Raw genomic sequence first — 56,607 nt, forward strand, 5'->3', positions numbered from 1 at the left:
TGACGACGTCAGGCTTGTATGAGCACATCAGCCGGAATGGAGCGATGCGGCAGGCGATCAAGCAGGCGGAGATCATTACGATCTCGATTGGGGGCAACGACCTGATCCGGGCGGCCAAAAGCGCACCGTTCGGCTCGAAGGCTTCCCAGCATTTCAACCAGGCGCTGAGCCAATGCAAAACGAATGTGTCCGGAGTTCTCCGCACGATCAACCAATTAAAAGGCGGGGGCCAGAGTCCCTACATTATCCGCGTCGTAGGCTTGTACAACCCGTACCCGCAGGTTGAAGAGGCGGGTTACTGGGTACAGCAGTATAACCGTTTTTTAAACGGAAACGCCGGTGGAAACCTGGGGGTCGCCAACATTTACGGTTCCTTTCAGGGAAGGGAACGGGAACTGCTGTCGCTTGACCATCTGCATCCAAACGGCAGGGGGTACCGGGTGATTGCGGAGCAGCTTAACGCGTTGGGTTACCGGCCTTTGGCCTAAATCGCCCGGCAGCAAAAAAACAGACCCGTCCGCCGGGTCTGTTTTTTTGCTGCAGTATAAGGCTCACTTGCGAAGCATGCTGAGGACGGCCCACTTCCGTTCCTGACGTTTTTTGTACTTGGGCAGCGCCCGGTACAGGTCGATCGATTCCTGGAACGCCGCTTTGGCATCCTGACTCCTGCCGAGGGATTTGTACATCATCCCGAGCAGGTAGTAGCCCTCACAGGAGGAGGACTGAATCTGCTGGAACTCCTGCACATAGCTCACGGCCTTGGCGTGGTCGGTGTTCTTATAAATATCCGCCAGCCTCAGATAAGGGCGGCCGTATTTGACGCGCGGGTTCAGCTCAAGCGCTCGCAGGATGTGCTGTTCGCCCTCCTGGATGCGTCCCAGCTTGAGCTTGATGGTACCAAGATCATCCCAATATTCGGCGGACTCCTCGGACTGGGTTTCGATGGATTCCAGCAGACGGAGCGCCTCGGCATACTTTTTCCGTTCGATCAGCAGGCGGGCGAGCTCGTGCTTGGAAGAGACATCGCTGGGGCTCATCGTCACGTGCGCTTTCAGCTTGGATATCCGGCTCATCCGTTTAAAGGGTTTGGTCACGCTCGGAAAAATGCCTACAAATTTTCTGTCCAGCAAATAGACGATGATCAGCAGGACAAGGATGGCCAGGAAGGGGTTTCCGAGCAGCCGGGCCAGTATGAAAAACAAGGCGATTTTAATAAACATAAATCCTCCTTTATGAAAAACGCCGGACCAGGCTGCAGCCAGCAGCCTATTGGCTCGACAGTGCGCTTCGTACGCTTAAAATGTATTTCGATTGATCCAGCGGGTTGACGCCCCGTCTCTGGCGAGCGGCATTGGTTTCCGGCGGGGCTTCCTGATATCCGGCAAAAGAGGACGCCATCACGCCGCGGCCGCCGGTCATCGACCGCAGCTTCACCGGAAATTCGAGCGAAGTCGCCGCCGGGATGATGCCTTCGACCATAAAGCGTCCGTGCAGGATGGAAGGCGGCTCAAATTCCGCGCGCATCTGCACCAGGTCGCTGAGGATCTTGCCCCCGTATTCCTCAGGGGTAGTGATGCGAAACCGAAGCATCGGCTCCAGCAGGGTCGTGCCCGTCGCAGCCAAGCCGTTCATGATGCCCATCGGCGTTGCGACGACAAAATCGAGCGGGTGCGTATGCCACACATGATGTTCTCCTTCAACGAGGGTTACCCTGAGGTCGGTGACCTCCCAACCCCGGAGCCCCTGCTGCAGGGCCTCCGGGACGCGCCGCTCCACCTCGTTCTGATAGCTCGTCAGCAGATCTTCGCTCCGTACCCGGGAGCTGTATACGAGTCCGCTCCCGCGGGGGAGCGGTTCGATCGTGAACCGGAGCACGGCCCAGCACGGCTTGGGCATTGTATAAGCGATAAAGCCTTCGCCGGCTTGGCTTGGCGTTTCCTTATAAATAACGGAAGGCTGGCCGAACCGGACCTTCAGGCCAAAACGGCTCTCCAGCTGGCTGGACAAAATTTCGAGCTGGATGGAGCCCATCACTTTAAGATGGAGCTCCCGCTCGTTGGGCAGCCACTGCAGGTCAAGCAGCGGATCCTCGTCGGTGAGCTCCTGAAGCGCCTCCACCAAGTCCTGGTAACGCGCTTCTTCCTCGGCCTGTACCTGAACGGTCAGCAGCGGTACGGCGATGGAAGGGGAAGGGGGGATGCGCTCGATGCTGCCCAGAATATCGCCGATCTTGGATTGGGACAGGCCGTATACCGCGGCGATATCGCCGGCATGCAGCTCCCCCAAATCTGCGAATTTGCGTCCGTCCATTTTCCGGATCTGGGTTACCTTTTCCTGAACGTCCTGCGTCAGATTGCGGATGGCATCCCTGTTTTTCAGGGTGCCGTTATAGAGCCGGACGTAGGCGGCGCGTCCCATCGTTTTGTCCCGTTCGATTTTGAACACGATGCCCGCCAGCTCGCCGTCGCTATCGCCGGTTGGCCCGGGCAGATACGCCGCGGCATGATCCAGCAGCTCCCGGATGCCGATGCCCCTCTGCGATGAGCCGAAGAGCACGGGGAACAACCGGCCCTGCCGGGTCAGTCGGGCGAGCATGCTCCGCAGCTCATCCGGCTCAATCGGCTCACCTTCGATAACCCGCAAAAGCAGCTCTTCATCCATATCTGCGCAGGCCTCTACCAACTGTACGTACTCCGGGCGTTCAAGCTCCCCATCCTTAGCAGAATCCAGAATGGAATGCATACCGGCAAAATCCTCCGCTTCGCCTATCGGCATCTGAAGCGGGACGGCATGCGGGGAGAGGAGCCGCTTGATTTCGTCCATGACGGAAGCGGCCGACACGCCAATCCGGTCCATTTTGTTTACGTAAATTAACGTCGGGATGTTTAAGGATCGGAGCGCATGCCATACCGTTTCCGTTTGGGACTGAACGCCTTCGGCCGCGGATACGATGAGAATGGCCCCATCCATGACGCGCATCGTCCGCTCCACCTCGGATAGAAAATCGACGTGGCCCGGCGTGTCGATGACGTTAATATGTATGCCTTTCCAATGAAGCGTGGTCGCGGCGGCACGCACGGAGATGCCCCGCTCCCGCTCGACTTCGAGCGAATCGGTCAGCGCCGTTCCTTGATCCACGCTGCCCAGTGTGCGGATCGTGCCGCTCTCAAAGAGCATATGCTCGGTTGTGGTCGTTTTACCTGCGTCGATATGGGCAAAAATGCCGATATTTCTCGTTTCTTTGTTCGTCATAGCGCTGATGCCACCCCGTATGCTTCGAATTATAGTGACTCTATTATAGCATGGGGGGACGAACCGCAGTTTTTTTTACGCGAATTCGAGGACTCCGGAAGAATGAAAGTGGTTTTACTTTTTAGAAATTTGAAAGGTAAATTTCCATACGGCCTGGTTACCCGAATATCGGCCCCGGTTTTCCGTGACCGTCACTTTCATCTCCACCTGTTGGGTTTTCTTTGTCAGCGTGCTGACTTTAATCGTTTTCTGGGCTTTGGCTTTGTCCGGGACCTTGTCCTGTTCTTCCGCGTAGGCGTACAGGTTGATCGAACTCACGTTTTTGAAGGCGACCGAACCACCTTCCTCCACTTCCTTGCCGTTCACCGAAGCTATGTAATACCACTCATTGCCGACATGCTCATTTTCAACCAGCTGAACGCTCACCAGTTTGACGTTCCAGCCGGAACCGGCCGCAGCCAAGGCAGGTGTGGCGCCTGCAACCACGAACAACAGAACGGCAGCGATCCATAAGCCTAATTTTTTGATGAATGAATCCATTGTGTACCGCCTTTCGCTACAGTCCATGTAGAGCTTCTTTTAATAAGGGAGACCCCTATCGTACTATAACCCCTTTTGTTAAATTGTTCCATATCGAATTTGGGGAAGAAAGAGTACGGATTAAACGCTGTTTCGTTATAGGCTGTCCTGGTTGGGGTAAGCATAAAAGGATGGAATTCCGCTGCCGCGATAATGGCTCTGGCGGTATATATGCAAATTGGGAGGAATGACGAAATATGGAACGCACGTGGTGGAAAGAAGCCGTCGTGTATCAGATCTATCCCCGCAGCTTTAAAGACAGCGACGGCGACGGGGTCGGCGATATTCAAGGGATCGTGTCGAAGCTGGATTATTTGCAGGAGCTGGGAGTGGACGTCATCTGGCTCTCTCCGGTCTATAAGTCGCCGAATGACGATAACGGTTACGACATCAGCGATTACCTTGAGATCATGGATGAGTTCGGCACGATGCAGGATTGGACACAGCTGCTGGACGGCTTGCACGAGCGCGGAATGAAGCTGCTTATGGATCTGGTCGTAAACCATACCTCAGACGAGCATGCCTGGTTTGCGGAATCCCGCTCATCCCGGGACAACCCTTACCGTGATTATTATATCTGGCGACCCGATAAAAGCGGGAATACGCCGCCGAACAACTGGAGGTCCTTTTTCAGCGGCTCGGCCTGGAAGTATGACGAAATGACCGGTGAATATTATTTGCACCTGTTTTCAAAGAAACAGCCCGACCTGAACTGGGACAATCCGAAGCTTAGGCAGTTGGTGTACGAGATGATGACCTTCTGGCTGGATAAAGGGGTGGATGGCTTCCGAATGGACGTCATCAATTTGATTTCCAAGGTGCCGGGACTTCCAGATGACGGGGAGGACGGGCTTGGGGACGGCAGTCCTTATTTTATGAACGGGCCGCATGTGCATGATTATTTGCGGGAGATGAATGAGCAGGTTCTGTCGAAATACGATGTCATGACGGTTGGGGAGACGCCGGGCGTATCTGTGGAGGAAGCCCTGAAATATACCGGAGCGGACAGAAAAGAGCTGCAAATGGTGTTTCAATTTGAGCATATGGACATCGATGCAGGCGACGGCGACAAATGGGCCGTGGTCCCTTGGACGCTGCAGAAGCTGCGCGGCGTGCTGCATAAATGGCAGACCGGCCTGGCGGAGGACGGGTGGAACAGTCTGTACCTCAACAATCATGATCAGCCGCGGATGGTGTCGAGATTCGGCAATGACGGTGAATACCGGGTTCCTTCGGCTAAAATGCTGGCTACGCTGCTGCACACCCTTAAAGGCACACCCTACATTTATCAGGGTGAGGAGCTTGGCATGACGAACATCCAATTTTCCAGCATTGAGGACTACCGGGATATTGAAATTTTAAACATGTACGAGGAACGGGTCACGCAGGGAAATGCGGATCCGGGAACGATCATGGAGGCGATCCATACTAAGGGAAGGGACAATGCGAGAACGCCGATGCAGTGGAGCGCCGGGCCCAATGCCGGGTTTACGACAGGTACACCGTGGATCCGGATTAATCCCAATTACCGGGAGATCAACGCGGAAGCGGCGATGGGCGATCCGGATTCGGTCTTCCGCTATTATCAGCGGCTGATCGCTTTGCGCAAGCAGAATCCCGTGATGGTATACGGGGATTACCGGCTCCTGCTGGAGGATCATAAGCTGATTTATGCGTATACCCGGACTTTGGGCGAGGTGACATGGCTTATCGCTTTGAATTTTTCGGAATCGGCTGCGGTCCTTGAACTTGATGGCAGGTACAGCGGCATAAAACGGGAGCTGATCATCGGCAACTATCCCGGGGACGGAATGGAACCCGATCGGCTGCGCCCATATGAGGCAAGAGTCTACCGGATGTTCACGTAAGGTTTAGCTTCTAAAAGAACAGGCTTATGATTGAGCATATCTTGCGATAAAGGAAAGGGTCCCGGCCATGACCGGGACTTTTTTTGTTAGAGGGAGAAAAGAAGTGCAAGGAATGCCCCAAGCGGGCCCGTTTTGTCATGGGCTGCAGGATATGATATGTTCGTCCTAACGTATAGGAGGTTGTTAGCCATGAATGAACGTTTGAACCGGCAGATCGAGTTTATCAGGGAGATCGACAAGCTGAAGACGATCTACCGCCAGTCGTACCTGATGGACAAATCCCGGCACGAAAATGATGCGGAGCACACCTGGCATATTACGCTCATGGCCTGGCTGCTTGAGGAGCATTTGGATCAGCGGAAGGTAAACCTGCTCCGGGTCATGAAAATGCTCCTGGTGCACGATTTGGTTGAAATCGATGCAGGAGACACCTTCGCTTATGATGAGCAGGGCCAGGAGGGGAAATTCGAGCGGGAAATGGCCGCGGCCAAGCGGATCTTCGGGCTTCTGCCCGTGGATCAGCGTGATGAAATGCTGGCCTTGTGGCTTGAATTCGAGCAGCGGGAAACCCTGGAATCGCGTTATGCGGCGGCCATGGACCGGATCCAGCCGCTGCTGCACAATTATTTTACCGGGGGAAAAGCGTGGCAGGAACATGGCGTCGCGGCAGACCGCGTCCGGGCGCGGGTCGTTTTTTTGCAGGAGGACCTCCCGGACTTGTATTCGCTGGTTCAGCACTTGATCGACGACGCGGTCAAACAGGGGTATCTCCGCTCCTGAAAGCGAACAGAATAAGGGATTTTTCGGTATAGACGGTCCCCGCCAATGTGATAGAATGATAGTAACTGCTAAGCGAACTGCGATCTACATATTACTTGCCTGAACGCAAAAAGGAGAGGGACTAAAAGCGATGAAGCTGAGCCAAAATGATACATTACTCTTTATCGGGGATTCCATTACGGATTGCGGCCGCGTCCGGCCGGTTGGGGAAGGCGGCTTCGGCCAGCTGGGCAGCGGTTACGTCGCCCAAGTCGACGCGCTGATGAGTGCGGTATACCCGCAGCTCAACATCCGGGTGCTGAATACGGGAATCGGCGGAAATACCGTCCGCCATTTGAAGGAGCGCTGGGAGAGCGACGTGCTCGATTTGAAGCCGGACTGGCTTTCGATCATGATCGGAACCAACGATGTGTGGCGCCAATTCGACCGCCCGCTGAATCCGGATCAGCATGTATATTTGGACGAATATGAAGCGACGCTGCGGGAACTGGTACAAACGACACGGCCGCAGCTGAAGGGACTCGTCTTGATGACTCCGTACTACCTCGATCCGAACGTGGATGATCCGATGCGTGCTACGATGGACGTCTATGGGGCTGTCGTCAAAAAAGTCGCTGCTGAATTCGACGCCATCTTCGTTGATACACAGGCTGCTTTCGACGCGTTGTCGGAGCATGTTTACCTGTCTTCGCTGGCTACGAACTGGGACCGTGTCCACCCTGGATCCCGCGGACATATGACGCTGGCCCGGGAATTTTTGAAAGCGGTCGGCTTCAGCTGGTAAATTAATATTGAAAAAGTTGCCCTGCCTTCCGATAAATAGTTTGAGGTGATACGGATGGCCAAGAAGGGGCAAGTTTTTAGCTCATACAGCCTGGATACCAAACGGAAGGCCGTACATATGCGTCTTCAAGGGATGACCAAAAAAGAAGTGGCTGCCGCATTAGGCATCGCCGATATCGGCCGGTTAAAGGTATGGATGAGGAAGTACCGCGAGTACGGGGAATCCGGGCTCATGGATCAACGAGGCCGCTCAAGGGAAACGCTGACGATCGATCGGCCCTTGGCGGAACCGGTTCAGCATTAATTTCGGGGAAGAAGCTCCAATTTGAGACGGGGCTTCTTTTTTTTGTGCGGAATGGCCGGGCCGGAGCACATTTTGCAAATGGGTCTGGATTGTCCATACGTTTGTGCATTTATGACATATGGATAAAATATGGTAATACGAATGGAGGTGTTGTCAGTGCAAAGCCGGAGCGCAACCCACGCCAGAGGCATAGATGTGTCGCATTGGCAGGGCATCATCGATTGGAAAAAGGTCCGCGGCGCGGGATATTCGTTTGCCTTTCTTAAAGCGACGGAGGGATCCCGGATCGTCGACGACCGCTTCCGCGCCAACGCGCAGGATGCCAGAAACGCGGGGCTTCTCGTCGGAGCATACCATTTTACCCGTGCGGCCTCACCGGACGATGTTAAGAATGAGGTGGATCATTTCCTCCAGGTGATCGATAGTGCCGGGGGGTTGTCCGCGTTCAAGCTTCCGTTTGTGCTGGATATCGAAACGAAGGAGGGCCAGACCAAGGCGCGGATCAGCCAGATCGTGAATACTTGGGGAACCCAATTCAAGCAGCGGACTGGCCGGACCCTGATGATCTATACGTTTCCGAGCTTTATCGATTCTTATCTGGATTCGTCGCTCGGCGCTTATCCGCTGTGGTATGCCTATTACAGCAGCGGTACGCCAGCTAACAAAGCGGGCTGGAAAGCCTGGGAGTTCATCCAGTATACCAACAAGGGCAAAGTGCCGGGAATCAGCGGCGACGTTGACCTGAACGAGTATAAGGGAAGCGAGGCGGAATTAATGGCAGCATACAGCAATCAAACGCCGAACACCGGCGGGACAGCTCCGCAATGGAAGGAATCGGGAAGACAATGGCTGATCGACCAGGTGGGAATCAGTCCCGACTGGAAGGCCGAAGATCCGGTCGATATCGGGACGCTCGGCAGCATTTTGCTCAAGTATACCCAGAATGTCCTGGGCAAAAAGCAATCCTGATGGGCTAACGTTCCTTCCTCGAAAAATAGGCTGTGCCCCGCCCTGAAAATTGGGTCTTTGACCAGACCATCGGGAGCGGGCTTTCATACCTTAAGAGTATGAAACCGGAGGGAGGGAATGAAATGAGCGGAGTCGTTGGAGGTTATGGCTGCGGCGTAAATCCTTTCGCATCGACAGGTGCAATTTTGGTCCTCTTTATTTTGTTGGTCATCATTACCCGTTCTTTCTGGATATAACATCAACAAAAATATAGTTTGCTCACCTGTTTTTGGCGTCCTGCCGGGGACAGGTGGCTTCTCCAGTTACAGCCGTACTGACCCTAGCCATCGGGCGTGATTCATTTTTAGGCAGCCGGGTATTTGTACTCCAAGAGGTGATAAATATGGATAAGGAGTACAAGGACCGGAAGGAGCCCGTGAATCGTGATGAAAACGAAAAGCATGCCGGCATGGACCATCCGGAACAGTATGCCACCGACCGCAAAAGCTTGTTCGACCGCTTCGAAAGTGAACGCAACGTGGATCCGATCCCCGTTGAGGATTTAACCGAAAATATGAAGGACGAGCAGGATAAAGAGCACACCAAAGATTCCTCCTCCAGCGAAAAGAAATATCGTCCGTGACAACCCGTCCTTCTCTAAGGGATCGGTCAGGAAAAGAAAAAGCGCAGGTTCCTCCCGCATAATGGGACAAGCCTGCGCTTTATTATGCTCTGGGCTGCAGCGTTTGCTTATGGTGCCTGGTGTTGGCTGATCTGGCTTCTATATCTTAGTGAGTAGAAACAACAACTTAACTTGCTTGCTACACGAGGGCTGTTCTAAAATACGCGGATCCGCGTATTTTTTGCTTGGGCTTAATCCTTGGCGCCCATCGTGATCAAATTGAGAAGCACCGTTACGGCACCAAGAATAATACTGGTCCATAATGCACTTGTATCTACGGAATAAACGAAAGGGAATACGATGAACCAAACTCCGGCAAGAAGCGAAATCCAATTTTGCCAGGATCCCCATCCCGAACTCGAAAACGCCCACAATGAGGCGATCAGCTGAACGGCTCCGATAATGACGCTGGTCCACAATGCGCCGTTATCGTCTGAGAACCCGAAAATCCAGGGAGCGATAATAAACCAAATGCCAATCAGAGCGACGATCGTGTTGTCTACGCTTCTGAGCTTCATACACACACCTCCGGTTATAAATTGCCAACATCAGGATACGTAAAAATCATATGCAAATAATTCCAGTTCATGACCTGCTGCACAAATTAACATCCGGGGTCAGTTGGACCTTACAAACCGGTAACGCTTACGGCCGAACTCCTTCATTGGCTGAACGGCGGGATGAAGTATTCCCCGTCATCCTGCACATTGCCGAATGGTTCGCGGTGGCCGCCAGGACCCCCGCCGTGTCCTCCGCCGGGGCTTCCATAGCCCCCTCCTCCGTGATAACCGCCATGACCTCCAATGCCCGGATAGCCTCCATGGCCGCCAAAACCGTCGTAATGCCCGCCATGTCCGTATCCCCCGTACCCTCCGTATCCGCCAAAATAGGGAAAGCCCCAGGATGGTCCGTAAGGGTATCCAGCATAAGGATAAGGATATGGATACGGTGAATAGTAAGGATAAGGATAGGGATAGGGGGATGGATAGGGATAATAGGAATAAGGGGATCCAGCAGTATAAGACATTTTAACGCCTCCCATTCTCAACTATGGAAACAGCGTATGCCGGGAGGAGAAAATCGTGATAAATGCCCTGTAAAAATGGGCGGATGTCCCGTAACCAAACAGACATCAAAAATTAATACTGGCATAATGCTGTTTTAATGTTTCATTCACAATTGGTTTGTATATTTATATATATAACCCCCTTTGATATATATAGTACGGAATGGACCCTGCCGGCCTTGGCGCCGTAACAGGGTCATTTTTTTTTAAAACGGCAAATACAAAAGATTCCATGGGATGAAATAGATACGGGCTGCGGGCTGTATAGGGGAAATCTCATTGGGGAAACTTACGATTGAAGTCAAATACCTGGAGGTGAAAAATGATGAAGAAGCGTATCGCTGCAGCCCTGCTTACAGCCTGCATTTCCATGAGCGTTTCCGTACCCGCTTTTGCGTATGGCCATGGTACAACCGGTACCGGCACTGGAACAACGGGAACTACGGGAACATACAACACGACAGGTACTTATGGTACCAACAACACGAACGGAACCTATGGCACCAACGGTATGAACAATACTTACGGCACCTACGGTACCAACAACGGATATAACAACGCGATCCGTACCAACGCAGCAAATGACAACAACGACATGGACTGGGGATGGCTTGGACTTCTTGGCCTGCTTGGATTGATTGGACTCCGCGGCAGAAACCGCGAGCACTCCTAAGCGACTCGGCATCCCGTAATCAAGCAAAAGCACCCTTGCAGATTCAGCGATCTGACGGGGTGCTTTTTTTTCTGGCCAAAAACGTACCGCACAAGTGCAGAGTGTTCAGATTCAAATACAATCAATCGGATGTGAAACCAAATAAAATTGGGCGCCCCTTGCGGGACGCCCTCATGGGAGAGGAGAAACCGGACGAAGAGCTTATGGGGAAACGTAAGCTTACTCCGCGGTTGTCTACGACATTCGTTTGATGTCGATAATTTAAGCATTCCCAGGCGGCGATGTTTTATACATTGCTTTTCCAAAAAAGATGAAAAATCCCTTCAGGGCCATTTTTCAAACTTGCGGGGATTGTGGTACGATATCGTCATAATTGCGTATTCCGCAAAATTCGATATCCCTCGCGATATTAGGGCATGATATGACGCCGGAAGGATGAAGAATAACGGAATATGGACAAGATCAAGTGAAACCGCGGTTTCATCGATAAGAATGGGTGAAAAGCAAGTGAGAGTTGTTTCGGGAAGCGCAAAGGGCAGACCGCTGAAGGCGGTGCCGGGTATGGGGACCCGGCCGACGACCGACAAGGTCAAGGAAGCGATTTTCAGTATGATCGGGCCTTATTTTGACGGAGGGACCGTTCTCGATTTATTTGCGGGAACCGGGGGATTGGCAATCGAGGCGCTCAGCCGAGGTATGGAACGGGCGGTGCTCGTCGACATGGACCCGAAGAGCATCGAGACGATTCGGACGAACCTCAAGGCGACCAAGATGGAGGGACAAGCGGAAGTGTACCGGAACGATGCGGTCCGGGCGCTGAAAGCTTTGGAAAAGCGGGGGCTGGTCCTAGACGCTGTTTTCCTGGATCCGCCGTACCGGATGAAGAACGGAGATGAGCTTATGCTCCTTATGCAGGACAAGCATATGCTGCGGCAAGGTGCGGTCATTGTTCTGGAGCATGAGTCGGGCTACGAATACCCCGCCGAGTTCGGCTCTTTTACCTGCATCCGGCATGCGGTGTACGGCGAAACAGCCGTATCCATCTATAGATACGAAGAACTAACAGCGGATTCGACAGACGACGATCCGCGGGCAGGAGGGCAAGATGAGCGAAACGAATAGCAAGCAGCGCATTGCCGTTTATCCGGGCAGCTTCGATCCGGTGACCATGGGGCATCTCGACATCATCCAGCGGGCCGCGAAGCAGTTTGACGTGCTGATCGTTGCCGTGCTCAACAACCGGAGCAAAAACCCGCTGTTTACGGTAGAAGAGCGGATGGATTTGATCCGGCAGGTGACCGGGCATATCCCGAATATCGAAGTGGACAGCTTCCGCGACCTGACGGCCAACTATGTGCGGCAAAAGAATGCCCAGGCCATTATGCGCGGCATCCGTTCCGTCACCGATTTTGAATACGAGATGCAGATGGCGTCGACCAATCATAAGCTGAACCCGGAAGCGGAGACCGTCTTTATGATGACGAATCCGAAGTACTCCTATCTCAGCTCAAGCATCGTCAAGGAGATCGCCGCTTATCATGGCGACGTGACGGATCTGGTTCCGCCGGAAGTGGAGAAGGCGCTGCGCAGTAAATTTTAACGCCGGACCGTTTTGGAGCGCCGGGGAACCACAATCAGAAGAAGGATCAAGGCCCCGAGGATGGAGGCGAACAGGAGTCCCTGCCACTTCAGCACTTGGGGCAACAGCAGCCACAGATCCTCTATCGGGGCGCGGCTGACGTTGAACGGGCCTCCCTCGGAATAAACGGGATGTATGCGTCCCGACAATGCAGCGAGCGGGGCCCATGACAACCATGTCAGGGCAAAGGCATACGCGCCGTGAAGAATCCGGGTCCAGACCATGGGCGTAAGCGGAGCCCCGGTTTTGCGGATCAGGGACATCGACTGAAGCAGGGCGCTGATGCCGCTGAATCCGAGGAGAGCGGACAGAACGGACCACTGCAGCGCACCGGAAGCAAACGCGGCGGCACTGATGTCCCGTGCTCCCAGATGGACCTCGAACAAGCCGGATAACGCGTAATCCGGAATCGGAAACCGGGTGGTCGTCACCCGGCCGACAATTTGGATGACAACGGAGAAAATAATGATGTAGCCGCCGATCATCATCAGCACCTGGACGGCATGCGTGACGGAATCGCCCAGCAGCCGGCCGAAGCTGCGTCCGTCTTTGGCGCGGGCTTCCTCCGCCGCCTGAAGGACACGGACGAACAGCGGGGCGGGCTTGCCTTCCAGCCGCTGCTGCCGGAGCTTGTCTGACGCAGGGGCGGCGCCTTTCGTTTTGACGCGACGGTGGACGGTCAGATAGGCCAGGATGCCGGCGATCCAATGAACGGCGATCAAGCCGTAGCCCAAGGCCGGATCGTGCATCAGACCTGTGGCTACCACGACGAGAATCATCACCGGGTTGCAGAAGTGGGATAAGGCCGCGAGCTTGCCCGCTTCTTCGGCCTGAAGGCCTCCCTGGGCGTGAAGCTGCTGAACCGCTTGGGCACCGCCCGGAAACCCGGTCGTCAGCCCCATGGCCATGACCCATCCGCCGGTGCCGGGCAGCCGGAACAGCTTCTTCATCAACGGTTCCAGAAAAGCGCCCAGGGCGCTCACCCAGCCGTACGCGATCAGAATTTCCGACAGGACGAGAAAAGGCAAAAGCCCGGGAAACACGATTTTCCACCATAGGTTCAGACCTTGAAGGGAAGCCTGAAAAGCCGGGGCGGGGGAACTGACGATACCGGCCACGAGAGCTGCTGCGCACGCTCCCAGCATAAGCGTCATGGCTTTGGGAGAAGGACGATGCGTCTTTTTTTTCATGATTTTCACCTCTTAAGAGTAAACATAGCTAGTACCCAATCTATGCGGGGAAGACAACCATAAGACCAGGGAGCAGGGATGGGAATGAAAGAAGGCAACCATATGAGACAGCCGCGCAGAAGAGAGGGCTTGCGCCTTCTGCTGTACATTTTCGTGGTGGCGGTCATGGTATACGTGTGCGTTTATATGCCGACGCCATATATTATTTATCAGCCGGGCAGCGCCAACGAGGTGAAGCCGATGCTGTCGATCGCCAAAGGGGACACGGAGGAACGCGGAACCTTCATGATGACGACGGTGGCGGCAAGTTACGCCAATATCGCCATGCTCGTCATGTCCGTGTTCAACCCGAACGATGAGGTAGACAAAAAGCAGGCGAGACTCGGGGATTTGAGCGAGGATGAGTATGCGGCGGAGCAGGTCTACATGATGAGCGATTCCCAGTCTTCCGCCATGGAGGCGGCTTACCGGGAGGCCAAGGTTCCGTTCAGCATTGTTCCTGAGTATCTGTTTGTGTTCTCTACGCCGGACGATTCAGTGAACAACCAATATTTCAAGCCCGGAGACCGCATCGAGAAGGTCAACGGCAAGCCCGTCCCGGACAACACGGCACTCGCCGACATTCTGAAAACGATGAACGTGGGTGATGAGGTCACCGTCAAGCTGCTCCGGAGCGGGAAAACGCTGGAGGAAAAGCTGAAGCTGATTCCGATCAAGGATGAGAAAACGGGAGGCACCCGTGCCGGGCTCGGTGTGACCATTGCGACGATGCAGGCGGTCAAGACAAAAGATCCGGGCCATCAGGTCCAGTTCAAGGATACGCGGATCGGAGGGCCGTCCGCCGGGCTCATGTTCTCGATGGAAATCGTGAACCAGCTGACGCCTGGGGATCTGACCAAAGGCTACCGGGTCGCGGGCACAGGCACGATCGACAAGAGCGGCACCGTCGGGGCAATCGGAGGCGTCCAGCATAAGATTGTGGCGGCGGACCGGGAGAAGGCGGACATTTTCTTCGTGCCGAAGGATAACTATAACGAGGCGAAAGCCAAAGCCGATCAGATTAAAACAAAAATGAAGCTGGTTCAGGTCAGCACCCTCGAGCAGGCGATGGACTATATGAACCAGCTTCAGGCTAAATCATAACCGGCGGCTGCATATAGTCGCGGTACCAATCGTCCGGCGACGGTGCCGCATATGCATTCGCATACGCCGCCGCCGCCCGGAGATCCAGGTCCAGCTGATCATGGGCCAAGGCGGACGGCTTCATTACCACGGGTAAGGAGGCCGTCTTTTTCATTTGTTTGAGCAGAGCCTGTCCCGTCTGATTGAATCCGAGGATCCTCAAATAGCCGGGACCTTCTGCAAGACGAGCTGGAGCAAGCTGTTCCTTCGTGTGCCGAAGCAAAATATGCACCAGCATCCGCTGCAGCTTCGTATGAGTATAGCGCTTCGTCTTTAAGGCGGAGAGCAGGCCTGCCACATCGGTTCCCGGCAGGGCTGGCAGCAGCTTGCCCAGGCGGTGCTCCAGCCCTTCCGTCACTTCGTGCAGGGCCGCGAGCTGCTCCGGAGGCGTGGTGAGCAGCAGGTGTAGAAGCGGCTGCCGGAACGATTCCCAGGTGATCGGCCCGCGTCCGGCGGCAAATTCCCGCTTCAAAATGGCGAGCGTCGAGGCTGGCACATATGCGGCGGCCTCGTCAGGGGACGTGCCGAGCAGCATGCGTCGCACCGCGGTAGCGCTGGCTATATTCGTATGCCCCGGCGCTTCATCGTGATATCCCGCGTGAATCCGCGGGATGGTATAGGGGCGCATGCGGCTGCCGAGGCGCTCGAGCCCGATCAAATAATGCAGGCCGAGCGTATGGTTCGGCTTATGGAGCAGCTGGAGAATATCCTCTTTCCAGCCGCCGCTTCCCGCCAGAGCTTCAGCCGCTGCCGCGTAGGCGGAAGGATAGCTCATCCCCTGGCCCAGATAGTTCGCGATATGGCCTTGAAGCTCTTCGCTTTCGTGCGCCAGCATACGGGCCAGCGGCTGCAGCACCTCCAGCGTCCCGCTTTCGGTTCCGAAGCAGACGCTGTCGACGACACCGGTGGCGTTCAGCAGGGCGACGGCGCCGTAGGCAAACCATTCGGCGGGCTGAACGGCATAAGCGGCCGGCAGCTCGATCACCAGGTCGGCACCCATGGCCAGCGCCATTTCGGCGCGGGCGTATTTGCTGACGATCCCCGGCTCGCCCCGCTGCAGGAACGGCCCGCTCAGCACCGCGACGGCATGCTCGGCACCCGTCACTTCCTTGGCTCTGGTATAATGGTGGACGTGGCCGTTATGTAAAGGATTATATTCGACAATCAGGCCGACTGCGGACATGGTCTTCAGCTCCATCGTTTCATTTTAGGCACCCGTGGTTAACGGCTGTTATAAAATATATCATAAAACGAATGGCATCCAGTCACAATAAGGGGGGAAACGTAAGGTCAAGGTGAAACTATTGACAAAGTTCCCCGGAAATCGGTATAATAATTTTTGTTTGTTTGGAGTGATGTATATGCACTTTCAATTCAGAAAAATGGCAGCCAGCAGCGAGCCGCTGCAGCTCCGTCAGCAAGTGGATGTAAGTCCGCTGCTTAAAGGACTGGGTGACATCAAGGCGGACGGACCGCTCACAGCGGAACTTACGGCCTCTTATGTCGGTCCGGATACAGTGGATGTTCAAGGCGAGTTATCCGTACAGCTGGACATGTCCTGTTCACGCTGTCTGACACCGGTGCATGAACATTTGGATATTCCATTCCACGAGCAGTTCAAGCTTAAGAAGCAGCCTGAGGAAGCCGAGGACGATGAAGATGAAACCATATATGTGGACAACGAGACTGTGGAGCTCGTCCCTTACGTGGAGGAATCCTTTATCCTGAATCTTCCGATGACCGTAGTGTGCAAGGAATCCTGCAAAGGACTGTGCCCTACGTGCGGAAGAGACTTGAACGAAGGTGCCTGCGGTTGTAACAATGAAGTGGTAGATCCACGGCTTGCAGCGCTAAAAGACTTTTTCAAATGAGCATGAATGCATTCCTCCGGGCCCTTCGGGCCCCGGTTGATTGAAATAAGGAGGTGGGAACATGGCAGTACCTCAACGGAGAACGTCCAAAACACGTCGTGACAAGCGTCGTACTCACTTTAAACTGGCAGTGCCGGGCATGGTGAAATGTGAACAATGCGGAGAATTGAAGCTTGCTCACCACGTATGCAAAGTGTGCGGAACGTATAAATCAAGAGAAATCATTTCGCAGTAATGCCAAAAACAATCAAGTAGTACTTCATCTTTGGTGAGGTGCTATTTTTTTTTGTCACTTTCTTTTTGACCCGTCATGCTTTATACTACATTAGTACCAGGTTCTAATGAAAACTGTCCGGATTGATTCTTTTTTCCTGTGAATTCTATTGACGAACTTCATAGACTGTTCGTGTTCCACATTCATGGACGGACAAGACATGACAGGGAGGTGCCTCACATCGAACGGTTGCCCAAGAAGCAGCGGCATCAGCAGCTTTTGAAGATTATCGAACAAAATCCGTTTGTGACCGACCGTGAACTGACGCGGGAGCTGAAGGTCAGCATTCAGACGATCCGGCTTGACCGGATGGAGCTAGGCATCCCGGAACTGCGGGAACGAATGAAGCAGATGGCAGAGCACTCCTATGATCAGGTTCGCTCCTTGCAGCTTGATGAGGTTGTCGGGGAAGTCGTGGATCTGCAGCTGGATAAGAGCGGCATTTCCATTTTTGAAATCTCGGAAGAGCATGTGTTTTCCCGAAACCATATCGCCCGCGGACACTATGTGTTCGCCCAGGCCAACTCGCTGGCGGTTGCTCTGATTAACGACGAGATCGCTTTGACCGCATCGGCGGACATCCGATTCCTGCGGCAGGTTCATCTTGGAGAGAAGTGCATTGCCAAAGCCTACGTCCGGTCTATGGCCGGCCAGAAGGGTAAGGCCAAGGTTGAGGTGTTCACGTATGTGGGCGAGGAAATGGTATTCCAGGGGAACTTTCTGATATACAGATCGACGGGCGAGGATAACAGCGAAGGAGGAGTACAGTATGCGGATCGCCATTGATGCCATGGGTGGTGACCATGCGCCGGAGTGCAACGTGGAAGGAGCTTTGGCCGCTGCCGCCGAATGGAAAGATACGCAGATCGTTCTGGTCGGGGACGAGCAGCGGCTGCTGCCGCTCCTGAAGCAAGCCGGAGGGACGGTTCCCTCCAATCTGACGGTCCATCATGCGGGTGAAGTGATCGAAGCCGAGGATGAACCGGTCAAGGCCGTCCGGCGCAAGAAGGATGCTTCCATGGTCGTGGCGGGACGGATGCTGAAGGAGAAGCAGGCGGAAGCCATGATTTCGGCAGGCAACACGGGAGCGCTGATGACGACCGGGTTGCTGGTTGTCGGGCGGATGGAGGGGATTGAGCGTCCGGCTCTGGCCCCCATGATCCCGACGCTTGACGAAGCAGGTGTACTGGCCCTGGATCTTGGAGCGAATATGGACGCAAAGCCCGAGCATTTGGCGCAGTATGCGCTGATGGGCAGCCTGTACCGCGAGAAGGTCATGGGCGTGAAGAATCCACGGGTCGGCCTGCTGAACGTGGGCACCGAGCCAGGGAAAGGAAACGAGCTTACCAAGCTAGCGTTCCCGCTGCTGCAGGAGCTTCCGATCAACTTCATCGGCAATGTGGAAGCCCGGGATATTATGCTCGGGAGCTGCGACGTCCTCGTGTGCGACGGATTTGCCGGCAACATTTTGCTGAAGGCCGTGGAAGGAACGGCCGGCGCCATGTTCAAGCTGCTGAAGGAGCAGTTCACCCAGAATATGCGCAGCAAGCTTGGAGCCGCCCTGCTCATGCCCCAGCTGCGCAATTTGAAAGGCAAGCTGGACTACAAGGAGCATGGAGGCGCCCCTCTGCTCGGCCTGAGCGGACTCGTCGTCAAGAGCCACGGCTCGGCAGACGGCAACGCCATCAAGAACGCGGTCCGGCAGGCCCGCGTTGCACTGCAGAATCAACTGGTTGAGAGTATATCCAAGGAAATCAGCGGGAAGTGAGTGACAAGAGAATGGAAAAATTACGTTCAGTAGGCATCATCGGCACAGGCAAATATGTTCCTGAGAAAATATTAACCAATAGCGATCTGGAAAAGATGGTAGAGACGAACGACGAATGGATCGTCTCCCGCACCGGGATCCGCGAGCGGCATATCGCTTCTCCGGAACAAGCGACTTCGGACCTGTGTTATGAAGCGGCCCTGAAGGCGCTGGAGTCCGCTGGGATGTCGGCTGAAGAGCTGGACCTGATCGTTGTCGCAACCATCACCCCGGATACGTTCTTTCCGTCAACGGCCTGCATTCTGCAGGACAAGCTCGGCGCCAAGCAAGCCGCTGCGTTCGACCTGTCCGCGGCCTGCTCCGGCTTCGTTTACGGCCTGGCGACGGCGAGCAATTTTATCAAGACCGGCATGTACAACAATGCTTTGGTCATCGGCGCGGACACGCTGTCGCGGATTACGGATTATACCGACCGCAACACCTGCGTGCTGTTCGGTGACGGCGCGGGAGCCGTCATCTTGGGCGAAGTTCCGGAAGGCCGGGGATTTCAGTCCTTCGACCTCGGAGCCGAGGGGGCCGGCGGTACGCTGCTGAAGCTGGAAGCAGGCGGTTCCAGACTCCCGGCGTCGCAGGAGACGCTCGAAGGCAAGAAGCATTACATTTATATGAACGGGCGCGAAGTGTTCAAATTTGCGGTCCGTGTCATGAATACGGCCACGGAGGACGTCCTGCGCAAGGCCGGCAAAACGAAGGCCGATATCGACCTGTTCGTGCCGCATCAAGCGAACATCCGCATTATTCAATCCGCCATGGAACGTCTGGATCTGTCGCCGGATAAATGCGTCATCAACGTAGATAAGTACGCCAATACGTCGGCGGCTTCCATTCCGCTCGCGCTGGTAGAAGCGGCGGAGGAAGGCCGGATGAAGGAAGGCGACTGCGTGCTGATGGTCGGCTTCGGCGGAGGATTGACCTGGGGGGCATCCGTGCTGATTTGGTAATCATATGATTCATTTTATTTGGTTGATGAATCGATAGCTTACTAAGTTATGGATTGGCTTATCTAAGCGAATACAATAGAAGCTTTGCATCAAGAAGTATACGAGAGGAGCCTGAGCAATGGGGAAAATTGCGTTTGTGTTTCCCGGACAAGGGGCCCAATCCGTCGGAATGGGTAAAGATTTCTATGATGCGGTTCCCGCTTCCCGCCGTATTTTCGAAAGCGCGGACAAGGTGCTGGGATTCCCGATGACGAATATGATTTTTGAGGGTCCGGACAGTGAGCTGAAGAAGACCTTCAATACGCAGCCTGCGCTCTTGACCGCCAGTGTTGCGGCGTTTGAAGCTGTACGCGAACAAGGTATTTCTCCTGATTTTGTTGCCGGACACAGCCTGGGCGAATACAGCGCTCTGGTGGCTTCCGGCGTGCTTAGCTTTGAGGATGCGGTAGGAACGGTCCGGGCGCGCGGCGAATTTATGGAGCAGGCGGTTCCGGGCGGACAAGGGGCCATGGCCGCCGTGCTCGGTGCCGAACGCGAAGCGCTGGCCGAGCTGTGCCGCAGCATCACGGCCGAAGGACATCTCGTGGAGCTGGCCAACCTGAACTGCCCGGGGCAGATCGTCGTCTCCGGCTCGAAGGAGGGCGTCGCCCTTGTGGGTGAGCGCGTGAAAGAAGCCGGAGGAAAAAGAGCGATCCCGCTTGAGGTAAGCGGACCTTTCCATTCCTCGCTGATGAAATCGGCTGCCGAGAAGCTGGGCGGGAAGCTGCAGCCGCTTCGCGTAGACGAACCGGCCATTCCCGTGATTGCAAACGTGACGGCCCGTCCGGCCGCGTCTGCGGAGGATATCCGCGGGCTGCTGGTGGAGCAGGTATACTCTCCCGTGCTGTGGGAGGATACGGTGACCTACCTGATCTCCCAAGGGGTGGATACGTTTGTCGAGATCGGTCCCGGTAACGTGCTGACCGGATTGATCAAAAAGACGGATAAATCCGTCAAGCTGATGAACGTAAGCAGCCTGGACAGCCTGGAGACACTCAAGGCCAGTCTGCAACAATGATTACGCAATAAACTTTGGGTATACTCTAGGAAAGGAGGAATGGGCATGTCTAAGCCTTTACAGGGACAGACAGCACTCGTTACCGGCGGTTCCCGCGGGATCGGCCGCAGCATCGCGCTCGCGCTGGCCGAGGCCGGAGCAAACGTAGCCGTCAACTATTCAGGCAGCGAGGCCGCCGCCAAGGAGGTTGCGGAGCAAATCCGCGCGCTTGGCGTGGAGGCGATCACTATCCAAGGCAATGTCGGTAAAAGCGAACAGGCTGAGGATCTCATTAAAGAAGTCGTTGCAGCGTGGGGCAAAATCGACATTCTGGTAAATAATGCGGGGATTACCCGGGATAATTTGCTGATGCGCATGAAAGAGGAAGAATTCGATCAGGTGATCGAAACGAATCTGAAGGGCGTGTTCAACTGCCTGAAGGCGGTCAGCCGTCCGATGATGAAGCAGCGCTACGGCCGGATCGTCAACATCTCATCGGTCGTCGGCGTTCTGGGCAACGCCGGGCAGGCCAATTACGTCGCCGCCAAAGCGGGGGTAATTGGCCTAACCAAATCGTCTGCGCGTGAGCTCGCCTCGCGTGGCATCACCGTAAACTGTGTCGCTCCAGGTTTTATTGATACCGATATGACACGAGAGCTGCCTGAGGATCTCCGGGCGAAGATGCTGGAAGATATTCCGCTCGCCCGCCTCGGACAGCCTGAAGAAATTGCCAAAGTCGTGGTTTTCCTAGCGACGGAAGGGGCATCCTACATGACAGGGCAGACGCTTCATGTGGATGGCGGTATGTACATGTAATACCGGAAATCTAGGAAAAACAGCGAGATAACCGTTTTCATTGCCTCTATGGCATTTTGAAAACTTTTCTCGTATAATACCAAAGAGGAGGTGAACCGGATGTCCGATGTATTGGAGCGTGTAAAACGCATTGTCGTCGATCGCTTGGGTGCTGACGAGGCCGAGGTTACACTGGAAGCATCTTTTAAAGATGATCTTGGTGCTGATTCTCTCGACGTTGTTGAACTGGTGATGGAATTGGAAGATGAATTCGATCTGGAAATCTCTGATGAAGATGCAGAGAAAATTACGACCGTAGGTGAAGTTGTAAACTACATACAATCTCATACCTAAGTCATTTGATAAGTCCCGTACTGCTTTTACAGGCGGGACTTCTCCTCATTTTCCAAGTGAATCGGCTTTACAAATAGGATGATTGATTGATTGATTTTGCAGATGCTGTCTATATAGAGGTGAACTTATTGATGCACAGAGTGGTTGTTACCGGGATGGGCGTTGTTACGTCACTGGGCCACGATTTGGACACTTTCTGGAATAACCTCATGGAAGGCAAATCCGGCGTGTCTCAGATCGAATCCTTTGATGTCACCGACTACCCGACACAGATTGCCGCTTCGGTGAAAGACTTTAATCCCGAGGCGTTTATGGACCGGAAGGATGCGCGCAAGATGGACCGATTCGTCCAGTTTGCCGTTGCCGCCGGCAAAGCGGCCCTTGAGCACAGCGGGCTGGATATTCAGAGGCAATCCGACCCGAACCGGGTGGGCGTATCCATCGGTTCCGGCATCGGCGGTCTCGGAACATGGGAAGACCAGCATAACGTTTTGCTGGAGAAGGGACCGAAGCGGGTCAGCCCGTTCTTCATTCCGATGATGATTGCGAACATGGCCTCCGGCCAATTGTCAATCATGCTGGGCGCCAAAGGCCCGAACACTACGCCTGTGACGGCATGTGCGACCGGATCGCACGCCATCGGCGACTCGTACAAGCTGATCCAGCGCGGCGATGCCGACGTGATGATCTGCGGCGGAGCCGAAGCGACCATCCGGCCGACGGGAATGGCCGGCTTTTGCGCTATGCGCGCCATGTCCACCCGCAATGATGAGCCTGAAAAAGCGAGCCGTCCGTTTGACACCGGCCGTGACGGATTCGTCATGGGTGAAGGTGCAGGGATTCTCGTTCTGGAATCGCTGGAGCACGCGCAAAAACGCGGGGCCAATATCATCGCCGAAGTGATCGGCTACGGCCTGAGCGGCGATGCTCATCACATGACTGAGCCCGATCCGGACGGACCGGCGCGCTGCATGTCTATGGCGATACGCGACGCGGGCATTCAGCCGGAGGACGTGGACTACATCAACGCACATGGCACGTCGACGCCGGTTGGAGACCGTTCCGAGACAATCGCGATCAAGAAGGCGCTGGGAGACCACGCGTACAAGGTTGCGGTCAGCTCGACAAAATCGATGACGGGCCACCTGCTGGGAGCGGCTGGCGGCGTTGAAGCGGTCATTTGCGGGCTGTCGCTGCAGAACCAGATGCTGGCGCCAACCATTAACTTGGACAACCCGGATCCGGAATGCGATCTGGATTATGTTCCGAACGTTGCACGAAAGGCTGATTTGGACGTTGTCATGTCTAACTCTTTCGGATTCGGCGGCCACAACGCCACTGTGATCCTAAAGAAATTCGAGCAGTAAGGGGACGATTTGTTGAGTGGAGATCTGAAGCAGTTACAACAGAAACTTCAAATCCAATTTCACAATCGGCTGCTGTTGAAGCAGGCTTTTACCCACGCTTCCTACGTCAATGAGCACCGTTTCAGCCAGCAGCAGGATAACGAGCGCCTGGAATTTCTGGGCGACGCCGTGCTGGAGCTGACGGTTTCCGAGTATTTGTACAACCTGTTTCCGAACCGGCCCGAAGGAGAGCTGACCAAGCTGCGTGCGGCGATCGTCTGCGAACCGTCGCTGGTGAAATTTGCCGAGCAGCTGGAGTTCGGGCAGTACGTTCTGCTGGGAAAAGGTGAAGAGCTGACCGGCGGGAGAACCCGCCCGGCCCTGCTTGCGGATGTGTTTGAATCGTTTGTAGGAGCGCTGTACCTTGACCAAGGCCTGGACGCGGCGCGGGCGTTTCTGGACCGCTACGTGTTCCCGCTGCTGGAAGAGGGCGGCAAAGTGCACATGAGCGATTTCAAGACAGAGCTGCAGGAGCTGACGCAGCACCATAACATGGGCGTTCTGGAGTACCGGATTGTGGAGGAACGCGGTCCGGCGCATGAACGCGAGTTTGTCTCCGAGGTGTATATGGGGAATGAGCGTGTGGGAAGAGGATCGGGCCGCTCGAAGAAAGAGGCGGAGCAGCAGGCTGCGGCCGAAGCGCTGAAGCAGCTGAAGCTGGCCGGTAACGGCTCCCTATAAAGCATGGACAAACAAAGAGCAAAGAGCAGTCGCCTTTCGGATGGATGGCAGGAAGAGCCTTCAGACTGCTTTTTGCTCTTTATTCATTGGGAATATGCTTGTCCTCGCAAGCTGTGATGTTGTGGTATTATTAGGTTTAGAGGTGATTGAGGGAATATGTTTTTAAAACGGATCGAATTAGCCGGTTTCAAATCGTTTGCCGATAAAACGGAAATGGAATTTGTCCGCGGAATTACGGCTGTCGTCGGTCCCAACGGCAGCGGCAAGAGCAATATTTCCGACGGCATCCGCTGGGTGCTAGGGGAACAGAGCGCCAAGTCGCTGCGCGGGGGCAAGATGGAGGATATTATCTTTGCGGGAAGCGATGCGCGCAAAGCCGTCAATTTCGGCGAGGTATCGCTAACCTTAGATAATGAGGATCATGCCCTGTCCCTCGATTTCAACGAGGTGACTGTGACGCGCCGTGTGCACCGCAGCGGAGACAGCGAATATTTTATCAACAAGCAGTCCTGCCGCCTGAAGGACATCACGGAGCTGTTCATGGACACAGGCATCGGCAAAGAGGCATATTCCATTATCGGTCAGGGCCGGATCGAGGAAATATTGAGCACCCGGTCCGAAGACCGCAGAGGTATTTTTGAAGAGGCATCGGGCATCGTTAAATATAAATCCCGCAAAAAGGACGCCGTCCGCAAGCTGGATGAGACCGAGCAGAATCTGGTTCGGATCCACGACCTGGTCGTCGAGCTGGAGGATCAGATCGGCCCGCTGAAGGAGCAGTCCGAGAAGGCGATCCAATATAAACAGCTGCGGGAGCAGCTGAAGCATAAGGAAATTTCGCTCTACGTCTACCAGATCGAGCAGATCCACGCCGCATGGAGCGAAGCTAACGCCAAGCTGGCCGTGCTGCAGGAAGAACAGCTTCAGCTGTCCACTGTCGTGTCGGCGCACGACGCCAAGCTAGAGAGCGACCGCGCCCAGCTCCGCAAGCTGGAGGAAGAAGTGGAGACGCTGCAGGGCGAGCTGCTTCATTACAGCGAAGCTTATGAGAAAAGCGAAGGCTATGCGGAGGTGCTCCGCGAACGCAAGCGGAATCTGGAGGCGAATCGGGAGCAGCTGGCCGGGTCGCTGTCGGCCGGGGACGAGAGATTCGAAGACCGCAAGGCGGAAATTGACCTGCTGAAATCCAAGCTGGAAGCTTCGCGGGAGGAGCTGAAGGCGCTTCGCGACCAGCTGTCGGCCGAAGAGTCGAAGCTGGCCGGCGTCACTGGAGGCATCAGCCAGCAGCAGGAAGAAACGTTAAAGGGTACGCTGCTGGAGCTGATGAACCAGATGGCGCAGACCCGCAATGAGATCCGTTATGCGGATCAGCAGCAGGAGGCGCTCTCCCGCCGGATGAACCGCGCCGCGGAGGAGACCGGCAAGTGGGAAACCCAGAAGGAGGAGCTGCTGAAGCGCAAGCAGCAGCTGGATTCGGCCATCGAGAAGCTGGGCGGGGAAATCCGCGAGCTGCGTGGCGGGTACATAAGCGAGAGCGAGCGGTATCAATCGCTGCAGCGGCTTCTGGACGAGAGCCAGGGAACGCTCCGCAAATGGGAGCAGAAGCGCGAAGCTCAGGTATCCCGCCGGGATACGATGAAGGAGATGGCCGATGACTTTGACGGCTTTATGCTGGGCGTCAAGGAAGTGCTGAAAGCGTCCCGGCGCTCCATTCTGTCCGGCGTGCACGGGGCCGTGGCCGAACTCATCCGCGTGCCAGAGAAGCTGGAGCTGGCGATGGAAACCGCGCTCGGCGCATCCCTTCAGCATATCGTCATGGATAATGAAGCGGTCTCGCGCCAGGCGATCTCCTTCCTGAAGCAGCGGCAGCTCGGCCGCGCAACCTTCCTGCCGCTCGACGTCATCCGGGCCCGCAACATCTCGGCCGGTGACCGATCGATGGTGGAGGGCGTGGAAGGCTTCGTCGGCATCGGGGCCGACCTGGTACAGTTCGACGGCCGGTATGCACCGGTCGTCGGCAGCCTGCTCGGCAACGTCATCATCGCGGAAAGCCTGGAAGTGGCGAACCGGATTGCCGCCAGATGCCAGTACCGCTACCGGGTCGTCACGCTGGAAGGCGACGTCGTCAATGCCGGCGGTTCGATGACAGGCGGCAGCCAGCACAAGAAGAACAGCAGCCTGCTCGGCCGCAAGCGCCAGCTGGATCAGCTTGATCAGGAGATCAACGATACAGAGGTTCAGCTGCGGAAGCTCCGCCAGAGCATTCAGGAGGTCAAGGTTCAGCTGACCGAAACGCAGGCCAAGCTGGACGAGCTGCGCCAGTCCGGCGACGAGAAGCGGATCGAAGAGCAGCGCTTGTCCAGCGACCTGAAGCAGCTGGAGCATGAGCTGCGGCACGTGCTGGAGCAGGTGGAAGTGGCCGATCAGGAGAAGACTGGCTTTACCGAGGAGAACAAGGAGCTCGAGGAAGCCCGGGCGAATGCCGTCAAGAAGCTGGCCGAGCTGGAAGGAGAAGAAAAGGCGACGCATCAAGCCATCCAGGCTGCCGAATTTGCCCGCAAGGCGAGCGAATCGGCGAAGGAGGAGCTGCAGAGCCAGCTCACCCAGCTTAAGGTCAGGGAAGGCAAGCTGGATCAGGAATGCTTCTCTTTGGAGGAGCAGTTAAAACGAATGCAGAGCGAATTCAATTCGCATGATAAAGAGCTGCGCCAGACGAAGACGCTGCTCGCTTCGATCGAGGCGGATCTGGAGACCAACGCAAAGGAATCCATCCAGCAGATCGAAGATTTGAACCGGTACCGGCTCAAGAAGGAGCAGGCATCCGAGCAGCTGGACTTCAAGCGGGCCGCCCGGACGCAGCTTTCGAAGAAGCTGGAGCTGGAAGAGAGCGAAACGAAAGAGCAGCGGACGCGCCTCAAGGCGGTGGAGGACCAGCTGCGCCAGACCGAAATCGGCGTGAACCGGCTTGACGTGGAGCTGGAGAACATTCTGAAGAAGCTCAGCGACGATTACGAGCTGAGCTACGAGCTGGCCAAGCAGCGCTATCCGATTCCGGAGGACGTGCCTGCGGTTCAGACCGAGGTTCGGGAGCTCAAGCGGGGCATCACCGCGCTGGGCGACGTCAACCTCGGCGCGATCGAGGAATACCAGCGGGTCAACGAACGGTACGAATTCCTGAATGAACAGAAGCAGGACCTGGTGGAAGCGAAGACGACGCTCTATGAGGTCATCCGCGAGATGGACGACGAAATGTCGAAGCGGTTCAAGCAGACCTTTGACGCCATCCGCCGCGAGTTCGGTACCGTCTTCGTGAAGCTGTTTGGCGGCGGCCGGGCGGATCTGGTGCTGCTGGATCCGGAGCATCTGCTCGAGACCGGCATCGACATCGTGGCCCAGCCCCCGGGCAAAAAGCTGCAGAACCTGCAGCTGCTCTCCGGCGGGGAAAGGGCGCTGACGGCGATGGCGCTGCTGTTTGCGATTTTGCAGGTCAAACCGGTGCCGTTCTGCGTGCTGGACGAGGTCGAAGCGGCGCTCGACGAAGCGAATGTGACGCGGTTCGCACAGTATCTCCGTGAGTTTTCCGAGCAGACCCAGTTTATCGTCGTGACCCACCGCAAGGGAACGATGGAAGAGGCCGACGTCCTGTACGGGGTTACGATGGAAGAGGGCGGCGTGTCGAAGCTGGTGTCCGTGCGGCTGGAAGACGACGAAGCGGAAATTGCTTAAGCATATTCAACCTTAGAGATGGAGGAGACCTATGAGCTTTTTCAGAAAGCTGAGAGAGAGCATTTCAAACAAGACCGAATCCGTGACGAAGCAGTTCCGGGACGGATTGGAAAAAACACGTAAAGGATTCGTGGAACGGGTCACCGACCTGATGACGCGCCGCAAGAAGATCGACGAGGAGTTCTATGAGGAGCTCGAGGAAATTCTGATCGGCGCCGATGTTGGCGTGAACACGGTTATGGAGCTGATCGACGATCTGCGTGCCGAAGTGAAGAAGCAGCGGATTGAGGATGCGGTGGAGCTGCAGCCGATCCTTTCGCAGAAATTGATGGAGCTGCTGCGCGGCGATGACGACAACGCGCTCCGCATGAACGAGGACGGCATAACCGTCATCCTGTTTGTCGGGGTCAACGGCGTCGGCAAGACGACGACGATCGGCAAGCTCGCCCACCGCTTCAAGCAGGAAGGCAAAAAGGTGCTCCTTGCCGCTGGCGACACGTTCCGTGCCGGGGCGATCGAGCAGCTCGAAGTGTGGGGCGAACGCGCAGGCGTAGAGGTCATCAAGCAGCATGCCGGCTCCGATCCGGCCGCGGTCATGTTTGACGCGGTTCAGGCTGCCAAGCAGCGCCAGGCGGATGTGCTGATCTGCGATACGGCAGGACGCCTGCAGAACAAAACGAACCTGATGGAGGAGCTGAACAAAATTTTCCGTGTCATCCAGCGGGAAATTCCGGGCGCTCCGCATGAGGTGCTGATGGTGCTTGACGCAACGACAGGACAGAACGCTCTCAGCCAGGCCAAGCTGTTCGGGGAGAAAAGCGGGGTCACCGGTCTTGTCCTGACGAAGCTTGACGGTACGGCGAAAGGTGGCATCGTCGTGGCCATCCGCCAGGAGCTCAACCTTCCGGTGAAGCTCGTGGGCCTTGGCGAGAAAATGGATGATTTGCAGCCGTTTGATTCCCAGCAGTTTGTTCATGCGCTGTTCGCCGGCCTGATCCAGGAGCAGGAGGCGGAAGGCACAGAGCAGGATGGAACGCAGCATTGATCCGTGTATTGAGCGGATGCACGCATAACAAAAGAACGCATAAAAAGAAGGATGGCATGATGCCATCCTTCTTTTTGCATGCGACAAACACATGCCTTTGGTTTTTGAACGTATCTATTGTATCCTTTGTATCTTTTGCTTCTATCACAAATAACTAAACGTCTTTGCGGTCTGACTGTGAACATTCACTTGGATCGACCGGTCTGAGGACCGCCGTCAAAAACCGCGGTCCGTCATCCGCGTTAATCCGTCAGTACTCTGACAAACTCGACCGACCGCAGCGGCACGATGGCCACATCGCCCGGTGGGCCGTACATAACCGGCGGAACCTTCAGCATCAGCGAAGCGTCGTTGACCGAAATGAGCGTGCCGGTGATCATATCCCCGGGCGTCATCACTTCTACTTCCGAGCCTGTGAAGCCGCGAACCAATTCTTTGAAATCCATGGTCGTTCTCCTTTCGAATTGAATTGATTGTCTTTGATTACTGGACCGAAGTAATCCGGCTGAACGGAACGATCAGCAGGTCGCCGCCGCTTTCGCGGAGTTCGACCGCATCTTCGGCTACCGTCAGTACGACGCCCTGCAGGGTTGCGCTGGCCGTATCCACCCGGACCTCGCTGCCGATCTTGCCGGCGAAGTAGGCGTGCAGCTCGGGATTGCCCGTGATGCCCGTCATGACTTCCTCTTCCAATCTCGCAACGCGGTCCGCCAGCGACTCCAGCTCCTCGATCCGCCGGGCCAGCCGTCTGATTTCCTCCTTGAGCTCTTTCCATTCCCACAAGTGCTCATTCAGCTTCGCTTCAATCTGATGCACGTCATCCTTCACCTGATGCAGCTCATGGCTCAGATGCAGGATCTGATCATGCAGCTGTCTGATCCGGATTTTCCAATGCTTATGATTCCAGAAAAACGTCATGGCTTCATTCTCCTCCTTTAGTGACATGGCAGTTGCTTTCCCGTAAGGGAACATTATCGGTAAGACTCGATTTCTTCCTTAAGCCGACGCAGCTGATGCAGGCTTTCACGCTCCGCACGGCGGATCGCTTTTTCCCGCAGCTTTATTTCTTTTGGGCTTTCCTCCAGAAACGCGTCGACCCTGTTTTGCAGGTCTTCGTAAGGCAGCTTGTAATCGCAGTAGTACTGTTTCATCCCGAACGCATCCAGCAGGCTCTCAACCTTGCGCATCTGGCTCAGGGCGAATACCGGTTTTCCGGCGCGCAGGGCAGCCAGGGCGGGGTGAAGCTTGTAGGTGATCAAATAATCGACCGACTGGATATAGCTGTACGTCAAATCTAATTCCATCAGCATGGGCAGCGTTTCGGCGGATGCCCCCGGAAGGGCCTCCTTGATCCGGGAGAGCATTTGCTGGCAGACTGTAAGGTCCGAGTAAATATTGGTGGGGTGGTTGATCACAGGTATAAATACAAGGTGGCAGCCCTGCCGGATCAGGTGGAGCGACAGCTGCAGCATATTTTCAAACGGGAACGAGGGGTAAGCAAACAGGCACAGGCCGATGGTCGGCCGGCTGGAGAATCGTTTGACTGGGTAGTCAGGCTGTCTGTAGGCAAATACAATGTCGTGAGCCTGCTGAACATGCTGATGGAAGCCGGCTCTTTGGGCAATATCGGCCGAACGGCTGTCCCGGAATACGGCCATTTGCGCTGTGCTGATATATGCCCTGTATTTCGCGACCTGATCCGCGGGCCAGCTGGATTCGGGGTAGTTGTCCACGATGCCGACGCCGTACAGCCATTTCGGGTGGTTCTTGAGCGCATCCGGAAAATAATAAGGGTTAAACGAATACGGCGTGATCAAGTCCCCGCCCCCGATAATGACGCGGTCGGTTTGGGCCGGATCGAGACGGCTGGTCCACGGGTATACGATATGGCCATCGAATACCTGCTGCAGCGTTCTCAGAAACAGATCGTCACCGAAGTTGCCCATGCCGTAATAACCGCATACTCCAATGTTCAATGGTAACGCCTCCTTTCATTAAGACTTCTGCTCGCTCTTGCTCCGGAGGGTGTCCATGATAACCCGGTGTGCAGCTTCGCCCCGGTCTTCCCAGCGGTTGCTCCGCGCATATTCGATCCGTGCCTGCCGCTGTTCACGGGAATCGGACTCAGCCAGTATCCGGCCCAGCTTGGCGATAAAATCGCCGTGTGTGGTCGCCGTGGTCACATGAGGTTCCATGCGAATACATTCCGGAAGCGCCGTCGACAGTACAGGCACACCTGATGCCATATATTCATAAGCTTTTACAGGATTAGTTGCCAGGGTAATGGGGTGATACTGAAACGGGATTAACGCGACGTCAATATGCTGAAGGTATTTTTTGAGCTCGGTGTGAGGCTTCTCGCCCAGCACGTGAACGTTCGGAAGCTTCGCGTAGTCGGGGATATCGCCGTAGGCGGCGCCGATGGACACGAAATGCACGTCCGGGTAGTGCGACGCCATTTTTGCGAACAGATCGTGATCAAGCCAGTAGGCCCAGGCGCCGATATAGGCGGCGACTTTCCCTTGCGGCAGATCATGAGGGCGTTCGGATGGGGCAGGATCGAAGAACGACGAATCGGCTCCGTTCGGGATCAGCGTGACCGGTTTATCAGGATAGGCCAGGTGCAGGCGCATTCGGATGGATTCGGCCGTGCAGACCAAATGGTCGGAAGCATCCACCATCTTGACTTCATACTTGGCCCAGTGCGGAAACTCATCACAGCAATCATAGATGATGGCATCCGGACGGTAGAGAGAAGTCAGACGTGTGCGCTGCTTGGCCCAGGTGGTCCAGCCTACGATCGCATGGTCTTCGCGAAGCTTCTTCAGCTTCCTCATAAATACGTGATGGTCGGTGAACAAAAACACATTCGGCTCCACTTCTATGAATTCACGGTCCAGCGGCGCCAGATTTTCAAAGAATACGAGGTGGCCCCTGGCCCCGAGCTGCGTCATGAGCTGCTGCGGCCGCTGTTTCATGTACTTCCAGTTCATCGTTTTCGGATAAATAATGATTGCCATAGTTTACATACCTCCTTTCAACCAGCCGCTTACAATATATGCTTTGATAGCTTTATAGAATTGGATGAAAGGACCAATTGCAGCCGAAATGGGAAAAGAGCCCGGCCGTCACGGAAAGCATGCCAGTCCATCATGAGCCCCGCCATTGGATAAGCCTAGGTAAAGTGGAAATGCGGGCAGCCTGGAGGTTATAATGGTGAAAATAAAAGGATTGATGAAAGGGTTGTTTATGGCTAATACACACACTTACACCCGGAAGGAAGAAGTGGCGAACGCCATTACCCACGGCATCGGGGCGCTTCTCAGCGTTGCCGCATTGGTGCTGCTGATCGTATTTTCCACCATGAAGGGGACGGCGTGGCACATCGCCAGCTTTTCGATCTACGGGACGACGATGCTGATTTTGTACATCAACTCCACCTTGGTACACAGCTTTAAGGAGGGGAAGGTCAAGGATCTGTTCGAAATTTTTGACCATTCCTCGATTTACTTGTTTATCGCAGGCTCGTATACGCCGTTTATGCTGGTTGCGATCCGGGGACCGCTCGGGTGGTCGCTGTTCGCTATCGTATGGGGGATTGCGCTGCTCGGCTGCGTGTTCAAGGCGTTTTTTACGAAGCGGTTTCTGTTCATGTCCACGATTTTCTACATTATAATGGGGTGGCTGGTCGTGGTTGCCTGGGGGCCGCTGACGGCCGCGGTGGCTTCCGGAGGCATCTGGCTGCTGGCAGCCGGCGGGATCCTGTACACGCTCGGCACCGTTTTTTACGTGTGGAGGGGCTTTCCGTATCACCATGCGATCTGGCATTTGTTCGTGCTGGGCGGGAGCGTAATGCATTTCTTTGCGGTGCTGATCTATTTGCTTCCTTGGTCGTAAAAGATCGAAACAAGAAACTTTAAAGATGACAAGGATATTTGCTTGACATCCTTCTTTGTTTTCTGTATGATAAGGAACGTTAAAGAACTGTAAAGTGTTTTTCCTTGACGAAGGGAGTGTCCCTCAGTGAGTCAGGAGAACCGGCTCGAGAAGACGAATCGAATTAACCTTTTGTTTGATTTCTACGAACAGCTGCTGACCGAGAAGCAGCAGACGTTCCTTAAATATTATTTTCATGACGATTTCTCCCTTGGGGAGATTGCAGCCGAGTTCGACATCAGCCGTCAGGCCGTTTACGAGCATATCAAGCGGGCTGAGCAGGTGCTGGACATGTACGAAGAGAAGCTGGGACTGCTGCAGAAGCATGAGCAGCGCAACCACGAGCTTGAGCGGCTGCAGCGCATTACGGAGTCCAGCAGCATGTCTGAATCCGATAAAATGAGAATATATCAAATCATAAATCAATTGCAGCAATTGGAATAAAGCGTTAGAAGGAGGTGGCGGTTCATGGCATTTGAAGGATTGACGAGCCGACTGCAGAACGTGTTCAGCAAGCTGCGCGGCAAAGGCAAGGTGTCCGAGGATGACGTTAACGAAGCGATGCGCGAGGTGCGTCTTGCGCTCCTGGAAGCTGACGTTAACTTTAAAGTCGTCAAGGATTTCGTCGCCAAGGTGAAAGAGAAGGCCGTCGGTACCGAAGTGATGGAGAGCTTCACGCCGGGCATGGTCATCATTGACATCGTAAATAAAGAACTGACTGAGCTCATGGGCGGAAGCCAGGCGAAGCTGGCGAAGGCGAACAAGCCTCCAACCGTCATTATGATGGTAGGCTTGCAAGGGGCCGGTAAGACGACGACCTCCGGCAAGCTGGCGAAGATGCTGCAGAAGCAGAACCATCGTCCGCTGATGGCTGCCGGCGATATATACCGACCTGCGGCAATCAAGCAGCTTCAGGTGCTGGGTGACCAGATCGGCGTTCCGGTATTCACGCTCGGCGACAAGACAAGCCCGGTGGAAATCGCGAAGCAGGCTTATCAGCATGCCAAGGATAACGGGAACGATTATCTGATCATCGATACGGCGGGCCGCCTGCATATCGATGAGGAGCTGATGGAAGAGCTGCGCCAAATCCACAGCGAGGTCAAGCCGGACGAGGTGCTGCTGGTCGTGGACGCGATGACCGGTCAGGATGCCGTCAACGTTGCGGATCACTTCAACAAGCAGCTGGACCTGACGGGCGTCGTGCTGACCAAGCTCGACGGCGATACCCGCGGCGGTGCCGCGCTGTCCGTTAAGGCCGTAACCGGCTGTCCGATCAAATTTGCGGCGCTCGGCGAGAAGATCGACGCGCTGGAGCCGTTCCATCCGGAGCGGATGGCTTCCCGGATTCTCGGCATGGGCGACATGCTCTCGCTGATCGAGAAAGCCCAGTCGAATATCGACACGGATAAAGCCAAGGAAATGGAACGTAAAATGCGTAACGCCGAGTTTACGTTCGACGATTTCCTGGAGCAGATGGAGCAGGTGAAGAAGCTCGGCCCGATCGACCAGATCATGGACATGATCCCGGGGATGGGCAAGCTGAAGCAGACCAAAGATCTGAAGGTCGACGAGAAGCAGATGGGCCGCATTGAGGCGATCGTCTTTTCGATGACGAAGGCAGAGAAACAGAATCCGGATATCATCAACCACAACCGCCGCAAGCGGATTGCGACCGGCAGCGGCACATCGCTCGCCGAGGTCAACCGGCTGATCAAGCAGTTTGACGAGATGCGCCGGATGATGAAGCAGTTCTCGGATATGATGGGACCGAAGGGTCCGAAGGGCAAGGCTTTAAAGCAGCTGAAAGGATTGGCCGGCAAAGGCGGCATGAAGTTTCCTTTCCGTTAATCACTGCATTTCTATATAGACAGCCGCCTCTATTGCTAGGGCGGTGGGGCTGTCCCCCACACTTATTATGTTGAAGGAGGTGAATTTCGTGGCAGTACGTATTCGTCTGAAACGCATGGGTGCTCATAAAGCTCCTTTCTACCGTATCGTGGTATCGGATTCCCGTTCCCCGCGTGACGGCCGTTTTATCGAAGAAATCGGTTACTACAATCCGGTCAACCAACCGGCTGACGTAAGAATCGATGAAGATAAAGCACTGGCGTGGCTGCAAAACGGTGCGCAAGCATCCGACACAGTCCGCAACCTGCTGAGCAAAGCAGGAGTGATGAAGAAGTTCCATGAGCTCAAGCAGCAGAAATAATGACTGATCGTGAGGGTTATCTATGGAAGAATTAGTTGGTGTTATTGCTAAGGCTTTGGTGGATCATCCTGAAGAGGTGGCTGTGAAGACGGTGGAGAAGGATCACCTGATTGTCTATGAACTGACCGTGCATCCTGAGGATGTGGGGAAGGTCATCGGCAAGCAGGGCCGGATCGCCAAGGCGCTTCGAACAGTCGTGACTTCTGCAGCAGTCAAAATGGATAAACGCGTGACCGTGGATATCATATCTTAAAGATATACGAAAGGGGGTTAGGATGCATGTCCTAGCCCTTTTTCGTACATGCTGAAGATTAAATAATAGATCCGTGCAATACAAGCGCGCCGATGCGATGGCGCCACGAAGCCAGGAGGAGAACATGCCGGAAACACTTTATAAGGTTGGCAAAATCGTCAACACCCATGGCATCAAGGGAGAAATCAAAGTGTTGTCATACACGGATTTTCCCGAGGTCCGTTTCGCCAAGGGGAGCGAGCTCATGATCGTTCCGGAGGACGGGGGCAAGCCGGTCGACGTGACCATCCATTCTTCCCGCCTTCATAAAAATATGTACATCATCAAATTGGACGGCTACGACAATATAAATGATGTAGAGAAATTTAAGGGCAGTATGCTGAAGGTCGGTAAGGAGCATCTCGTGGAGCTGCCGGAAGACGAGTATTATTTCCACGAAATTATCGGCTGCAGCGTCGTGACCGATGAAGACAAGGAGCTTGGGGTCGTATCGGAAATTTTGACGCCAGGCGCGAACGACGTATGGGTGGTTCAGCCAAAGGGCGGCAAGAGCATCCTCATCCCCGTCATTGATGATGTCGTCCTGGACGTAGACATTCCGAACCAAAAAATACTCGTTCATATTATGGAAGGATTGCTGGACTAATGAGAGTGGATGTGCTGACCCTGTTCCCGGAAATGCTGGATGGGGTTTTCCGGACAAGCATTCTCGGCAAGGCCCAGGAGAAAGGAATCATCTCGCTTCATACCGTCAATTTCCGGGATTATTCCGGGAATAAGCACGGTACGGTCGACGATACGCCTTATGGCGGAGGCGGAGGCATGGTTCTGAAGCCGGAGCCGATCTTTGCGGCTGTCGAGGATCTGCTGGGGAAAGCGGGACATCAGGCCAAGCCAAGAGTTATCCTGATGTGCCCGCAGGGGGAAACCTTTTCCCAGAAAAAAGCGGAGGAACTCGCGAAGGAAGAGCATTTAATTTTCATTTGCGGCCATTATGAAGGATATGACGAGCGGATTCGCGAGCACCTCATCACCGATGAACTGTCGATCGGCGACTATGTCCTGACCGGGGGCGAGCTACCGGCGGCGGTCGTGATCGATGCGGTCTCCCGGCTGCTGCCCGGCGTGCTGGGCAATGAAACGTCGGCAGTGACGGACTCCTTCAGCACCGGGCTGCTGGAGTATCCGCATTATACCCGCCCGGTGGAGTTTCGGGGCTGGAAGGTGCCGGATATGCTGCTAAGCGGCCACCACGCGAACATCGAGGCTTGGCGCCGGGAGCAGGCGCTAAAGCGGACGCTGGAGCGGCGGCCGGACCTGCTGGATAAGGTGGAGCTAACCGAACGTGACCGCAAGACGCTGGATAAGCTCCGCAGGCTGAAAGATACCGATAGCGGACTTCAATAACTGAGCTGTAAAACCACGGCCCCTGGGTTATGCAAGGGAGTGGTTTTTTAGCGTCAGATGCGTTAGTCTGGAATAAGGTTGTCTGTTATTTTGAGCCTCAAGAACACGAGCACCCCCAGTAAATTTGAACATGACAGGAGGATATTATGGATTATAAAGCTTATTTTCAAACTCACCGTGACCAGCATTTGAACGAACTGAAGGAATGGTTGTCCATTCCGAGCATTTCCGCATTGTCCGAGCATAAGCCGGACGTCAAGCGGGCGGCGGAATGGCTGGCGGATACGCTCAAAAAGGCAGGCCTTGAAAACGTGAAGATCCATGAGACAAGCGGCCACCCGATCGTCTATGCGGATCATCTGCATGCACCGGGACAGCCGACGGTTCTCGTCTATGGGCACTATGACGTACAACCGGTAGACCCGCTGAACTTGTGGGATACACCGCCATTCGAGCCGGCCGAACGCGACGGCAAGCTGTACGCCAGAGGGGCAACGGACGATAAAGGACAGATCTTTTTACATATTAAGGCGGTGGAAGCGATTCTTCAGCAGGAGAAGCAGCTTCCGGTCAACATCAAGTTTTGCGTGGAGGGCGAGGAGGAGGTCGGAAGCCCAAACCTTCCGAAGTTCCTGGAGGCACAGCAGGAGCTGCTGAAAGCCGATGCGGTTCTGATCTCGGATACGTCCCTGCTGGAAAAAGGAAAACCGGCGATCTGCACCGGGCTTCGTGGTCTGTGCTCGCTGGAAGTTCATGTCCATACAGCCAATACGGATTTGCACTCCGGCAGCTACGGCGGCGGCGTACCGAATGCGCTGCATGCGATGGTCAGTCTGCTCGATTCCCTGCATGATGCCAAGGGCCGCGTAGCTGTGGAAGGCTTCTATGAAGGCGTTCCGGAGCTTACGGAGGCGGATCATGCCGAGTTTGCGAAGCAGTCCGGAGACGAGAACAAGCTGAAGCAAGATCTTGGGCTTGACGAGCTGTACGGGGAAGAGGGATACACGTTTGCCGAAAGGACGGGCGCCCGTCCGACCCTTGAGCTGAACGGCGTCTATGGAGGATTCCAGGGCGAAGGCAGCAAAACGGTCATCCCGAAGGAAGCCCATGCGAAGATTACATGCCGTCTGGTGGGCCATCAGGATCCGCAGGACATCTTGAACAAAATCGAAAAGCATATCTACAGCCACGTACCGACGGGCGCCAAAGCAATCGTCATCCAACTGGAGAAGGGCAATGCGTTTACGATCGATCCGTCCACGCCGATTCTGCAAAAGGCGGCGGAAGCCTACGAGGAGGTATACGGAACGCGTCCCGTATTTACGAGAGACGGGGGCTCCATCCCGATCGTGGAGACGTTCTCCCGTGTACTGGCCGCTCCGGTCGTATGCATGGGCTTTGGCCTTCCCGACGAAAACCTGCATGCGCCTAATGAGCACTTTAACCTGGAAAACTTCGATCTTGGCCTGCTGACCATCGTTGATTTCCTGAAAAGAGTATAACGATCTCCTGAAAAAGGAGTCCTGAAAAGGATGATATGGAATGAAATCGCCGGATCAAGAGCTATCAGCTCGGGTCCGGCGATTTTTTTATTAGCCTCTAAAAAGGAATGGCATGGATCGACCGCAACCTGATGAATTCCATAGGAAGCTCACATCATCAAGGAAAGTGATACCTAAATATTCTGGATTGAAATTTTATAACACAATAAATATAATTATTATGTAATAATATTTTAATAGAAAAGTATGATTCCTTTGCTAAAACCCTTATTCCGCAAGAAAAGCAGCGGCTAAACGTATCGATCTTTTATGAAGCATCTCGATGGACATGATTCAAGCAGTATTCGTTTGCACGTACTATCCACTGTAGAAGGAGGAGTTATGATGAAGATCATTCCGATGAATGCCGAATGGCTTGACGCGATGTGTGACCTTTGGAATGGGGAACTAGGCGGCCATTTTCCGATGCGCAGGGAACTGATGAAGCAAAATACTTTTGAAGATGTGAACGTGTATGGCCCCGCTTCCGGGCTGGCCGTTGACGGGGAGGGCCGTCTGCTTGGGTTCGTGATCGCCAAGAAGTGGCAGGAGCCGGCGCGCGAAATGCAGCTGGGTGACGGCGGCGGATGGATTCAGGCCATCGTCGTCCGCCGCGATGCTCAAGGTCAGGGCATAGGGTCAGGGCTGCTCAGTCATGCAGAGAATGCCTTAAGAGAAGTCGGAGCGGTATCGGCAAGCATCGGGCGTGACCCGTGGCACTATTTTCCCGGGGTGCCGCTCGCACTGCCGGAGGTTAAGTCATGGTTTGCGCGCCGCGGGTACGAATACCTGTACGAGGTGTTCGACCTGGTGAACGAAACCTCGGGCGGTAGCCTGCAGCGGCCCGAGTATCGGGATGGCGCCTTCGCACGCCTGCTTGTTCCGGGAGACCGCGAAGAGATGCTCCGTTTCTTCAAGCGGTGCTTTCCGGGACGCTGGTATTACGAGGCGCAGTGCTATTGGGAACGGGGAGGGCAGGGACGCGAGTTCGTCGGCCTGTTCCTGAAGGACGAAATGATCGGCTTTTGCCGCGTGAACGACGGCGAGTCTCCGCTGATTGCCCAGAATACTTATTGGGCGCCTCTGTTCAGTGAACCGCTTGGCGGCATCGGGCCGCTGGGCGTGGACGACCGGTTCCGCGGAAAAGGCTACGGGCTGGCGATCGTTCAGGACGGGGTCGTGGAGCTGACGGCCAGAGGTGTGAAGCACCTGGTTATCGATTGGACGGAATATGTGGATTTTTATGCCAAGCTTGGATTTCGGACCTGGAAAGGATATCATATCGGCAAAAAAACACTGATGTAGCTCACCCGAAGAAGGAGGATGATGCATGAATCCGGCAAAAGCGATTTGGCGGTTCTTTTTTCCCAAGGAGCGGATCCTGATCTTCACATCTTTCGACGCAGACAGCTATGCAAGGGCCAAGTCCAGACTGCTGAACGGAGGGATCCGCCACCGCTCGCGCATCGTCAGCCAGCCGACCGGCCGGGACACCTTTACAGGCAGGGGAATGACGCAATACGACTTGTACGTGGCCCAGGAAGATGAGCATGCCGCTAGGCATCTCCTGTAATCCCCAACGGTTGGGCAGAGCTGCGAAGTAGCGTTACGGCCTTTTTTGCAGCTCGGAGAAAACTAGCCCCCGGTAAAGTAGCCGGGGGCTAGTTTTGGCTGCGGTGTATAGGCGGCTATTCGTCCAGTTTGGCAATCGTGGTAAATACGTCGTACAGCTTCTGCTCCGGGTGCTGGCGCTCGGTGTGCTTTTCCACAAACTCCGTCAATTGCTCAAAAAACGCTTTGGCTTCCTCTTCTGTCAAATAGATCTCGGAGTGGGACAGGTTCCCGGCTGGCTCCTCCTGGTTCTGGGCCTTCAGAAACTTCTTCTTGCTCTCCTCATACAAATCCTCCAGCAGCTTTTGCGTTTCGGAACGGAAAATTTTCTGGGCCGCCTCATCGATGTCCTTGCTGCGTTTAATCCGTACGGAGCCTTTGAAGGCCTGATAGTATTTGGCCGTGATCCCGTTGATCTGCTTAGTATTCACTAGGACGATCAGTCCGATGCTCTCCAGCTTCTTAGCGTGGTAATAAACCTTGGCCGGAACCTCACCGAGCTTGTCGGCGACATCCTTGACCGTAATGGGCTGGTCGGCTTTCTGAAAGCAGCTTAATATTTTCAAACGGTAAGGATCGGAATAAATCCGGATCTCCTCGATCGTGCTCAGTTCTTTTGTCTCCAATGTATGCACCTCAACATTTCCCGTATCTTGTTTTCCGGATCGTTTACCCTCATTATAAGCCCAGACGGCTCCAGAGCACAAAACGTTTCCTTCCCCCTAGATTTTCATAAATCCTTTTTGGCTCCACAAATAGGCTCCGGGTATCAGCATCAGCAGTCCAAACACGAGGTACAGCACATGGACCCCGACAAAGGCTCCGGCCCAACCGGCCAGCAGGCTTCCGACCGGAATGGCACAGGTGCAGATCGTGCTCGACAGCGCCCCGACCCGGCCAAGCATCGCTTTAGGGGTGACTTCCATCATATAGGTGGACACCGGCGTATTGATAAACGAAATGGCGAATCCCATGCCAAAGCAAAAGGCGGCCGCAGCATAGAGCGGATATTCCCTTAGAAGGGCGGGGACGTAGAGAAGACTGTACGTAACCCCAAGCAGCAAAAATCCAAACACGATCAGACTGCTTTTGCGATAGGTGGAACCCTTCTGGCTAATCCACAGACCACTGATAATCATGCCGGTTATCAGGGTGATGCCGATCAAACTGAGGCCGTACGGGCCTGAGTGCAGTATTTGTTTGACATAAACGGGTTCAAGCACGTTTTTGGGCGTGAGGCACAGATTCACGAACGCGGCCGAAAGCATGGTCATCATCATCAGCTTGTGGCCTTTAACGAACTTCAAGCCGGTTTTAAACTGGCTCCAGTAGGATGGACTATCCTCCACCTGCATCAGACCTGCGTCGTCATCGTCATCCTGCCCGCGATCCCGGTCGATTCGGATCCAGACGTACAACATGGCAGCCAGCAGAAAGGACAGGGCGTCGATCAGCATCGCTCCGGAAATGCCGAGCATGGCGATCAGGCCGCCGGCTGCGGCCAGACCGGCAAGCTCTGCCGTACGGGAGGCAGACGAAGTCAGCGAATTGCCGCTGAGCAGCAGCTCCTTGGGCAGAATGCGGGGAACGAGGGACATCTCCGCCGGCGTGGAGAAGCATTCGAGCGTAGAGTTGATGAACGTAAAAATAAACAAGTGCCACGGCTGCAAGTCTCCTATGAAATAGAGCAGCGCCGTCGCGGTTACCGTGATGCCCCGGCCGGCATTCGTCACGATCACGACCTTTCTCTTGGACCAGCGGTCGACCAGGACGCCGGTAAACATACTGAAAGCGATGCCTGGAACGAAGTTAATGGCGTACAGCGTTCCCATTAACAGCTCCGAGCCGGTAAGCAGGTAGACCATCCAGCTGTAGGCGATGGAATCCACGGAATCTCCGAAGCGTGAAATAATTTTGGCGGTAATCATCAATAGATACAATTTGTGTTTCACCAGCCGACGTACACCTTGATTTTGCTGCAGCAATACGGTTTCGCTCATGAAAGGACATCTCCATTCAATTTTCATTAACGTTAAAATTATTTTAATGATAAATTTATTTTAACGTCAATTCCGATTTTGGCAAGAAGTTTTTTACAATGGGGTCAGCCTATTTTTCGGAGTGGCAGGGATCTATTTAGGAGAACGAGCCTTTGCTGTTTCTTTCAAACGAGGGGCCAGCAGCAAAACTGAAAGATTTATAGTTGCAAACGATGAAACAAATATGCTAAAATAAATGCTGTTGTGTGGAATACGGTGGTCCGCTGCGGATGATGAAGGAAAACAGAGGGTTTTCCGGAAGAGGCAAGAACACCTGTACGGAAGGAGGAGTCCTAAATGAACATCCTACAAGAGATTACCAAAGAACAGCTTCGCACCGACATCCCTAGCTTTCGTCCTGGCGACACTTTGAAAGTGCACGTTAAGGTTATCGAGGGATCCCGCGAGCGTATCCAGTTGTTCGAAGGTGTTGTGATTAAGCGTCGCGGAGGCGGCATCGCTGAGACTTTTACTGTGCGTAAAATCTCTTACGGTGTTGGGGTAGAAAGAACTTTCCCAATTAACTCGCCAAAAATCGAGAAGATCGAAGTGGCTCGTTACGGTAAAGTACGTCGCGCCAAACTGTACTATCTTCGTGAACTGCGCGGTAAAGCAGCAAGAATTAAAGAGATTCGCCGTTAATCAGCGAACAACGCTAAAGGGCTTGATTTCAAGCCCTTTTCGTTTTAGGATTAAAAAAGCGTCAATAGATGAACGACCCAAGATGACAGACCGCGAGAAGCGGGGATTTTTCTGTCGATCACAAATAGCTTTCGCTTCGATGGTCTAATGAAAGCATACACGGCTCCGTAATGGGAGCTTTTCTTTTCGGCAAAACTAGGAGAGGGCGGTGGATATATGCAGCAGGACATTCAGAGCGATGCGGTGGAACTGAAGGAAGAAGATCATAGACCACCTAAAAAAGGGAAGAATGAAGTCGTAGAATGGCTGAAAGCGATCGTCATTGCCCTGATTTTGGTGGCATTGATCCGCTGGCTTCTCTTCAAACCGTTTATTGTGGACGGACCCTCCATGCAGCCAAACTTTCATACGGGCGAGCGGTTGATCGTCAATGAAATTCTGTATGACATCCGGGCTCCGCACCGTGGTGAGGTTATCGTGTTCCATGTTCCGTCCGAAGGCAAGGATTTTATCAAGCGCGTGATCGCCGTTGCAGGCGATACCGTCAAAGTGGAAGGCGACACGGTCACAGTGAACGGCAAAAAAGTCAATGAAGCCTACATACAAGGTGCCATCGATGCAAGCCATAAAGCGGGCCAGATGTATAATGACAAAGATTTCCCAAACAGCGCGTTTCCGGATGGCAAGGTTCCCGAAGGTCATGTGTTCGTGATGGGGGATAACCGGTCCGACAGTACGGACAGCCGGATGATCGGTTATGTGCCGCTCGGGGATATCGTCGGACGGGCAGACCTCATCTTCTGGCCGGTGAAGGACATCCATTTGATCAACCATTAATGAGCGTGGAATGAGGCTGTTTGCGGACAAGAGAATGAGGTGATGACGGTGACGATTCAATGGTTCCCTGGTCATATGACCAAAGCGCGCCGCCAAATACAGGATAAATTAAAGCTGATTGACGTCGTGATCGAGCTGATCGATTCGCGTCTTCCGCTGTCCAGCCGCAATCCGATGATTGACGAGATTTTGCAGGGGAAGCCCCGGCTGATCATTATGAACAAGGCGGATTTGGCAGACCCTTCGGTAACGAAGCAGTGGCAGGATTATTTTAAAGAGGAAGGCCATACGGCGTTTCCGGTCGATGCGGCTACAGGCACGGGCGTAAAAGAGATTCCTGGACAGCTGAAGCTGCTCCTGAAGGAGAAGATCGACCGCCAAATCGCCAAGGGGATGAACCCGCGGGCGATTCGTGCGCTGATCGTCGGCATCCCGAACGTGGGCAAGTCGACGCTGATCAACCGTCTCGCCGGGCGCAGCATTGCTGCGACGGGGGACCGGCCGGGCGTGACGAAAGGCCAGCAGTGGATTAAGGTAGGCGGAGAAATCGAGCTCCTGGATACACCGGGGATTTTGTGGCCCAAATTTGAGGATGAGAACGTTGGCTACCGCCTGGCGGTAACCGGCGCGATCAAGGAAGAGATCCTGAACGTGGAGGATGTCGCCTTTTTTGCGGTCAAATACCTGGTTCAGTATTACTGGGACGCGTTCCGGGAGCGCTTCGAGATCGATGCGGACATGCCGCATAACCCGGACGAGAGCGACGAAATTGTCGCCATCATGGAAGCGGTAGGACGCAAGCGCGGCTGCTTGATGAGCGGCGGAAGGGTGGATCTCGAGAAAGCGTCGAAGACGCTGCTGCGGGAGCTGCGAGCCGGCAAAATGGGCCGGTTCTCGATGGAGGCCCCTTACTAATCGGAAAAGAACGCCGGATACGATCCTAGTGTCCAGCGTGTATCAAAGCGAGATGTACAGTATCATAGTGAACGAACAAGCCCAGTTCCGTTATAGGTACTGGGCTTTTTTTGCGTGTTGATTTATGGGAGAGGAAGGCCGTCATATGAAAAAAAGAATGATGGAAATCATGACGATTATCGCCGGGGCGTTTATTTTCGCGCTCGATATCAATCTGTTTGTCATTCCCCACGACCTGGGTGAAGGCGGAGTGACCGGGATTACGATTATACTGTACTATCTGTTTGCATGGTCGCCGGGATTGGTCAACCTGATTCTGAACGCGATCCTACTGATCGTGGGTTATAAGTTTTTGGACAAAATGACGACGGTGTATACAATCATTGCCGTCGTGTTTAACTCCTTGTTCCTCCATTTGACCGAACATTGGACGCTGGCATCGAACGAACCGATCGTCAACGCCATTTTTGGCGGCGTATTTGCCGGCATCGGCATCGGGCTGATTGTCAGGGCGGGAGGCACCACCGCCGGTACGGTCATTTTGGCGCGGATCGCCCATAAATATTGGGACTGGAACATCAGTTACGCGCTGCTGCTCTTTGATCTGATCGTCGCGTTCTCCTCCTACTTCATCATTGGCGCGGAAAGCCTGATGCTGACGATTATTATGCTGTTCGTCGGCACGAAGGTAATGGAATTCATCATCGAGGGTCTGAACCCGAAGAAAGCGGTGATGATCGTATCGGAGCAGCACGCTGAGATCGCCGAGAAGGTCAACCGGGTCATGGACCGGGGAGTCACCGTGTTTAAAGGGTACGGCTATTACAGCAAGTCGGCCAAGGAAGTGCTGTATATTGTCATCAGCAAGCAGGAGGTGCCTATTCTGAAAAAGATCGTTAAGGTGGCGGACAAGCAGGCGTTTATTACGATCCATGACGTTCGGGATGTGTTCGGGGAAGGATTTATCGATATATCGAAATAGAGTTCCGATAGCGATTAGACTTCGAATAGAGAATTAGGAAAGCTCATGACCTTGGGTCATGGGCTTTTTTTGTCGGGATCGATGACGGCAAGAAGTGCAGCGGCGCATGAAAATGCGGCAAATATTTTGGCAATCATGCTGACGTTGATGCTGGACGTGACTACGGCATGCGGCGGAAATACGGGAACGAAACCGCAGGCGGGGCAAACCGGTGGCGCCCAGGCGGGTAAAAACCTGCTGGATACCATCAAGGCAAACGGCAAGCTTCGCGTTGGCACGGAAGGAACGTGCACCTTTTACCGATCATGATGAGAACGGAACGCTGACCGATTTTGACGTCGACCTGGGCCGGGAAATCGCCAAAAAGCTCGGCGTGAAGACGGAGTTTATTGAAACGAAATGGGATGGCATGATCGCCGGCCTGGACGCAAAGTGTTTCGACGCAGTGATGAACGATGTATCCATTAATGCGGAACGGAAGGCTAAATACAACTTTTCGGACCTGTACATCGTTTCCAGGGCGGTTCTGATCGTGAAGGACAACAATCAGGACATTACAAAGCTAGCCGACCTCAAAGGCAAAAAAGCGGGACAGTCACTTGACGAGAATCTGAATCAAATCGCCAAGGACAATGGTGCCACGATCGTGCAGGTCGACGGATTTAACCAAGCGATCGACTTGCTGCTGTCCGGGCGCATCGATGCGACGGTAAACGATAAACTGTCCTACCTCGATTTCAAAACAAGACGTCCCGTTGCCCCGATCAAGGTGGTGGATGAAACCGATAGGGGCAGCACCAGCGCCGTGCTGATGAACAAAAACAACAACGAGCTGCGGGATGCGATCAACAAAGCGCTGACCGACATGAAGAAGGACGGAACGTACCTCACCATCTCCAAAAAATACTTTGGTACGGATGTATCGAAATAAGCGGCAAAAGGGGGTTAGCCGATGAATGACAGAACCGCCCATCTCACCGATATTTTTATTGACTCCTTTGTGCCGCTGCTCATGGCGGGGATCAAGTTCACCATTCCCCTGACCATCATTTCTTTCATACTCGGTTTCGTGCTGGCGTTCCTTACTGCGCTGGCCCGCCTGACCCGCTGGAGCATTCTCCAGCGGGTCGCCTGGTTCTATGTGTGGATCATCCGGGGGACTCCGCTGCTCGTTCAGCTGTTTATCATTTTCTACGGGCTGCCGAGCGTCGGCGTCGTCATCGACGCATTTACCGCCGCGGTGATCGGGTTCTCGATCAGCGTCGGAGCCTATGGTTCCGAAATTATACGGCCGCGATCCAGTCCATCGCCAAGGGGCAGTGGAGGCGGCGTACTACGGTCGGCATGACCCGTTCCCAGGCGCTGCGCCGGATTGTTCTGCCGCAGGCGGCAAGGGTTTCCCTGCCTCCGCTGGCCAACTCTTTTATCAGCCTGCTGAAGGATACGTCGCTGGCAGCGACGGTGACGCTGACGGAGCTGTTCCAAAAAGGGCAGCAAATTACGGCGGTCGTGTACGAGCCTGCTGTTTGTTGTACTGCGAGGTAGCATTGATCTACCTGATCTTCAGCACCGTTCTGTCGGCGCTTCAGCATCAGCTCGAGCACCGTTTTGACCGTTATGCCGCAAGATAGCGAAACGAGGGATGCAACATGATTGAAATCAACCATCTGAGATTAAGCTTTGGCAGCAATGAAGTGCTTAAGGGGATCAACCTGTCGATCGAAAAGGGACAGGTGACGGTCATTATCGGGCCCTCCGGCTCCGGAAAAACGACGCTGCTCCGGTGCATCAACCTGCTGGAAATCCCGACGGAAGGATCGCTCCGGATCGGAGACTCCGCCTTATCGTTTAGGGGAGGCTCCAAGCCGGGAAGGGGCGACACATCCTGCTTTTCGGCGGAAAACCGGCATGGTTTTTCAATCGTATAATCTGTTTCCCCATATGACGGCCCTGCAGACGTGATGGAGGCGCAGGCCATCGTACAGAAAAAGAGCAGAGCGGAGGCAAGGCGAGATCGCTGGAGCTTCTGGGCAAGGTAGGACTTGCCGGCAAAGCGGACTCCTATCCGCACCAACTGTCCGGTGGACAACAGCAGCGGGTCGGTATTGCCCGGGCAATGGGCATCGGTCCGGAGCTGCTTTTATTCGATGAACCGATGTCCGCCCTGGACCCGGAGCTGGTTGGTGAAGTGCTGAAGGTCATTAAGGAGCTGGCTGTGGAAGGCATAACGATGGCCATCGTGACCCATGAAATGAAATTCGCGAGCCAGGTGGCGGACCGGATCGTGTTTATGGATGAAGGAATCATCATGGAGCAGGGCAGTCCAAATGAGGTGCTAAACCATCCGGCGCAGGAGCGGACAAGGCATTTTTTATCGCTGCTGAGCGAGCCGGTGTAGAATCTTGTTGGTGCTTGCGGTGCCGATGCTTTCCACAAGCGCGGGTTCAAACTGCGAATTCAAACAGGGTTATTTAACGGAAAAAAGAAAAGAACGGAGTTTATTGGGGAAAGGGTCTCACATCGTGCTTTCAAGCGTGTTGAAAATGCAGCGTCATGTTGGCGAAGCGGGTTGGCATCATCATTTTTCACAGGTTGGATAACTTTTTTTAAAGAGCTTGGCCAGAATCACGGTGGACTTCGTTTTGCCCAAACCACAAATGACCCGTATTCAAATCGTTCGATCATGATCACTCTTTGAGGTACATTCATCTCATTACAGCACATTCACCTCTTTGCATAGAACACTCTTCTTTTTCAGCGCACTCTCCTCTTTACAGTACATTCTTCTCTTCGCAGCACATTCTCTTCCTAGCTTCTTGATACCAGGTCTTTCACCGGCTAATGCTTTCGGACATTTCGATTCAGGGGCATTTTCTGTACTCCAGCAGTCCGCACCCCGATTTTGGAAGCCTACAAGATGTCGTATTTCGTTGGAATCCGCCGCCCGAACATAGTACAATAAAAAGATAGATTGCGAGTTTGATAGATTTGCCAGGGGAATAAGTGGGAGCCACCCTTGGCAGCTGCAGCACGGAGGAGGAAAGACAGCATGGATACGGAAGAGATTGAGCAGTCCCCGAGGGACCTGCTACAATATGAACGCGAATACATAGAAAGAGATTATCGGTACATAGCGGGTGTGGACGAGGTTGGAAGAGGCTGTTTATTTGGCGACGTGGTGGCGGCGGCCGTGATCCTGCCGGAAGGACTCATTCTGGAGGGCGTCGACGATTCGAAAAAGTTGAGCGCCAAAAAAAGGGACACTCTGTACGACGTTATTATAGAGCAAGCACTTGCCGTCAGCGTCGGGTATGTGGATGCCCGAACGATCGACGAAATTAACATTAAGCAGGCGGCCCGCCTGGCGATGAAAAAGGCGGTGCTTGGCCTGACGATTGCCGCGGATTTTTTGCTGGTGGATGCGGAGCATGTGGACGTGCCTGTCCCACAGCTGGCGATCATCAAGGGGGATGCCAACAGCCAATCGATCGCCGCGGCTTCGATCGTAGCCAAGGTTAGCCGGGACCGGCTGTGTGAAGGGGAATGGGAGGCGAAGTATCCCGAGTACGGCATCGCGATCCATAAGGGCTATGCAACCAAATTGCACCGCGAGCAGCTGGCGGCTCTGGGACCGACGCCGATGCACCGCCGGAGTTTCTTGAAAAACATGGAAGTCGTGCAGCAGACCCTGTTCTAGGGCTGCTGTTTTTTTTCAGACAAATGAGAATTATCGCTTCGCGACGTCAGCTATTGTACTACAGCCTGCGGCTCTTTCGGCCGATAAATAAATAAGCGAAGGAATACGGAAGGGGGAGAGGGACATGAATATCGGTTCACTGCTGCGCGGCATGATGGGGGATACCAAAGCGGGCGAGACCAAACAGCTGGATTTGAAGGAAGGTCAAGTCGTGCGCGGCGTCGTGCTGAGCGTATCCGAGGACGGGCGGGAGGCTGTCCTGCAGATCCAGGGTGTCAAAGTACGGGCGGCACTGGAAACGCCGCTGCAGCCCGGGCAGGCAGCGGTCCTGCAGGTACAGCCGGACAATGGCGGTGGCCTTCCGGTATTGAAATCGATGGAGGGTTCCCCCTATGGAGCCGGGACGCCGTTGACGCTTGCGGATGTGCTGCAATCGCTCGATCTGCCGGATACGCCGGAGAATCGGGCCATGCTGGAGGCATTGCGGATTTCGGGCGTATATGTAACAAAAGAAAACGCGGCCGTCTTCAAAGACGCACTGGCATTAAAGCCCGCTGGGGTCAGTACAGAGCAGTGGCTTGGCGCCGCGGCGATTGCCAATCAGCGCGGACTTCCGCTGACGGGCGAAAGCGTCCGCGGGCTGCAGCAGGCGGTATTCGGGCCGCCGGTGCATCAGCTGCTTCAGGTGCTGGAGGAACAGCTGAATGCGTTCACAGCGCAAGCTGCAGCGGGTTCGGAGGAAGCGGGAGCAGCTGTCAAAAGCGGGCAGGGTGTCATGGCACCACAGGCCCCGGGGCCGCCGCCGCCGTCTTTGTTACCCGGAGCGGGCGTGCAGCCGGGATTTGGCAGCACAGCGGCTCCTGAATCGGAGCCAACGGCCGGTGCCCGCACCCCAAGGAGCACCGAGGCAGAGGGGAATGCCGGGAAGGCAGCGGGGCGCGCGGCTGACGGATCATCCGCGGCCGGCACGGCTGCCGCGGCGTCCCATCCAGCGGCGGCGCTTCAGCCGCTGGTCGCCAGGCTGCAGGCGCTGCTGCAGCAGCTGCGCGCGGCACCGCTGACGGGTGCCGCTGCATCAACGCCCGCCCCGGCCGGCGGCTTCGCCGCGCCGGCCGCGGAACCTGCGCCGCAGCACGCGGCGCAGGGAGGCGAAGGCCCCGCAGGAACGGGGCCTTCGCCCAAGACGCCCCAGTCCCACGGCGCGGAGCCGTGGGTCGGGCGTCTCTTGAAGCTGCTCGGTGCGGAGCACGAGCAGCAGGGCGTGCGCGCGGCGCTGCTGCAGCCCGCGCAGGAGGCCCCGCAGGGGCCGGGTGCCGCGGCGGGGAACGCGCGGCAGGCCATGGCTGCACCGGCGGCAGGCCAGGGTGCAGCGGCAGAGGCAGGCCCGGCTCAGCCGGGGCCTGCGGCGGGAGCGGCGAGCGCGGCAGGGGCCGCCGCTGCGCAGCCCGCTCCCCAAGCCGCGGACGGTCCGGAGCTGACCGTCCGGGCGCACGCGGTTCAGCAGCAGCCTCCCGGCCCGGCGCATCACACCGTCCGGCCGGAGCAGCCGGCTGAGCCCGCTGCGCGGATGGAACAGGCGCTGCAGGAAACCGGGCAGCGCGACACGCTGAAGGGGCTCCTCCTTCAGCTCGTTCAGGACGATGCTGCGCTGCCGGCCTTGAAGGAAGCGGCACAGCAGGTCATCTCGCAGCTGACCGGCCAGCAGCTGCTCCTGAACACGGACCGGACGGCGCCATTCGCCCAGGTTACGTTGTTCCTGCCGCTGAACGGGCCGGACGGGCAGGAAACGGCGTCGGTGCATGTCCAGTCCAGGCGCGGTCCCAAGGGGGAACTGGATGCATCCAACTGCCGCCTGTGGTTTGACCTTCAAATGAAGCATCTCGGGCAGACTCTGATTGACGTCCAGATCGTCGACCGGATCGTCAGCCTGAAGGTGCATAATGATCAGGAGTGGGCTCAGTCCCTGGTGGAGGACAGACGGTCTGAAATTGTGGACGCTCTATCCACGCTCGGCTATCAGCTTCTGACGCTTAAAGCCGGTCCGCTTCCGTCTCCGGGAGTCGAGCCGCCATCTGGTTTGAGTGCGGCCATGGGCGGTCACCGCATGGCGGACTACGTGCCGCAGAGCTACAAGGGGGTGGATATGAGGGTATGAACAGCAAGCCGCAGGATCCGTCGCCAAGTTTGAAAAAGGCCGTCGCCCTCAAATACGCGCCCGGTGAAAACGATGCCCCGGTCGTCGTGGCGAAGGGCCGGGGGAAAGTGGCGGATACGATTCTCGAGACGGCAAAGGAACACGGGGTTCCCGTTCAGGAGGACGCCGCGCTGGTGGAGGTCCTCTCCAAGCTGGACCTGGACCAGCAGATCCCGCCGGAACTGTATCACCTTGTCGCCGAGGTTCTCAGCTATATTTACCGGGCGGACCGGCTCGCTCGGGAAAGGCCATACGAATGAACGGGCAGGAAGGAAGAACCAAGGATAACCGCCGCCAAAAAGGAGCAGCCGCGGAGCAGGCCGCCGCCGACCTGCTGCTCTCCACAGGCTACCGCATCCGCGACCGGAACTGGCGCTGCCGCAGCGGCGAACTGGACGTGGTCGCCGAGGACAGCGGCGTCATTGTCTTTGTGGAAGTGCGCAGCCGGAGCGCCGGCTCCGCTTTTGGCACAGCCGCGGAATCAGTTGATTTTCGCAAAATCCGCCAGGTGCGCAGCACGGCCGAGGTCTATCTGCACGCACAGCGGCTGGAAAATCGAGAGGTTCGCTTTGACGTCGTCGCCGTAGAGCTGGGGCGCGATCTAAGCATTGCCGCGATTAATCATATACAGGGAGCGTTCTAGGACGAGCCGCATCAGTAATAAAACTTCCAAAACACGTTATTGGAAGTTTTTTATTACCCAATTTTCACTGAGTTGGGCCGATCCAACCGGAAACAACTTCATTTTGCAGCAAATATACTGCTTACCCCTCACCCACTCCTATAATCCGCGGCCGGTCCAAATTCCTTTATTGGATCGCTTCCTCTTCATGACCTCAACCAGCTATATCTGAAAGGTGGAAAATGGATGTGTTATTTGTAATTATTTACCTTAAGGTGAAGGTGATATGGACTAATCATAGAATAATCTAAGTAGAAGTGATGTATGAACTTACTTAAAATTGAATTTTTCCTAGGTATCAACATCAGAGGATGACTGTAATCATTTTATTGAGCTTACCTCAACCAAGTTCTTCATCGAAAATGGAAACGGCAATTTCGTGGGAGGGATTATGAGGAACATTTTGAATTTTCTTGTTACCTTTTTGGTGTTCTGGATAGGCAATGAGTACTTTAATCCATATCTTTCGATAACAGATACAAAAACTTTGGTGATTGCATCCCTTCTTATGTTCATCATCAGCCTTTTATTCAGTTTAGCCATGGTACTATCGGTTATGTTGATTACTGTAGGGATTGGGTGTTTAACCACTCCGGCTTTAATGATGGCTTCCATCGTGCTGACACCAATTAAACTTTGGCTTTTGGACAAATACCTGTATGGATTTGAAATACATGGATTGTGGACATATGTCATTCTTACTTTTGTTCTTAGCCTATTCACAGTGAAAGTAAAAGAGAGACATGATTAAAGATATGCAAAAACATGTGAGATCATATACGAATTGAGGAGGAACCTGTGTTTAAAAATAGACACTGGAAAAAGTATCTCATTCTACTTGCCATTATGCTGCCCGTTTTCTTTGTTTTTATATTTATGCTTCCACATGATAAACGGGTTATTGCACTAGGGATTTGTCCATCAATATTCTGGATACTGTATTATTCATGGATCGCAGTGGAGAATAGAGAAAAAGATAGATAGAACAAATTTTAAATGAAGGATAACGTGAAGTTTTATCCTGCCAAAAATGGCGTTTGACTACCCGATGGTTTACCTGCCAAGTTTTAAATTACATCCAGAAGAGATGACTGGGGTTTGAAAAGAGAACGGAAATAACCTGCCTCAAATGGCAGGTTATTCTTTGTTTGTGAACCTGTATCCGGTCTCTTCTGATGATTTCGAGATGGCGCCTCATATCCCTGAAACGTCTGTCACTGCGCATCTAGCTGCTGATAGAACTCAACGTTCTTGTTTTCTATTCGAACGACGATCTGCATAATTTCATTTTCGTGATAGTAGACAAATTATTTACTTAAACCGTGAATCACGTTACTAGGGTTTATACCGCGAATTTGCTTCCTATTATCCTACCCCCGTAATCTGCGGCCGGTCCAAATTCCGGTATTGGATCGCTTCCGCCACATGGTTGAAGGCGATATTCTCCTGGCCGTCCAGGTCGGCGATCGTCCGGGCCAGTTTCAGGATGCGGTCATATGCCCGCATGCTGAGGCCCAGCGTTTCGATCGTCTGATGGAGCATATCGGCTGAAGCGGAGTCGAGCCTGGCGAAGCGCCGGAGCGCACTGCCGGTCAGCTCGCTGTTCCAGCCGCCATACCTGCTGCTGTAGCGCTTTTGCTGACGGGCATGGGCTTCGAGCACCTGTCTCCGCATCTCAGCTGAAGACAAGCTTGGTGTATCCGTGGACCATTCTTTGGGGCGGGGGACCTCGACTTGAAGATCGATCCGGTCGAGCAGCGGACCGGAGATTTTGGCGCGGTATTGGGCGATCCGGCTGAAGCTGCATGTGCAATGATGCTCCGGGTGATCGCTCCCGAGATATCCGCACGGACACGGATTCATCGAAGCCGCCAGCATGAAGTGCGCCGGGAAGGTGTGCACGGCACGCGCCCTGCTGATCGTCACCGTTTTGTCCTCCAGCGGCTGCCTTAGCACTTCGAGCACCTGACGGTTGAATTCCGGCAGCTCGTCCAGAAACAGGATGCCCCGGTGGGCGAGGCTGACTTCGCCCGGCTTGGGTATCGTTCCGCCGCCGATCAGTCCCCCGGCAGAGATGGTGTGGTGCGGGGAACGAAAAGGACGTCTGCGGATCAGTCCGGAGCCGGGTTCCTTCAATTTACCGGCCGCGCTGAATATTTTGGTCGTTTCGAGCGCTTCCTGCTCGGTCATGAAGGGCAGGATGGTCGGCAGGCGCTTGATGAGCATCGTTTTGCCGGTTCCGGGCGGTCCGATCAGCATAATGTTGTGCATGCCGGCGGCAGCAATCGTGAGCGCCCTTTTGACATGGAGCTGGCCAAGCACATCGGCATAATCTTCCGCAGGAAGGTGGTCGGGTACGGAAGCAGCGGGAGCAGCCGGTGCTTTCAGCAGCGGGACCAAGGTTCGAATCCGGAGAGGCTGGTCTTTGCCAGGCATGTCGGCAGCCGAATGTTCTAAGGCTAGCTCACGCAGCTCGTTCAAATGCCGGATGGCATAAATATTCATATGTTCGATTAAGGCAGCCTCACCGGCGTTTTCTTCCGGAAGCAGAACGGCGGTGAATCCCTCGCGCTTCGCCCTGTCCACCATGGACAGGACGCCGTTAACGGGCCTCAGGCTGCCGTCGAGCGCCATCTCGCCGATGAGAAGAAGCTTCTCGTCCTGCGGAAGCAGGAGCTGTCCGCTCGTCACGAGAATGCCCAGGGCGATGGCCAGGTCAAACGCGGAACCTTCCTTTTTCAGGTCGGCCGGTGCGAGATTGATCGTGACGCGCTGGAGGGGGAAGGTGAAGCCGCAATTTTTGATGCCTGCGCGGACGCGCTCAACCGCTTCCCGGATGGCGGAGTCCGGGAGACCGATAATGCTCGTTTGCGGCAGTCCGTTGGAAATGTCAACCTCCACCTGAATGATAACCCCGTCAATTCCGTATAAACATGTACTGTGCATTTTTCCATACATACAATAAAGCACCTCTATTCCCCGGCGGTTTCCCTCGAAAACTAGGTAGATCGCCGTAATTGACGGAAAAAAGGTGCTTCCTTATTTTCGCTTAAGTTTACAAAAATTGTAGGACCGAAGGCAGCAAAAGTCAAGATGGAGGCATGAGGGAGGGGGAAAAGCGGCAAGCTTGTAAGGACGTGATTCACGGATGATTTGTTGTTTAAAATTTAAAAGTATACAATGAAATTGTAGGGCATCAGTTGCTTCTGCAGAAGATATGGCGCAATTACTATGATAATGTGACAAAATTATGATAATATTATGACAAGAAGGCAGGTGAAGACGAAAGTGATGAAACCAAGTGAAATGAATCCGCAGCTGCAGCTGGAAAATCAGCTGTGCTTTACCATCTATGCCTGTTCGCGAGAAATCACCAAGCTGTATCAGCCCCATCTGGAGAAGCTCGGTGTGACATATTCCCAATATTTGGTCCTGCTTGTGCTTTGGGAGCGGGGACAGTGTACCGTGAAGGAGCTTGGGGAGGCTCTTTTCCTGGACTCCGGCACCTTGACGCCCCTGCTGAAGAGACTTCAGGCCGCTGGTCTGATTCACCGCGAGCGCTCTGCCCAGGACGAACGGAAGGTCATCATCACGTTGACGGACGAAGGAAACAAGCTGAAGGAGAAGGCGCTAAACGTCCCGGCCGCCATGCAGCAGGAGCTGTGCCTGAACGAAAGCGAATTCGGGCATTTGCTGGGCCAGTTCAAGAATCTGCTGAACCGCGTCCATCACAATAACGAACAGCAAGAGGGCAAGATGTGAAGAAAAGAGCGATTTTGCAGAAAACATGCTGCAATTCCGTCGCTCTTTTTCCCTTTTCTCCATGAAACAATGTTGGGGTCGATGCAAGGCCAATGGAATCATATCGGAACTTAAGACGTTGCTTTGAAGGCGGATTTTACCATCAAATCCCAAATATTCTCTCAAACGGATTAAACCGATATCAAAAAGCTGTCGATGGAAACGCAGTTTCTTAAGGTAAGCGTTTTAAAAACATGTTACAATAGCTTGGGTTTATATTATTTTCTAAGAGATATCAGAACCCGCCTTGTAGCAGTCATGTTGATAGGAGGATACCGTAAATGAATATCCATGAATATCAAGGAAAACAAGTGTTAAAGCAGTATGGCGTTACCGTTCCGAACGGAAAGGTGGCCTACACCGTGGAAGAGGCGGTTGAAGCCGCTAAATCCCTGGGCAGCCAGATCACGGTAGTCAAAGCGCAAATCCATGCAGGCGGCCGCGGTAAAGCCGGCGGCGTCAAAGTGGCCAAGAACCTGGACGAGGTTCGTGCTTACGCAGAGGAAATCCTCGGCAAAGTGCTCGTAACGCATCAGACAGGCCCGGAAGGTAAAGAAGTCAAGCGGCTTCTGATCGAAGAGGGCTGCGATATCCGCAAGGAATATTACGTCGGCGTCGTTGTTGACCGCGCTACCGGACGTGTCGTGATGATGGCATCGGAAGAAGGCGGAACGGAAATCGAAGAGGTTGCCGCGGCAACGCCTGAGAAAATTTTCAAAGAAGTGGTGGATCCGGCCGTTGGCCTGCAGGTTTTCCAAGCGCGCAGACTGGCTTATGCGATCAACATCCCTAACGAACTGGTCAACAAGGCGGTTCAGTTTATGATCGCTCTGTACAGCGCCTTTGTTGACAAAGACTGCTCCATTGCAGAAATCAACCCTCTGGTTGTAACGGGTGACGGCAATGTCATGGCACTCGATGCCAAGCTGAACTTTGACTCCAACGCACTGTTCCG

Annotated in this window: 59 protein-coding genes and 3 pseudogenes (2 of these 62 only partly in view); 47 read left to right on the forward strand and 15 right to left on the reverse strand. The window is 54.6% G+C overall.

The window, feature by feature from the left end; genetic code table 11:
* Positions 1–488 carry the 3' portion of an SGNH/GDSL hydrolase family protein gene (locus FHS19_RS02185; protein WP_312887137.1) on the forward strand. The gene continues 145 nt to the left of window position 1, outside the view, so the window shows 488 of its 633 coding nt (coding positions 146–633); its start codon lies beyond the left edge, outside the window; the stop codon is at positions 486–488.
* Positions 489–551: 63 nt separating this feature from the next.
* Here FHS19_RS02185 and FHS19_RS02190 read toward each other — a convergent pair whose 3' ends face one another.
* The 3 genes from FHS19_RS02190 to FHS19_RS02200 all read right to left on the reverse strand — a co-directional run bounded on the left by FHS19_RS02190 (position 552) and on the right by FHS19_RS02200 (position 3,792).
* Positions 552–1,220, reverse strand: coding sequence for a tetratricopeptide repeat protein (locus FHS19_RS02190; protein ID WP_183578019.1), 669 nt, complete (start codon positions 1,218–1,220; stop codon positions 552–554).
* A 46-nt stretch (positions 1,221–1,266) separates the two neighbouring features.
* Positions 1,267–3,252: a GTP-binding protein gene (locus FHS19_RS02195; RefSeq protein WP_183578022.1), complete on the reverse strand. Its 1,986-nt coding sequence runs from the start codon at positions 3,250–3,252 to the stop codon at positions 1,267–1,269.
* Between the two features lie 114 nt (positions 3,253–3,366).
* The gene (locus FHS19_RS02200; RefSeq protein WP_221223817.1) at positions 3,367–3,792 is read right to left on the reverse strand and encodes a hypothetical protein; all 426 of its coding nucleotides are present in this window, start codon (positions 3,790–3,792) and stop codon (positions 3,367–3,369) included.
* 236 nt (positions 3,793–4,028) lie between these two features.
* Here FHS19_RS02200 and FHS19_RS02205 point away from each other — a divergent pair, with 236 nt between their 5' ends.
* The 7 genes from FHS19_RS02205 (at position 4,029) to FHS19_RS02230 (ending at position 9,157) form a co-directional block, all read left to right on the forward strand.
* Complete coding sequence (locus FHS19_RS02205; protein WP_183578025.1) at positions 4,029–5,699, forward strand: glycoside hydrolase family 13 protein; 1,671 nt, start codon at positions 4,029–4,031, stop codon at positions 5,697–5,699.
* 189 nt (positions 5,700–5,888) lie between these two features.
* A complete protein-coding gene (locus FHS19_RS02210) occupies positions 5,889–6,479 on the forward strand; it encodes an HD domain-containing protein (protein ID WP_183578029.1) in 591 nt (196 codons plus the stop codon).
* A gap of 130 nt (positions 6,480–6,609) precedes the next feature.
* A complete protein-coding gene (locus tag FHS19_RS02215) occupies positions 6,610–7,263 on the forward strand; it encodes an SGNH/GDSL hydrolase family protein (RefSeq protein ID WP_183578032.1) in 654 nt (217 codons plus the stop codon).
* A gap of 54 nt (positions 7,264–7,317) precedes the next feature.
* Positions 7,318–7,566 (forward strand): helix-turn-helix domain-containing protein, encoded by a 249-nt coding sequence (locus tag FHS19_RS02220; RefSeq protein ID WP_183578035.1) that lies wholly within the window; start codon positions 7,318–7,320, stop codon positions 7,564–7,566.
* A gap of 156 nt (positions 7,567–7,722) precedes the next feature.
* Positions 7,723–8,535, forward strand: a complete 813-nt coding sequence (locus FHS19_RS02225; protein ID WP_183578038.1) for a glycoside hydrolase family 25 protein — start codon at positions 7,723–7,725, stop codon at positions 8,533–8,535.
* A gap of 122 nt (positions 8,536–8,657) precedes the next feature.
* On the forward strand, positions 8,658–8,771 hold the full coding sequence (locus FHS19_RS34545) for a sporulation protein YjcZ (protein ID WP_192714767.1): 114 nt from the start codon (positions 8,658–8,660) through the stop codon (positions 8,769–8,771).
* A gap of 146 nt (positions 8,772–8,917) precedes the next feature.
* A complete protein-coding gene (locus FHS19_RS02230) occupies positions 8,918–9,157 on the forward strand; it encodes a YczO family protein (RefSeq protein ID WP_183581508.1) in 240 nt (79 codons plus the stop codon).
* Positions 9,158–9,387: 230 nt separating this feature from the next.
* Here FHS19_RS02230 and FHS19_RS02235 read toward each other — a convergent pair whose 3' ends face one another.
* Both FHS19_RS02235 and FHS19_RS02240 read right to left on the reverse strand, forming a co-directional pair.
* The gene (locus FHS19_RS02235; protein ID WP_105443685.1) at positions 9,388–9,714 is read right to left on the reverse strand and encodes an SPW repeat protein; all 327 of its coding nucleotides are present in this window, start codon (positions 9,712–9,714) and stop codon (positions 9,388–9,390) included.
* 143 nt (positions 9,715–9,857) lie between these two features.
* On the reverse strand, positions 9,858–10,223 hold the full coding sequence (locus FHS19_RS02240) for a hypothetical protein (RefSeq protein ID WP_183578041.1): 366 nt from the start codon (positions 10,221–10,223) through the stop codon (positions 9,858–9,860).
* Between the two features lie 361 nt (positions 10,224–10,584).
* On the opposite strand from FHS19_RS02240, the gene FHS19_RS02245 reads away from it, so the two are divergent.
* From FHS19_RS02245 to coaD, 3 genes are all read left to right on the forward strand, one after another.
* Positions 10,585–10,935, forward strand: a complete 351-nt coding sequence (locus tag FHS19_RS02245; RefSeq protein ID WP_246426399.1) for a WGxxGxxG family protein — start codon at positions 10,585–10,587, stop codon at positions 10,933–10,935.
* A 507-nt stretch (positions 10,936–11,442) separates the two neighbouring features.
* On the forward strand, positions 11,443–12,057 hold the full coding sequence (gene rsmD, locus FHS19_RS02250) for a 16S rRNA (guanine(966)-N(2))-methyltransferase RsmD (protein WP_183578044.1): 615 nt from the start codon (positions 11,443–11,445) through the stop codon (positions 12,055–12,057).
* Positions 12,041–12,535, forward strand: coding sequence for a pantetheine-phosphate adenylyltransferase (coaD, locus tag FHS19_RS02255; RefSeq protein WP_076168267.1), 495 nt, complete (start codon positions 12,041–12,043; stop codon positions 12,533–12,535). Before rsmD ends, coaD begins: the two co-directional genes overlap by 17 nt.
* On the opposite strand, the gene FHS19_RS02260 is transcribed toward coaD, so the two are convergent.
* Positions 12,532–13,764, reverse strand: coding sequence for a nucleoside recognition domain-containing protein (locus FHS19_RS02260; protein WP_183578047.1), 1,233 nt, complete (start codon positions 13,762–13,764; stop codon positions 12,532–12,534). The genes coaD and FHS19_RS02260 overlap by 4 nt on opposite strands.
* 84 nt (positions 13,765–13,848) lie before the next feature.
* On the opposite strand from FHS19_RS02260, the gene FHS19_RS02265 reads away from it, so the two are divergent.
* A complete protein-coding gene (locus tag FHS19_RS02265) occupies positions 13,849–14,907 on the forward strand; it encodes a SepM family pheromone-processing serine protease (RefSeq protein WP_246426400.1) in 1,059 nt (352 codons plus the stop codon).
* On the opposite strand, the gene FHS19_RS02270 is transcribed toward FHS19_RS02265, so the two are convergent.
* Positions 14,897–16,129 (reverse strand): nucleotidyltransferase, encoded by a 1,233-nt coding sequence (locus tag FHS19_RS02270; protein ID WP_183578050.1) that lies wholly within the window; start codon positions 16,127–16,129, stop codon positions 14,897–14,899. The genes FHS19_RS02265 and FHS19_RS02270 overlap by 11 nt on opposite strands.
* Before the next feature lie 178 nt (positions 16,130–16,307).
* On the opposite strand from FHS19_RS02270, the gene FHS19_RS02275 reads away from it, so the two are divergent.
* The 12 genes from FHS19_RS02275 (at position 16,308) to ftsY (ending at position 28,903) form a co-directional block, all read left to right on the forward strand.
* Positions 16,308–16,817 (forward strand): YceD family protein, encoded by a 510-nt coding sequence (locus tag FHS19_RS02275; protein WP_183578053.1) that lies wholly within the window; start codon positions 16,308–16,310, stop codon positions 16,815–16,817.
* Positions 16,818–16,878: 61 nt separating this feature from the next.
* Positions 16,879–17,052: a 50S ribosomal protein L32 gene (rpmF, locus tag FHS19_RS02280; RefSeq protein WP_036645943.1), complete on the forward strand. Its 174-nt coding sequence runs from the start codon at positions 16,879–16,881 to the stop codon at positions 17,050–17,052.
* Positions 17,053–17,280: 228 nt separating this feature from the next.
* Entirely contained in the window at positions 17,281–17,877 is a 597-nt protein-coding gene (gene fapR / locus FHS19_RS02285; protein WP_183581349.1) for a transcription factor FapR, read from the forward strand.
* A complete protein-coding gene (gene plsX, locus FHS19_RS02290) occupies positions 17,861–18,859 on the forward strand; it encodes a phosphate acyltransferase PlsX (protein WP_183578056.1) in 999 nt (332 codons plus the stop codon). Before fapR ends, plsX begins: the two co-directional genes overlap by 17 nt.
* An 11-nt stretch (positions 18,860–18,870) precedes the next feature.
* Positions 18,871–19,860 (forward strand): beta-ketoacyl-ACP synthase III, encoded by a 990-nt coding sequence (locus FHS19_RS02295; RefSeq protein WP_144025357.1) that lies wholly within the window; start codon positions 18,871–18,873, stop codon positions 19,858–19,860.
* A gap of 118 nt (positions 19,861–19,978) precedes the next feature.
* Positions 19,979–20,917, forward strand: a complete 939-nt coding sequence (fabD, locus tag FHS19_RS02300) for an ACP S-malonyltransferase (protein WP_183578059.1) — start codon at positions 19,979–19,981, stop codon at positions 20,915–20,917.
* A 45-nt stretch (positions 20,918–20,962) separates the two neighbouring features.
* Entirely contained in the window at positions 20,963–21,712 is a 750-nt protein-coding gene (fabG, locus tag FHS19_RS02305; protein ID WP_183578062.1) for a 3-oxoacyl-[acyl-carrier-protein] reductase, read from the forward strand.
* 99 nt (positions 21,713–21,811) lie between these two features.
* Positions 21,812–22,045, forward strand: a complete 234-nt coding sequence (gene acpP / locus FHS19_RS02310; protein ID WP_019638123.1) for an acyl carrier protein — start codon at positions 21,812–21,814, stop codon at positions 22,043–22,045.
* Positions 22,046–22,173: 128 nt separating this feature from the next.
* Positions 22,174–23,412: a beta-ketoacyl-ACP synthase II gene (fabF, locus tag FHS19_RS02315; protein WP_183578065.1), complete on the forward strand. Its 1,239-nt coding sequence runs from the start codon at positions 22,174–22,176 to the stop codon at positions 23,410–23,412.
* Positions 23,413–23,424: 12 nt separating this feature from the next.
* Entirely contained in the window at positions 23,425–24,132 is a 708-nt protein-coding gene (gene rnc / locus FHS19_RS02320) for a ribonuclease III (protein ID WP_183578068.1), read from the forward strand.
* A gap of 156 nt (positions 24,133–24,288) precedes the next feature.
* A complete protein-coding gene (gene smc / locus FHS19_RS02325; RefSeq protein WP_183578071.1) occupies positions 24,289–27,858 on the forward strand; it encodes a chromosome segregation protein SMC in 3,570 nt (1,189 codons plus the stop codon).
* Positions 27,859–27,889: 31 nt separating this feature from the next.
* Positions 27,890–28,903, forward strand: a complete 1,014-nt coding sequence (ftsY, locus tag FHS19_RS02330; protein ID WP_183578074.1) for a signal recognition particle-docking protein FtsY — start codon at positions 27,890–27,892, stop codon at positions 28,901–28,903.
* A 242-nt stretch (positions 28,904–29,145) separates the two neighbouring features.
* Here the strand turns inward: ftsY and FHS19_RS02335 are convergent, their stop codons facing one another.
* Genes FHS19_RS02335 through FHS19_RS02350 form a run of 4 tightly spaced genes read right to left on the reverse strand, consistent with a single transcriptional unit; the run spans position 29,146 to position 31,923 of the window.
* Positions 29,146–29,349: a hypothetical protein gene (locus FHS19_RS02335; RefSeq protein ID WP_116231273.1), complete on the reverse strand. Its 204-nt coding sequence runs from the start codon at positions 29,347–29,349 to the stop codon at positions 29,146–29,148.
* A gap of 37 nt (positions 29,350–29,386) precedes the next feature.
* The gene (locus tag FHS19_RS02340) at positions 29,387–29,821 is read right to left on the reverse strand and encodes a phage major capsid protein (protein WP_183578077.1); all 435 of its coding nucleotides are present in this window, start codon (positions 29,819–29,821) and stop codon (positions 29,387–29,389) included.
* A 53-nt stretch (positions 29,822–29,874) separates the two neighbouring features.
* Positions 29,875–30,879, reverse strand: coding sequence for a polysaccharide pyruvyl transferase family protein (locus tag FHS19_RS02345; protein WP_183578079.1), 1,005 nt, complete (start codon positions 30,877–30,879; stop codon positions 29,875–29,877).
* An 18-nt stretch (positions 30,880–30,897) separates the two neighbouring features.
* Entirely contained in the window at positions 30,898–31,923 is a 1,026-nt protein-coding gene (locus FHS19_RS02350; protein WP_183578082.1) for a glycosyltransferase, read from the reverse strand.
* Between the two features lie 229 nt (positions 31,924–32,152).
* Here FHS19_RS02350 and trhA point away from each other — a divergent pair, with 229 nt between their 5' ends.
* From trhA to FHS19_RS02400, 10 genes are all read left to right on the forward strand, one after another.
* The gene (gene trhA / locus FHS19_RS02355; RefSeq protein ID WP_183581351.1) at positions 32,153–32,800 is read left to right on the forward strand and encodes a PAQR family membrane homeostasis protein TrhA; all 648 of its coding nucleotides are present in this window, start codon (positions 32,153–32,155) and stop codon (positions 32,798–32,800) included.
* Positions 32,801–32,926: 126 nt separating this feature from the next.
* A complete protein-coding gene (locus FHS19_RS02360) occupies positions 32,927–33,283 on the forward strand; it encodes a putative DNA-binding protein (RefSeq protein WP_183578085.1) in 357 nt (118 codons plus the stop codon).
* A 24-nt stretch (positions 33,284–33,307) separates the two neighbouring features.
* Complete coding sequence (ffh, locus tag FHS19_RS02365; protein ID WP_183578088.1) at positions 33,308–34,690, forward strand: signal recognition particle protein; 1,383 nt, start codon at positions 33,308–33,310, stop codon at positions 34,688–34,690.
* Between the two features lie 88 nt (positions 34,691–34,778).
* Positions 34,779–35,051, forward strand: a complete 273-nt coding sequence (gene rpsP / locus FHS19_RS02370) for a 30S ribosomal protein S16 (protein WP_105443645.1) — start codon at positions 34,779–34,781, stop codon at positions 35,049–35,051.
* 22 nt (positions 35,052–35,073) lie between these two features.
* Complete coding sequence (locus FHS19_RS02375; RefSeq protein ID WP_076168224.1) at positions 35,074–35,304, forward strand: KH domain-containing protein; 231 nt, start codon at positions 35,074–35,076, stop codon at positions 35,302–35,304.
* A gap of 124 nt (positions 35,305–35,428) precedes the next feature.
* Positions 35,429–35,950 (forward strand): ribosome maturation factor RimM, encoded by a 522-nt coding sequence (gene rimM / locus FHS19_RS02380; protein WP_183578091.1) that lies wholly within the window; start codon positions 35,429–35,431, stop codon positions 35,948–35,950.
* Entirely contained in the window at positions 35,950–36,711 is a 762-nt protein-coding gene (trmD, locus tag FHS19_RS02385; protein WP_183578094.1) for a tRNA (guanosine(37)-N1)-methyltransferase TrmD, read from the forward strand. Before rimM ends, trmD begins: the two co-directional genes overlap by 1 nt.
* Positions 36,712–36,857: 146 nt before the next feature.
* The gene (locus tag FHS19_RS02390) at positions 36,858–38,213 is read left to right on the forward strand and encodes a dipeptidase (RefSeq protein WP_183578097.1); all 1,356 of its coding nucleotides are present in this window, start codon (positions 36,858–36,860) and stop codon (positions 38,211–38,213) included.
* 384 nt (positions 38,214–38,597) lie between these two features.
* Complete coding sequence (locus tag FHS19_RS02395) at positions 38,598–39,557, forward strand: GNAT family N-acetyltransferase (protein ID WP_183581353.1); 960 nt, start codon at positions 38,598–38,600, stop codon at positions 39,555–39,557.
* A gap of 25 nt (positions 39,558–39,582) precedes the next feature.
* Entirely contained in the window at positions 39,583–39,825 is a 243-nt protein-coding gene (locus FHS19_RS02400) for a hypothetical protein (RefSeq protein ID WP_183578100.1), read from the forward strand.
* A 115-nt stretch (positions 39,826–39,940) separates the two neighbouring features.
* Here the strand turns inward: FHS19_RS02400 and FHS19_RS02405 are convergent, their stop codons facing one another.
* Together FHS19_RS02405 and FHS19_RS02410 are read right to left on the reverse strand one after the other, a co-directional pair.
* Positions 39,941–40,489, reverse strand: coding sequence for an ArsR/SmtB family transcription factor (locus FHS19_RS02405; protein ID WP_183578103.1), 549 nt, complete (start codon positions 40,487–40,489; stop codon positions 39,941–39,943).
* A gap of 96 nt (positions 40,490–40,585) precedes the next feature.
* Entirely contained in the window at positions 40,586–41,863 is a 1,278-nt protein-coding gene (locus FHS19_RS02410) for an MFS transporter (protein WP_183578106.1), read from the reverse strand.
* Positions 41,864–42,199: 336 nt separating this feature from the next.
* Between FHS19_RS02410 and rplS the strand changes: the two genes are divergently transcribed.
* The 11 genes and pseudogenes from rplS to FHS19_RS02465 all read left to right on the forward strand — a co-directional run bounded on the left by rplS (position 42,200) and on the right by FHS19_RS02465 (position 51,812).
* Positions 42,200–42,544, forward strand: a complete 345-nt coding sequence (rplS, locus tag FHS19_RS02415; RefSeq protein WP_076168209.1) for a 50S ribosomal protein L19 — start codon at positions 42,200–42,202, stop codon at positions 42,542–42,544.
* A 216-nt stretch (positions 42,545–42,760) separates the two neighbouring features.
* Positions 42,761–43,381, forward strand: a complete 621-nt coding sequence (gene lepB, locus FHS19_RS02420; RefSeq protein ID WP_183578109.1) for a signal peptidase I — start codon at positions 42,761–42,763, stop codon at positions 43,379–43,381.
* A gap of 48 nt (positions 43,382–43,429) precedes the next feature.
* Entirely contained in the window at positions 43,430–44,296 is an 867-nt protein-coding gene (ylqF, locus tag FHS19_RS02425) for a ribosome biogenesis GTPase YlqF (RefSeq protein WP_076169548.1), read from the forward strand.
* A gap of 145 nt (positions 44,297–44,441) precedes the next feature.
* Positions 44,442–45,278, forward strand: coding sequence for a YitT family protein (locus FHS19_RS02430; RefSeq protein WP_183578112.1), 837 nt, complete (start codon positions 44,442–44,444; stop codon positions 45,276–45,278).
* Positions 45,279–45,359: 81 nt separating this feature from the next.
* A pseudogene (locus tag FHS19_RS02435) lies at positions 45,360–46,209 on the forward strand (amino acid ABC transporter substrate-binding protein).
* 21 nt (positions 46,210–46,230) lie between these two features.
* Positions 46,231–46,909, forward strand: a pseudogene (locus FHS19_RS02440) (amino acid ABC transporter permease).
* 18 nt (positions 46,910–46,927) lie between these two features.
* A pseudogene (locus FHS19_RS02445) lies at positions 46,928–47,676 on the forward strand (amino acid ABC transporter ATP-binding protein).
* A gap of 618 nt (positions 47,677–48,294) precedes the next feature.
* The gene (rnhB, locus tag FHS19_RS02450) at positions 48,295–48,975 is read left to right on the forward strand and encodes a ribonuclease HII (RefSeq protein ID WP_281382285.1); all 681 of its coding nucleotides are present in this window, start codon (positions 48,295–48,297) and stop codon (positions 48,973–48,975) included.
* Between the two features lie 124 nt (positions 48,976–49,099).
* Positions 49,100–51,130, forward strand: coding sequence for a TP0910 N-terminal domain-containing protein (locus tag FHS19_RS02455; RefSeq protein ID WP_183578118.1), 2,031 nt, complete (start codon positions 49,100–49,102; stop codon positions 51,128–51,130).
* Positions 51,127–51,429 (forward strand): EscU/YscU/HrcU family type III secretion system export apparatus switch protein, encoded by a 303-nt coding sequence (locus tag FHS19_RS02460; protein ID WP_183578121.1) that lies wholly within the window; start codon positions 51,127–51,129, stop codon positions 51,427–51,429. The genes FHS19_RS02455 and FHS19_RS02460 overlap by 4 nt, the downstream gene beginning before the upstream one ends.
* Positions 51,426–51,812 (forward strand): YraN family protein, encoded by a 387-nt coding sequence (locus tag FHS19_RS02465; RefSeq protein ID WP_183578124.1) that lies wholly within the window; start codon positions 51,426–51,428, stop codon positions 51,810–51,812. The genes FHS19_RS02460 and FHS19_RS02465 overlap by 4 nt, the downstream gene beginning before the upstream one ends.
* Before the next feature lie 360 nt (positions 51,813–52,172).
* Here the strand turns inward: FHS19_RS02465 and FHS19_RS34745 are convergent, their stop codons facing one another.
* The gene (locus tag FHS19_RS34745) at positions 52,173–52,466 is read right to left on the reverse strand and encodes a hypothetical protein (RefSeq protein ID WP_246426401.1); all 294 of its coding nucleotides are present in this window, start codon (positions 52,464–52,466) and stop codon (positions 52,173–52,175) included.
* Between the two features lie 750 nt (positions 52,467–53,216).
* On the reverse strand, positions 53,217–54,809 hold the full coding sequence (locus FHS19_RS02475) for a YifB family Mg chelatase-like AAA ATPase (RefSeq protein WP_183578130.1): 1,593 nt from the start codon (positions 54,807–54,809) through the stop codon (positions 53,217–53,219).
* Between the two features lie 333 nt (positions 54,810–55,142).
* Here FHS19_RS02475 and FHS19_RS02480 point away from each other — a divergent pair, with 333 nt between their 5' ends.
* Both FHS19_RS02480 and sucC read left to right on the forward strand, forming a co-directional pair.
* Positions 55,143–55,613: a MarR family winged helix-turn-helix transcriptional regulator gene (locus tag FHS19_RS02480; RefSeq protein ID WP_246426478.1), complete on the forward strand. Its 471-nt coding sequence runs from the start codon at positions 55,143–55,145 to the stop codon at positions 55,611–55,613.
* Between the two features lie 320 nt (positions 55,614–55,933).
* A protein-coding gene (sucC, locus tag FHS19_RS02485) for an ADP-forming succinate--CoA ligase subunit beta (RefSeq protein WP_183578134.1) crosses the window boundary here: on the forward strand, positions 55,934–56,607 show its 5' portion. It continues 487 nt past the right edge of the window; 674 of the gene's 1,161 nt are visible here — the first part of the coding sequence; it begins with the start codon at positions 55,934–55,936; the stop codon falls past the right edge of the window.

The sequence above is a fragment of the Paenibacillus rhizosphaerae genome, from assembly GCF_014192015.1.
GTDB lineage: Bacteria > Bacillota > Bacilli > Paenibacillales > Paenibacillaceae > Paenibacillus_AQ > Paenibacillus_AQ rhizosphaerae.

Bases quoted from the DNA above. Each gene is read 5' to 3' on its own strand.
- FHS19_RS02230 (WP_183581508.1), top strand. From the start codon at position 8,918: ATGGATAAGGAGTACAAGGACCGGAAGGAGCCCGTGAATCGTGATGAA.
- coaD (WP_076168267.1), top strand. From the start codon at position 12,041: ATGAGCGAAACGAATAGCAAGCAGCGCATTGCCGTTTATCCGGGCAGC.
- FHS19_RS02335 (WP_116231273.1), bottom strand. From the start codon at position 29,349: ATGGATTTCAAAGAATTGGTTCGCGGCTTCACAGGCTCGGAAGTAGAA.
- ffh (WP_183578088.1), top strand. From the start codon at position 33,308: ATGGCATTTGAAGGATTGACGAGCCGACTGCAGAACGTGTTCAGCAAG.
- fabD (WP_183578059.1), top strand. From the start codon at position 19,979: ATGGGGAAAATTGCGTTTGTGTTTCCCGGACAAGGGGCCCAATCCGTC.
- FHS19_RS02205 (WP_183578025.1), top strand. From the start codon at position 4,029: ATGGAACGCACGTGGTGGAAAGAAGCCGTCGTGTATCAGATCTATCCC.
- FHS19_RS02480 (WP_246426478.1), top strand. From the start codon at position 55,143: ATGAAACCAAGTGAAATGAATCCGCAGCTGCAGCTGGAAAATCAGCTG.
- FHS19_RS02455 (WP_183578118.1), top strand. From the start codon at position 49,100: ATGAATATCGGTTCACTGCTGCGCGGCATGATGGGGGATACCAAAGCG.
- FHS19_RS02270 (WP_183578050.1), bottom strand. From the start codon at position 16,129: ATGTCCGCAGTCGGCCTGATTGTCGAATATAATCCTTTACATAACGGC.
- FHS19_RS02235 (WP_105443685.1), bottom strand. From the start codon at position 9,714: ATGAAGCTCAGAAGCGTAGACAACACGATCGTCGCTCTGATTGGCATT.
- FHS19_RS02400 (WP_183578100.1), top strand. From the start codon at position 39,583: ATGAATCCGGCAAAAGCGATTTGGCGGTTCTTTTTTCCCAAGGAGCGG.
- FHS19_RS02475 (WP_183578130.1), bottom strand. From the start codon at position 54,809: ATGTATGGAAAAATGCACAGTACATGTTTATACGGAATTGACGGGGTT.
- FHS19_RS02245 (WP_246426399.1), top strand. From the start codon at position 10,585: ATGATGAAGAAGCGTATCGCTGCAGCCCTGCTTACAGCCTGCATTTCC.
- FHS19_RS34545 (WP_192714767.1), top strand. From the start codon at position 8,658: ATGAGCGGAGTCGTTGGAGGTTATGGCTGCGGCGTAAATCCTTTCGCA.
- trmD (WP_183578094.1), top strand. From the start codon at position 35,950: ATGAGAGTGGATGTGCTGACCCTGTTCCCGGAAATGCTGGATGGGGTT.
- trhA (WP_183581351.1), top strand. From the start codon at position 32,153: ATGGCTAATACACACACTTACACCCGGAAGGAAGAAGTGGCGAACGCC.
- FHS19_RS02260 (WP_183578047.1), bottom strand. From the start codon at position 13,764: ATGAAAAAAAAGACGCATCGTCCTTCTCCCAAAGCCATGACGCTTATG.
- FHS19_RS02265 (WP_246426400.1), top strand. From the start codon at position 13,849: ATGAAAGAAGGCAACCATATGAGACAGCCGCGCAGAAGAGAGGGCTTG.
- smc (WP_183578071.1), top strand. From the start codon at position 24,289: ATGTTTTTAAAACGGATCGAATTAGCCGGTTTCAAATCGTTTGCCGAT.
- FHS19_RS02295 (WP_144025357.1), top strand. From the start codon at position 18,871: ATGGAAAAATTACGTTCAGTAGGCATCATCGGCACAGGCAAATATGTT.
- FHS19_RS02195 (WP_183578022.1), bottom strand. From the start codon at position 3,252: ATGACGAACAAAGAAACGAGAAATATCGGCATTTTTGCCCATATCGAC.
- rplS (WP_076168209.1), top strand. From the start codon at position 42,200: ATGAACATCCTACAAGAGATTACCAAAGAACAGCTTCGCACCGACATC.
- FHS19_RS02395 (WP_183581353.1), top strand. From the start codon at position 38,598: ATGAAGATCATTCCGATGAATGCCGAATGGCTTGACGCGATGTGTGAC.
- FHS19_RS02460 (WP_183578121.1), top strand. From the start codon at position 51,127: ATGAACAGCAAGCCGCAGGATCCGTCGCCAAGTTTGAAAAAGGCCGTC.
- FHS19_RS02275 (WP_183578053.1), top strand. From the start codon at position 16,308: ATGCACTTTCAATTCAGAAAAATGGCAGCCAGCAGCGAGCCGCTGCAG.
- FHS19_RS02210 (WP_183578029.1), top strand. From the start codon at position 5,889: ATGAATGAACGTTTGAACCGGCAGATCGAGTTTATCAGGGAGATCGAC.
- FHS19_RS02200 (WP_221223817.1), bottom strand. From the start codon at position 3,792: ATGGATTCATTCATCAAAAAATTAGGCTTATGGATCGCTGCCGTTCTG.
- ftsY (WP_183578074.1), top strand. From the start codon at position 27,890: ATGAGCTTTTTCAGAAAGCTGAGAGAGAGCATTTCAAACAAGACCGAA.
- FHS19_RS02190 (WP_183578019.1), bottom strand. From the start codon at position 1,220: ATGTTTATTAAAATCGCCTTGTTTTTCATACTGGCCCGGCTGCTCGGA.
- acpP (WP_019638123.1), top strand. From the start codon at position 21,812: ATGTCCGATGTATTGGAGCGTGTAAAACGCATTGTCGTCGATCGCTTG.
- FHS19_RS34745 (WP_246426401.1), bottom strand. From the start codon at position 52,466: ATGGAAGCCATCATTAAAGCCGGAGTGGTTAAACACCCAATCCCTACA.
- FHS19_RS02340 (WP_183578077.1), bottom strand. From the start codon at position 29,821: ATGACGTTTTTCTGGAATCATAAGCATTGGAAAATCCGGATCAGACAG.
- FHS19_RS02430 (WP_183578112.1), top strand. From the start codon at position 44,442: ATGAAAAAAAGAATGATGGAAATCATGACGATTATCGCCGGGGCGTTT.
- FHS19_RS02375 (WP_076168224.1), top strand. From the start codon at position 35,074: ATGGAAGAATTAGTTGGTGTTATTGCTAAGGCTTTGGTGGATCATCCT.
- lepB (WP_183578109.1), top strand. From the start codon at position 42,761: ATGCAGCAGGACATTCAGAGCGATGCGGTGGAACTGAAGGAAGAAGAT.
- FHS19_RS02465 (WP_183578124.1), top strand. From the start codon at position 51,426: ATGAACGGGCAGGAAGGAAGAACCAAGGATAACCGCCGCCAAAAAGGA.
- FHS19_RS02240 (WP_183578041.1), bottom strand. From the start codon at position 10,223: ATGTCTTATACTGCTGGATCCCCTTATTCCTATTATCCCTATCCATCC.
- FHS19_RS02410 (WP_183578106.1), bottom strand. From the start codon at position 41,863: ATGAGCGAAACCGTATTGCTGCAGCAAAATCAAGGTGTACGTCGGCTG.
- FHS19_RS02220 (WP_183578035.1), top strand. From the start codon at position 7,318: ATGGCCAAGAAGGGGCAAGTTTTTAGCTCATACAGCCTGGATACCAAA.
- FHS19_RS02390 (WP_183578097.1), top strand. From the start codon at position 36,858: ATGGATTATAAAGCTTATTTTCAAACTCACCGTGACCAGCATTTGAAC.
- plsX (WP_183578056.1), top strand. From the start codon at position 17,861: ATGCGGATCGCCATTGATGCCATGGGTGGTGACCATGCGCCGGAGTGC.
- rpmF (WP_036645943.1), top strand. From the start codon at position 16,879: ATGGCAGTACCTCAACGGAGAACGTCCAAAACACGTCGTGACAAGCGT.
- fabG (WP_183578062.1), top strand. From the start codon at position 20,963: ATGTCTAAGCCTTTACAGGGACAGACAGCACTCGTTACCGGCGGTTCC.
- FHS19_RS02350 (WP_183578082.1), bottom strand. From the start codon at position 31,923: ATGGCAATCATTATTTATCCGAAAACGATGAACTGGAAGTACATGAAA.
- FHS19_RS02215 (WP_183578032.1), top strand. From the start codon at position 6,610: ATGAAGCTGAGCCAAAATGATACATTACTCTTTATCGGGGATTCCATT.
- rimM (WP_183578091.1), top strand. From the start codon at position 35,429: ATGCCGGAAACACTTTATAAGGTTGGCAAAATCGTCAACACCCATGGC.